54 protein-coding genes and 1 other RNA gene (2 of these 55 cut by a window edge) are annotated in these 55,856 nt (G+C 74.8%); 26 read left to right on the forward strand and 29 right to left on the reverse strand.

Going from position 1 to position 55,856, the window contains the following annotated elements; translation table 11 throughout:
• A protein-coding gene (locus SM577_RS01805) for a VOC family protein (RefSeq protein WP_474581201.1) crosses the window boundary here: on the forward strand, positions 1-33 show its end. Its footprint begins 363 nt before the window's first position; only the last 33 of its 396 coding nucleotides appear in the window; the start codon falls outside the window, past its left edge; its stop codon occupies positions 31-33.
• A 122-nt stretch (positions 34-155) separates the two neighbouring features.
• Here the strand turns inward: SM577_RS01805 and aspS are convergent, their stop codons facing one another.
• Positions 156-1,442 carry an aspartate--tRNA(Asn) ligase gene (gene aspS, locus SM577_RS01810; RefSeq protein ID WP_474581200.1) on the reverse strand — a complete coding sequence of 429 codons (1,287 nt, stop codon included), beginning with the start codon at positions 1,440-1,442 and terminating at the stop codon, positions 156-158.
• Between the two features lie 354 nt (positions 1,443-1,796).
• On the opposite strand from aspS, the gene lipA reads away from it, so the two are divergent.
• Together lipA and SM577_RS01820 are read left to right on the forward strand one after the other, a co-directional pair.
• Positions 1,797-2,849 (forward strand): lipoyl synthase, encoded by a 1,053-nt coding sequence (gene lipA, locus SM577_RS01815; RefSeq protein ID WP_474586125.1) that lies wholly within the window; start codon positions 1,797-1,799, stop codon positions 2,847-2,849.
• Positions 2,850-2,901: 52 nt separating this feature from the next.
• Entirely contained in the window at positions 2,902-4,647 is a 1,746-nt protein-coding gene (locus SM577_RS01820) for a hypothetical protein (protein ID WP_474586126.1), read from the forward strand.
• A gap of 79 nt (positions 4,648-4,726) precedes the next feature.
• On the opposite strand, the gene SM577_RS01825 is transcribed toward SM577_RS01820, so the two are convergent.
• Together SM577_RS01825 and SM577_RS01830 are read right to left on the reverse strand one after the other, a co-directional pair.
• On the reverse strand, positions 4,727-7,621 hold the full coding sequence (locus tag SM577_RS01825) for a helix-turn-helix transcriptional regulator (RefSeq protein WP_474586127.1): 2,895 nt from the start codon (positions 7,619-7,621) through the stop codon (positions 4,727-4,729).
• 275 nt (positions 7,622-7,896) lie between these two features.
• The gene (locus SM577_RS01830; protein ID WP_302918757.1) at positions 7,897-8,064 is read right to left on the reverse strand and encodes a hypothetical protein; all 168 of its coding nucleotides are present in this window, start codon (positions 8,062-8,064) and stop codon (positions 7,897-7,899) included.
• A 209-nt stretch (positions 8,065-8,273) separates the two neighbouring features.
• On the opposite strand from SM577_RS01830, the gene SM577_RS01835 reads away from it, so the two are divergent.
• On the forward strand, positions 8,274-8,963 hold the full coding sequence (locus SM577_RS01835; RefSeq protein WP_302918758.1) for a DUF4191 domain-containing protein: 690 nt from the start codon (positions 8,274-8,276) through the stop codon (positions 8,961-8,963).
• Positions 8,964-9,106: 143 nt separating this feature from the next.
• Here SM577_RS01835 and SM577_RS01840 read toward each other — a convergent pair whose 3' ends face one another.
• The gene (locus SM577_RS01840; RefSeq protein WP_474586128.1) at positions 9,107-9,499 is read right to left on the reverse strand and encodes an RDD family protein; all 393 of its coding nucleotides are present in this window, start codon (positions 9,497-9,499) and stop codon (positions 9,107-9,109) included.
• A gap of 264 nt (positions 9,500-9,763) precedes the next feature.
• On the opposite strand from SM577_RS01840, the gene glnA (SM577_RS01845) reads away from it, so the two are divergent.
• The 3 genes from glnA (SM577_RS01845) to SM577_RS01855 all read left to right on the forward strand — a co-directional run bounded on the left by glnA (SM577_RS01845) (position 9,764) and on the right by SM577_RS01855 (position 12,646).
• Positions 9,764-11,188 carry a type I glutamate--ammonia ligase gene (glnA, locus tag SM577_RS01845; RefSeq protein WP_302918760.1) on the forward strand — a complete coding sequence of 475 codons (1,425 nt, stop codon included), beginning with the start codon at positions 9,764-9,766 and terminating at the stop codon, positions 11,186-11,188.
• Positions 11,189-11,321: 133 nt separating this feature from the next.
• Positions 11,322-11,687, forward strand: coding sequence for a PadR family transcriptional regulator (locus tag SM577_RS01850; RefSeq protein ID WP_474586129.1), 366 nt, complete (start codon positions 11,322-11,324; stop codon positions 11,685-11,687).
• Complete coding sequence (locus SM577_RS01855) at positions 11,684-12,646, forward strand: serine/threonine-protein kinase (RefSeq protein WP_302918762.1); 963 nt, start codon at positions 11,684-11,686, stop codon at positions 12,644-12,646. Before SM577_RS01850 ends, SM577_RS01855 begins: the two co-directional genes overlap by 4 nt.
• Before the next feature lie 53 nt (positions 12,647-12,699).
• Here the strand turns inward: SM577_RS01855 and mptB (SM577_RS01860) are convergent, their stop codons facing one another.
• Positions 12,700-14,238, reverse strand: a complete 1,539-nt coding sequence (gene mptB / locus SM577_RS01860; protein WP_474586130.1) for a polyprenol phosphomannose-dependent alpha 1,6 mannosyltransferase MptB — start codon at positions 14,236-14,238, stop codon at positions 12,700-12,702.
• Positions 14,239-14,252: 14 nt separating this feature from the next.
• Positions 14,253-15,656, reverse strand: a complete 1,404-nt coding sequence (gene mptB, locus SM577_RS01865; protein ID WP_474581194.1) for a polyprenol phosphomannose-dependent alpha 1,6 mannosyltransferase MptB — start codon at positions 15,654-15,656, stop codon at positions 14,253-14,255.
• A 44-nt stretch (positions 15,657-15,700) separates the two neighbouring features.
• Between mptB (SM577_RS01865) and SM577_RS01870 the strand changes: the two genes are divergently transcribed.
• Positions 15,701-17,440, forward strand: a complete 1,740-nt coding sequence (locus SM577_RS01870; RefSeq protein ID WP_474586131.1) for a hypothetical protein — start codon at positions 15,701-15,703, stop codon at positions 17,438-17,440.
• 4 nt (positions 17,441-17,444) lie between these two features.
• On the opposite strand, the gene SM577_RS01875 is transcribed toward SM577_RS01870, so the two are convergent.
• The 3 genes from SM577_RS01875 to SM577_RS01885 form a co-directional block, all read right to left on the reverse strand.
• Positions 17,445-20,615: a bifunctional [glutamine synthetase] adenylyltransferase/[glutamine synthetase]-adenylyl-L-tyrosine phosphorylase gene (locus SM577_RS01875; protein ID WP_474586132.1), complete on the reverse strand. Its 3,171-nt coding sequence runs from the start codon at positions 20,613-20,615 to the stop codon at positions 17,445-17,447.
• Positions 20,612-21,382 (reverse strand): type 1 glutamine amidotransferase, encoded by a 771-nt coding sequence (locus SM577_RS01880; RefSeq protein WP_474586133.1) that lies wholly within the window; start codon positions 21,380-21,382, stop codon positions 20,612-20,614. The genes SM577_RS01875 and SM577_RS01880 overlap by 4 nt, the downstream gene beginning before the upstream one ends.
• Positions 21,383-21,454: 72 nt before the next feature.
• On the reverse strand, positions 21,455-22,066 hold the full coding sequence (locus tag SM577_RS01885) for a TetR/AcrR family transcriptional regulator (protein WP_302918767.1): 612 nt from the start codon (positions 22,064-22,066) through the stop codon (positions 21,455-21,457).
• A gap of 77 nt (positions 22,067-22,143) precedes the next feature.
• On the opposite strand from SM577_RS01885, the gene SM577_RS01890 reads away from it, so the two are divergent.
• Entirely contained in the window at positions 22,144-22,560 is a 417-nt protein-coding gene (locus SM577_RS01890) for a VOC family protein (protein WP_474586134.1), read from the forward strand.
• Between the two features lie 95 nt (positions 22,561-22,655).
• On the opposite strand, the gene SM577_RS01895 is transcribed toward SM577_RS01890, so the two are convergent.
• A complete protein-coding gene (locus tag SM577_RS01895; RefSeq protein ID WP_474586135.1) occupies positions 22,656-23,369 on the reverse strand; it encodes a GNAT family N-acetyltransferase in 714 nt (237 codons plus the stop codon).
• A 198-nt stretch (positions 23,370-23,567) separates the two neighbouring features.
• Here SM577_RS01895 and SM577_RS01900 point away from each other — a divergent pair, with 198 nt between their 5' ends.
• Positions 23,568-24,443 carry a S66 peptidase family protein gene (locus tag SM577_RS01900; protein ID WP_474581272.1) on the forward strand — a complete coding sequence of 292 codons (876 nt, stop codon included), beginning with the start codon at positions 23,568-23,570 and terminating at the stop codon, positions 24,441-24,443.
• Positions 24,444-24,497: 54 nt separating this feature from the next.
• Here the strand turns inward: SM577_RS01900 and SM577_RS01905 are convergent, their stop codons facing one another.
• Entirely contained in the window at positions 24,498-25,499 is a 1,002-nt protein-coding gene (locus tag SM577_RS01905; RefSeq protein ID WP_474586136.1) for a Vgb family protein, read from the reverse strand.
• A gap of 220 nt (positions 25,500-25,719) precedes the next feature.
• Here SM577_RS01905 and SM577_RS01910 point away from each other — a divergent pair, with 220 nt between their 5' ends.
• Entirely contained in the window at positions 25,720-26,169 is a 450-nt protein-coding gene (locus SM577_RS01910; protein ID WP_474586137.1) for a hypothetical protein, read from the forward strand.
• Between the two features lie 153 nt (positions 26,170-26,322).
• On the opposite strand, the gene SM577_RS01915 is transcribed toward SM577_RS01910, so the two are convergent.
• The 4 genes from SM577_RS01915 to glnA (SM577_RS01930) form a co-directional block, all read right to left on the reverse strand.
• Complete coding sequence (locus SM577_RS01915) at positions 26,323-26,697, reverse strand: VOC family protein (RefSeq protein ID WP_302918772.1); 375 nt, start codon at positions 26,695-26,697, stop codon at positions 26,323-26,325.
• Between the two features lie 247 nt (positions 26,698-26,944).
• Positions 26,945-27,643 carry a helix-turn-helix transcriptional regulator gene (locus SM577_RS01920; protein ID WP_474581188.1) on the reverse strand — a complete coding sequence of 233 codons (699 nt, stop codon included), beginning with the start codon at positions 27,641-27,643 and terminating at the stop codon, positions 26,945-26,947.
• A 35-nt stretch (positions 27,644-27,678) separates the two neighbouring features.
• A complete protein-coding gene (locus SM577_RS01925; RefSeq protein WP_302918774.1) occupies positions 27,679-28,104 on the reverse strand; it encodes a DUF350 domain-containing protein in 426 nt (141 codons plus the stop codon).
• Between the two features lie 103 nt (positions 28,105-28,207).
• Positions 28,208-29,557 (reverse strand): type I glutamate--ammonia ligase, encoded by a 1,350-nt coding sequence (gene glnA, locus SM577_RS01930; protein WP_302918775.1) that lies wholly within the window; start codon positions 29,555-29,557, stop codon positions 28,208-28,210.
• A gap of 234 nt (positions 29,558-29,791) precedes the next feature.
• Between glnA (SM577_RS01930) and SM577_RS01935 the strand changes: the two genes are divergently transcribed.
• The 3 genes from SM577_RS01935 (at position 29,792) to SM577_RS01945 (ending at position 32,785) form a co-directional block, all read left to right on the forward strand.
• Entirely contained in the window at positions 29,792-31,552 is a 1,761-nt protein-coding gene (locus SM577_RS01935; RefSeq protein ID WP_474586138.1) for an NAD+ synthase, read from the forward strand.
• A gap of 138 nt (positions 31,553-31,690) precedes the next feature.
• On the forward strand, positions 31,691-32,536 hold the full coding sequence (gene panB, locus SM577_RS01940; RefSeq protein WP_474586139.1) for a 3-methyl-2-oxobutanoate hydroxymethyltransferase: 846 nt from the start codon (positions 31,691-31,693) through the stop codon (positions 32,534-32,536).
• A 102-nt stretch (positions 32,537-32,638) separates the two neighbouring features.
• Positions 32,639-32,785, forward strand: coding sequence for a hypothetical protein (locus tag SM577_RS01945; protein ID WP_302918777.1), 147 nt, complete (start codon positions 32,639-32,641; stop codon positions 32,783-32,785).
• A 42-nt stretch (positions 32,786-32,827) separates the two neighbouring features.
• Here SM577_RS01945 and npdG read toward each other — a convergent pair whose 3' ends face one another.
• From npdG to SM577_RS01965, 4 genes are all read right to left on the reverse strand, one after another.
• A complete protein-coding gene (gene npdG, locus SM577_RS01950) occupies positions 32,828-33,526 on the reverse strand; it encodes an NADPH-dependent F420 reductase (RefSeq protein ID WP_302918778.1) in 699 nt (232 codons plus the stop codon).
• A gap of 276 nt (positions 33,527-33,802) precedes the next feature.
• Positions 33,803-35,236, reverse strand: a complete 1,434-nt coding sequence (locus SM577_RS01955) for an RNB domain-containing ribonuclease (RefSeq protein WP_302918779.1) — start codon at positions 35,234-35,236, stop codon at positions 33,803-33,805.
• Positions 35,237-35,345: 109 nt separating this feature from the next.
• Positions 35,346-36,122, reverse strand: a complete 777-nt coding sequence (locus SM577_RS01960; RefSeq protein ID WP_474581184.1) for a histone — start codon at positions 36,120-36,122, stop codon at positions 35,346-35,348.
• Between the two features lie 76 nt (positions 36,123-36,198).
• On the reverse strand, positions 36,199-36,402 hold the full coding sequence (locus tag SM577_RS01965) for a hypothetical protein (RefSeq protein ID WP_302918781.1): 204 nt from the start codon (positions 36,400-36,402) through the stop codon (positions 36,199-36,201).
• Positions 36,403-36,588: 186 nt separating this feature from the next.
• Between SM577_RS01965 and SM577_RS01970 the strand changes: the two genes are divergently transcribed.
• From SM577_RS01970 to SM577_RS01980, 3 genes are read left to right on the forward strand one after another with little or no spacing between them, the layout of a single operon-like run.
• The gene (locus tag SM577_RS01970) at positions 36,589-37,863 is read left to right on the forward strand and encodes a M48 family metallopeptidase (protein ID WP_302918782.1); all 1,275 of its coding nucleotides are present in this window, start codon (positions 36,589-36,591) and stop codon (positions 37,861-37,863) included.
• Between the two features lie 29 nt (positions 37,864-37,892).
• Positions 37,893-38,387: an NUDIX hydrolase gene (locus SM577_RS01975; protein ID WP_474581182.1), complete on the forward strand. Its 495-nt coding sequence runs from the start codon at positions 37,893-37,895 to the stop codon at positions 38,385-38,387.
• Between the two features lie 46 nt (positions 38,388-38,433).
• Positions 38,434-39,243: a nucleotidyltransferase domain-containing protein gene (locus SM577_RS01980; RefSeq protein ID WP_474581181.1), complete on the forward strand. Its 810-nt coding sequence runs from the start codon at positions 38,434-38,436 to the stop codon at positions 39,241-39,243.
• A 55-nt stretch (positions 39,244-39,298) separates the two neighbouring features.
• Here SM577_RS01980 and SM577_RS01985 read toward each other — a convergent pair whose 3' ends face one another.
• The 3 genes from SM577_RS01985 to SM577_RS01995 all read right to left on the reverse strand — a co-directional run bounded on the left by SM577_RS01985 (position 39,299) and on the right by SM577_RS01995 (position 41,216).
• A complete protein-coding gene (locus SM577_RS01985) occupies positions 39,299-40,165 on the reverse strand; it encodes an AraC family transcriptional regulator (protein WP_474586140.1) in 867 nt (288 codons plus the stop codon).
• A 105-nt stretch (positions 40,166-40,270) separates the two neighbouring features.
• Positions 40,271-40,651, reverse strand: coding sequence for a VOC family protein (locus tag SM577_RS01990; protein ID WP_302918786.1), 381 nt, complete (start codon positions 40,649-40,651; stop codon positions 40,271-40,273).
• A gap of 79 nt (positions 40,652-40,730) precedes the next feature.
• Complete coding sequence (locus SM577_RS01995; RefSeq protein ID WP_474586141.1) at positions 40,731-41,216, reverse strand: FBP domain-containing protein; 486 nt, start codon at positions 41,214-41,216, stop codon at positions 40,731-40,733.
• Positions 41,217-41,276: 60 nt separating this feature from the next.
• Between SM577_RS01995 and SM577_RS02000 the strand changes: the two genes are divergently transcribed.
• The 8 genes from SM577_RS02000 (at position 41,277) to mraY (ending at position 47,200) form a co-directional block, all read left to right on the forward strand.
• Complete coding sequence (locus SM577_RS02000) at positions 41,277-41,843, forward strand: TetR/AcrR family transcriptional regulator (protein ID WP_302918788.1); 567 nt, start codon at positions 41,277-41,279, stop codon at positions 41,841-41,843.
• A gap of 65 nt (positions 41,844-41,908) precedes the next feature.
• Positions 41,909-42,199, forward strand: a complete 291-nt coding sequence (locus SM577_RS02005) for an ArsR/SmtB family transcription factor (protein WP_302918789.1) — start codon at positions 41,909-41,911, stop codon at positions 42,197-42,199.
• Positions 42,196-42,582, forward strand: coding sequence for a VOC family protein (locus tag SM577_RS02010; protein WP_302918790.1), 387 nt, complete (start codon positions 42,196-42,198; stop codon positions 42,580-42,582). Before SM577_RS02005 ends, SM577_RS02010 begins: the two co-directional genes overlap by 4 nt.
• Positions 42,583-42,885: 303 nt before the next feature.
• Positions 42,886-43,200: a hypothetical protein gene (locus tag SM577_RS02015; protein ID WP_302918791.1), complete on the forward strand. Its 315-nt coding sequence runs from the start codon at positions 42,886-42,888 to the stop codon at positions 43,198-43,200.
• A gap of 295 nt (positions 43,201-43,495) precedes the next feature.
• Positions 43,496-44,404, forward strand: coding sequence for a LysR family transcriptional regulator (locus tag SM577_RS02020; RefSeq protein ID WP_474581180.1), 909 nt, complete (start codon positions 43,496-43,498; stop codon positions 44,402-44,404).
• Positions 44,405-44,596: 192 nt separating this feature from the next.
• Complete coding sequence (locus SM577_RS02025) at positions 44,597-45,211, forward strand: dihydrofolate reductase family protein (protein ID WP_474586142.1); 615 nt, start codon at positions 44,597-44,599, stop codon at positions 45,209-45,211.
• 177 nt (positions 45,212-45,388) lie between these two features.
• A complete protein-coding gene (locus SM577_RS02030; protein ID WP_302918794.1) occupies positions 45,389-45,853 on the forward strand; it encodes an Rv0361 family membrane protein in 465 nt (154 codons plus the stop codon).
• A gap of 243 nt (positions 45,854-46,096) precedes the next feature.
• Positions 46,097-47,200 carry a phospho-N-acetylmuramoyl-pentapeptide-transferase gene (gene mraY, locus SM577_RS02035; RefSeq protein WP_302918795.1) on the forward strand — a complete coding sequence of 368 codons (1,104 nt, stop codon included), beginning with the start codon at positions 46,097-46,099 and terminating at the stop codon, positions 47,198-47,200.
• A gap of 116 nt (positions 47,201-47,316) precedes the next feature.
• Here mraY and rnpB read toward each other — a convergent pair.
• The 3 genes from rnpB to SM577_RS02050 all read right to left on the reverse strand — a co-directional run bounded on the left by rnpB (position 47,317) and on the right by SM577_RS02050 (position 49,813).
• Positions 47,317-47,731, reverse strand: an RNA gene (rnpB, locus tag SM577_RS02040) — RNase P RNA component class A.
• 136 nt (positions 47,732-47,867) lie between these two features.
• A complete protein-coding gene (locus SM577_RS02045) occupies positions 47,868-49,301 on the reverse strand; it encodes a hypothetical protein (protein WP_302918802.1) in 1,434 nt (477 codons plus the stop codon).
• Positions 49,298-49,813: a SigE family RNA polymerase sigma factor gene (locus SM577_RS02050; RefSeq protein ID WP_302918803.1), complete on the reverse strand. Its 516-nt coding sequence runs from the start codon at positions 49,811-49,813 to the stop codon at positions 49,298-49,300. Before SM577_RS02050 ends, SM577_RS02045 begins: the two co-directional genes overlap by 4 nt.
• 151 nt (positions 49,814-49,964) lie before the next feature.
• Here SM577_RS02050 and SM577_RS02055 point away from each other — a divergent pair, with 151 nt between their 5' ends.
• The gene (locus tag SM577_RS02055; RefSeq protein ID WP_474581177.1) at positions 49,965-50,726 is read left to right on the forward strand and encodes a sulfite exporter TauE/SafE family protein; all 762 of its coding nucleotides are present in this window, start codon (positions 49,965-49,967) and stop codon (positions 50,724-50,726) included.
• A 281-nt stretch (positions 50,727-51,007) separates the two neighbouring features.
• On the opposite strand, the gene mctP is transcribed toward SM577_RS02055, so the two are convergent.
• From mctP to SM577_RS02075, 4 genes are all read right to left on the reverse strand, one after another.
• Positions 51,008-52,657: a monocarboxylate uptake permease MctP gene (mctP, locus tag SM577_RS02060; protein WP_302918805.1), complete on the reverse strand. Its 1,650-nt coding sequence runs from the start codon at positions 52,655-52,657 to the stop codon at positions 51,008-51,010.
• Positions 52,657-52,914 (reverse strand): DUF3311 domain-containing protein, encoded by a 258-nt coding sequence (locus SM577_RS02065; RefSeq protein WP_302918806.1) that lies wholly within the window; start codon positions 52,912-52,914, stop codon positions 52,657-52,659. The genes mctP and SM577_RS02065 overlap by 1 nt, the downstream gene beginning before the upstream one ends.
• A gap of 296 nt (positions 52,915-53,210) precedes the next feature.
• Positions 53,211-55,664, reverse strand: coding sequence for a M14 family zinc carboxypeptidase (locus tag SM577_RS02070; protein ID WP_474586143.1), 2,454 nt, complete (start codon positions 55,662-55,664; stop codon positions 53,211-53,213).
• A gap of 115 nt (positions 55,665-55,779) precedes the next feature.
• A protein-coding gene (locus SM577_RS02075; protein WP_368050408.1) for a putative leader peptide crosses the window boundary here: on the reverse strand, positions 55,780-55,856 show its 3' portion. The gene runs 19 nt beyond the window's last position; 77 of the gene's 96 nt are visible here — the last part of the coding sequence; the start codon falls outside the window, past its right edge; it ends in the stop codon at positions 55,780-55,782.

The following is a 55,856-nucleotide window of genomic DNA, read 5'->3' on the forward strand; positions in this document are numbered from 1 at the left end:
TCCGGCAACCCCTGGGACCTCCTAGGCCCCTAACCCCCACCCCCCACCCACCCCACCCCCCACCCCACCCCGTCGATCATGAGGTTGACGGCGAAGTCGATCTCCTTCACCGCCGCCAACCTCATGATCAACGACGAGAGGGTGGGCGGGCGGGGTTACGGGGTGAGGCGGTGGAGGTCGCGGGGGAAGGGGGTGACCTGGCGGATGTTGGGGACGGTCAGCAGGCGGGCGACGAAGCGTTCCAGGCCGATGGCGAAGCCGCCGTGCGGCGGCATGCCGTGCCGGAACGCGTCGACGTAGCCGGCGTACGGCTCGACCGGCTCGCCGCGCGCCGCGAGCGCCGCCAGGTAGTCGGCGTGCCGGTGCAGCCGCTGCCCGCCGGTCACCAGCTCCAGCCCCCGGAACAGCAGGTCGAAGCCGTTGGAGTAGGCCGGCCGCGCCGGGTCCGGATGGGTGTAGAAGGGCCGCTTCGCCATCGGGTAGCCGGTGACGAAGAGGAACTCCGAGCCGTGTTCCCGCCGGGCCCACTCCCCCAGCGCCCGCTCGTGCGCCGGGGCGAGGTCCGGCTCGTCGGCCGGCGCGCCGGCGATCTTCAGCGCCTCGGTGAAGTGCACCGCCGGGATCTCCGCCGGCACCTCGGGGGCCTCGACGCCGAGCGTGGCCAGCGCCGCACCGGCGCGCCCCGCCACCGCGTCGAGCATGCCGGCCAGGGTGTGCCGCAGCACGGCCATCACGTCCCGGTGGTCGGTGACGAAGCCCAGCTCGGCGTCGAGCGAGGTGTACTGCGCCAGGTGCCGGACGGTGTCGTGCGGCTCGGCCCGGAACACCGGCCCGACCTCGTAGACCCGCTCGAACACGCCCACCATCAGCTGCTTGTAGAACTGCGGCGACTGGGCCAGGTACGCGGGCCGGCCGAACCAGTCCAGCGCGAACACGTTCGCCCCGCTCTCGGTGGACGAGGCGACCACCTTCGGGGTGTGGATCTCCACGAAGTCGCGGGCGTCGAGCGCGGCGCGGAAGCCGGCCACGGCCGCCGCCGAGACGCGCAGCGCCGCCGACCGGGTCGGGTGGCGCAGCGCGACCGGCGCGTGGTCGAGCTGGGTGGGCAGGCTCGCGGTCAGTTCCGGCCGGAACAGGTCGAACGGGGGCGGCACGGCGGGCGGGCCGAGCGGTCGTACCACCGGCGCGGTGACCTCGACCCCGGCGGGCGCGGTGGCGTTCGCGACCGCCGTGCCGGTGACCTCGACGACTGTCTCCTCGGTCAGCGCCGCCAGTTGGGTGCGCACGGCCGGGTCGGTGACCACCACCTGGGCGAGCCCGGCGGCGTCCCGGACGATCAGGAAGGCCACCGACTTGAGCAGCCGGCGGCGGTGCACCCAGCCGGCGATCCGGACGGACCTGCCGACCTGGGCGGGAAGCTGGGCGGAAAGGATGCGTTGCACGGCGGTTACCTCCTCGATCAATCGCAACGCGATCCCCGGGAGGTGTGGGCGAGCGGGAACCTCGCGGTGCCACCACACCTTCGCCCCCGCGAACGGGAGCCTCGTTCGTCGCCTGGTGACCGGGGCCAGCCGGGCGGGGTCTACTGGGCGCGAGCGCCGTTCTTCCCGCAGCTCGGGAGGGTCTTCGCGGGCCGGCGCCAGACCGCCTCACAGCAACCGGCGGCTCTCTTCGACTGGCGGATCGGCCCGTTACTCGGCTCCGTCACAGCTTTGCCGGGCACGGTAGCAGGCCGGCCGGCCCGGATGTGACGCTTTTCGGGGCGGCCGGGTGTCGACCGTCACAAGCCCCGCGGCGTGACGCCGGTCGCCCGACGTACATCGACGGCGGCCGTCGGGCGTAGGCTCGGATTCGTGACGATCGAGCACTCCGCGCCGACGACCGGCCCGGCCGCGCGTACCGCGACGCCCGCCCCCGAGGGGCGGCGCATGCTGCGGATCGAGGCGCGCAACGCCGAGACGCCGATCGAGCGCAAGCCGCCGTGGATCAAGGTCAAGGCCAAGATGGGCCCGGAGTACACCCAGCTGCGCGGGCTCGTCTCGCGCGAGGGGCTGCACACCGTCTGTCAGGAGGCCGGCTGCCCCAACATCTACGAATGCTGGGAGGACCGGGAGGCCACCTTCCTCATCGGTGGCGACCAGTGCACCCGCCGCTGCGACTTCTGCCAGATCGACACCGGAAAGCCGGCCGAGTTCGACGCCGACGAGCCGCGCCGGGTCGCCGAGTCGGTGGCCGCGATGGGCCTGCGCTACGCCACCGTCACCGGCGTGGCCCGCGACGACCTGCCCGACGGCGGCGCCTGGCTCTACGCCGAGACCGTGCGCCAGATCCACGCGCTCCAGGCCGGCTGCGGCGTGGAGCTGCTGATCCCCGACTTCAACGCCGACCCGGAGCAGCTCGCCGAGGTGTTCGGGTCGCGGCCCGAGGTGCTCGCGCACAACGTCGAGACCGTGCCGCGGATCTTCAAGCGGATCCGCCCGGCGTTCCGCTACGAGCGCTCGCTGGACGTCATCCGGCAGGCCCGCGCCGCCGGCCTGGTCACCAAGAGCAACCTGATCCTGGGCATGGGCGAGGAGCGGGCCGAGGTCTCGCAGGCGCTGCGTGACCTGCACGAGGCCGGCTGCGAGCTGATCACCATCACCCAGTACCTGCGCCCCTCCCCCCGGCACCACCCGGTCACCCGCTGGGTCAAGCCGGAGGAGTTCGTCGAGCTGCGCGAGGAGGCCGAGGAGATCGGCTTCGCCGGGGTGATGAGCGGGCCGCTGGTGCGCTCGTCGTACCGGGCCGGCCGGCTCTACCGGCAGGCGCTGGAGGCCCGCGAGGGCGTCACGGTGGGCACCGCCGGCTGACCCGCCGGCACCGCTGCCCGGCCCGGCGCCGGCCAGGTGCCATGATCGGCCCATGACCACGGGGGTACGCCAGCGGCGCCGCACCGCGCCGCGCGCGCTGCCGGGCGCCCGGTGGACCGGGCTGGCCGGGCTGCTCACCGTGGCGGCGATCGTGGCCGGGGTCGGCTACCGCCTCTGGCTGCTGCTGCACGACGCGCCGCCGACGAACAGCGACGAGGCCACCATGGGCCTGGCCGCGCTGCACATCGCCCAGGGGCGCGAGTTCCCGGTCTGGTTCTACGGCCAGGAGTACATGGGGCCGCTGGAGGCGTACCTGGCCGCGCCGGTGTTCGCGCTGGCCGGGCCCTCCGTGCTCGGGCTGCGGCTGCCCACCCTGGCGCTGTACGCCCTGTTCGTGCTGCTCGCCTGGCGGCTGAGCGTGCGGCTCACCGGGGACCGGTGGTTCGCCCTCCTGGTGGTCGCGCTGCTCGCGCTCGGCTCCGACCGGATCGTGAAGAACCAGCTCATCGCCGGGGGCGGCTACCCCGAGATGAACGTGGCCGGGATGGCGCTCGCCCTGCTCGCGTACGACCTGGCCGCCGGGCGGCCGGGGCGCCGGCTGCCCCGCTGGGCGGCCTGGGGGTTCCTGGCCGGGCTGATGGCCTGGGTGGACCCGCTGGTGCTGCCGTACGTGGCGGCGACCGGCGCGGTGCTGCTCGGGTTCCGCCGGCGTGAGCTGCGCGGCCGGGCCGGCGCGCTGCTCGGGCTCGCCGCCGTGCTCGGCGCCGCGCCGCTGCTCGGGCACAGCCTGCTGACCGGCGGCAACCCGTTCGCCGCCGTACTCGCCGCCGGCGGCGCCGACCAGAGCGCCGGCTGGGCCGACCGGCTGCACGGCGCGCTGGTGCTCGGCCCGCCGCTGGGCATGGGCTTCTGCTCGCCGAGCCACTGCGCCACCTGGCAGCTCTGGTGGGCGGTGGCCCTGCCGGTGCTGCTCGCGGTGGCCGGCGCCACCGCCTGGCGCACCCTGCGCACCGGCGGCACCGGCGTGCATCCGCGGGTGGGGGCGGCGATCCGGCTCGCGCTCGTGCTGGGTGGCGTCGCCACGCTCGCCGTCTACGCCGTCAGCAGCGCCGCCGGGCGGACCCCGGTGGAGAGTTCGCGCTACCTGTCCTGCCTGCTGGTCTCCCTGCCCGCCCTGCTCTGGCCACTCTGGACCGCCGCCCGGGGCGCGAGGTCACGAGCCGCGGCTGAACCGGCCGGCACCGGACCGGACACCCGAACCGCCGGTCGGGATGCCGGGCCGGCCGGTGACGCGCGGAGCGCTGACCCGAGGTCAGGCGTCCGACCGGCGGCACGGCGGTCGGCCGGGCCGGACGCGACAGGCTGGCGGCCGGGCGCGCTCCGGGTCGCGGCGGTCGGCGTGCTCGCGGCGACCGCCGGCACCGCCGTCGTCGCCACGGCCGGCGCGATCGGCACCGCCCCGGCCGTGCGGGCCGCCGAGGCCCGGCACGCCGCGCTCGTGGCCACGCTGCGCGAGCGCGGCGTCCGGCACGTCTACGGCGGCTACTGGACCTGCAACCGGCTCACCTTCGCCAGCGCCGAGGACGTGGTCTGCGCGGTGGTCGACGACGACCTGAGTCCCGGCCACGACCGTTACCTGCCGTACCGGCGGGCGGTGCGGCAGGCGGCGGCTCCCGCCTGGGTCGCGCCCGTCGGCTCGCCGTTGGCCGCCCGCCTCGACCAGCGGACCCGCGCCGAGCCGGACCGCCTGACGCCCGTCACCATCGACGGCTGGCGCATCTACCTCCCGCAACCCTGACCCCCGCCGCCCGCTCGGTCCCGGAACGAGTGGCTGTCCGCGCGGGATGGCCACTCGTTCCGGGACCGTGCGCGAGCCGTCAGGAGGCGGCGGGTTCGGCGAGGAGGCCGAGGCGGTGGGCGAGCGCGGCGGCCTCGACCCGGTTGCTCACGTCGAGCTTGGCGATGATCCGGGACACGTGCACGCTCGCCGTCTTCGGCGAGATGAACAGCTCCTCGGCGATCCGGCTGTTGCTGTGCCCCTCGGCGACCAGCCGCAGCACCTCGCGTTCGCGCAGGGTGAGCAGGTCGGCGCCGGGGCGGCCGCGGGTCGCGCCGCGCAGCCCGACCCGCCGGGCCAGGGTGGCCGCCCGCTCGGCCAGCGGCGGCGCACCGAGCCGGTCGGCGATCGCGGCGACCTCGGCCACCGCTGCCGACACCTCGTCCCGCTCGCCGGCCGCGGCGGCCGCCTCGGCCAGCGAGAGCAGCGCCCGGCCGAGCGGCCAGGGCTGCCCGTCGGCGCGCCACGCGCTCACCGCCGTCCGCCAGGCGGCCAGCGGGTCGTCCCCGGCGGCGACGGTGGCGGCCAGCTCGGCGGCGTGCGCCCGCTCGGCGGGGAACCGGACCGGCACGCTGGCGGCGAGCGCGGTGACCCGGGCGACCAGCGACTCGTCGTCGAGCTGCCGGGCGGTCCGGGCCAGCGCGGTCAGCACCGGCCAGGCGTACCGGGGGCAGCCGGGCAGGTCGGGGTCGACCAGCGCCGCCTCGGCCGCGCGCCGCGCCTCGGTACGGTCGTCGGCGGCCAGCGCCGCCTCCAGGCGCAGCTCCAGCAGCGGCAGCCGCTGGTGCGCGTGCAGGTAGGGGCGGTTCAGGAAGCCCAGCGCCCGGCCGACCGCCTCGTCCGCGCCCGGGTGCCCCTGGGCCAGCCGCTGCCCGGCGCGCAGTTGCAGCCAGTGCAGGCCGGAGACGCCCGGCGGGTCGATCCGGGCCGCCTCGGCGCAGATCTCCTCGGCCTCCGTCCACCGGCCCAGCGCCAGCAGCGCCTCGGCCTGGTTGGACAGCAGGTACGCGCCGGTGGACCGGCTGATCCCGACCCGGCGGGCCTCGGTCACCCCGTCCGCGGCCGCCTGCGCCGACTCGGCGTACCGGCCGAGTTCGAAGAGCACGTCGGAGCGGTAGACCAGCGCGGTGACCAGGCTCTCGGCGTTGCCGGCGGCCCGGGCCAGCTGCTCGGCCCGGTCCACCTCGGCCAGCCCCAGGTCGGCCGAGCCCTGCCGGTGGCAGAGCACCGCCAGCTGCACCGGCAGCATCGTCTGGTCGATCCCCGACTCCTGCGCCGCGGCCAGCATCTCGGCCGCGAGCCGGGTGCCGTCGACCGGGTCGATCCGGGCCAGCTGGGCGGTGATGCCGGCGAGCAGGCGCAGCCGCTCCGGCCCGTCCGGCACCCGCCCGGCCAGCCGGTACGCCTCCCGCAGCTCGGCGGCGCCGTCGGCCTTGCCGAGCATGGCCAGCATCCGGGCGTGCCGGTCGAGCAGGCCGGCGGCACGCAGCGGCTCGGCGTCGGCGTCGACCTCGGCCAGCGCGGCCCGGGCCAGGGTGAGCGCCCGCTTGTAGTCACCGGCGGTGGTGGCGGCGGCCAGCGTCTCCTCCAGCACCGCCAGGTGGTCCATGCCGAGCCGGTCGGCCGCGTCGGGCACCAGTTCCCAGAGCTCCAGCACCCGTTCCAGCAGCCGGCTCTGCTCCGCGTACGCGTACCGCTCGGCGGCGGCGCGGGCCGCGGCGCGGGCGGTCACCAGGGCCCGGGGGTGGTCGTGCGCGGCGTACCAGTGGTGGGCGATCTCGGCCGGCGCGCGGCCGGCGGGGACCAGGTGCGGCTGCGCCTCGATGGCGGCGGCGAACCGGGCGTGCAGCCGGGCGTGCTCGCCGGGGAGCAGTTCGTCGTGCACCGCCTCGCGGACCAGCGCGTGCCGGAACTCGTAGTCGCCGTCCGGGTCGGCCACCACCAGCTGGGCGGCGACGGCGGCGCGCAGCGCGTCCTCCAGCTCCGCCTCGGGCAGGCCGGCGACCTGGGCGATCAGCTGGTGGGCGAAGCGGGTGCCGCCGGCCGCGGCGATCCGCAGCACCCGCTGGGCCGCGTCGGGCAGCCGGTCCACCCGGGCCAGCAGCAGGTCGCGCAGGGTGTCCGGAAGGGCGGCACAGCCGATCGGGTCACCGGCGGCGGCCAGTTCCTCGATGAAGAACGGGTTGCCCTGGGTGCGGTCGTGCACATCCTCGACGGCGCGGGCGGCCGGCTCGGCGCCGAGCAGGTCGGTCAGGATCGCGGCGGTGCCGTCCCGGTCCAGGCGGCCCAGTTCGACCCGCTCGACGCCGCGGGCGCGGTCCAGTTCGGCCAGGAAGGGGCGCAGCGGGTGCCCGCGGTGCAGTTCGTCGGTGCGGTACGTGCAGACCAGCAGCAGCCGGGCGGTGCGGGCGGCCCGGACCAGGAAGCCGATCAGGTCGCGGGTGGACCGGTCGGCCCAGTGCAGGTCCTCGATCACCAGCACCAGCGGCTGCGCCGCGGCGAGCCGGTGGAACAGCCCGGCGACCAGGTCGAACAGGTAGCCGCGGGGAGCGTCGGAGGTCGGTACGGCGGCGGGCACGGCGACCCCGGCCGGGACCCGGGCCAGCTCCGGCAGCAGCCGGGCGAACTCCCCCTCGTACCCGTCGAGGACGCCCGGGCCGTCCTGGCGCAGCACGTCGCGCAGCGCGGCGGCGAACGGCGCGAACGGCAGGCCCGCCTCGCCCAGCTCCAGGCACTGGCCGACGAGCAGCCGCGCCCCGGCGGCGGTGGCCAGCCCGCCGAACTCCTCCAGCAGCCGGGTCTTGCCCACCCCGGCCTCGCCGCCGACCAGCACCGTGGTCGGCTCCCCGGTGCGCGCCCGGGCGAGGGCGTCGCGCAGGGCCGCCAGTTCACTCTGGCGGCCGACGAGGACGGAGCTGGCGGCGCGTACGGTCACGGCTCCGAGCATGCCACGGCCGGCGCCGCCGCCGTCCACGGAGATCAACCCGCCGGCCGGCGGCGCGTCGGCGGCCGGCGCGGCCGGTGCGTCGGGTGTGTCGGGTGCGGCCACGGCGGACCGGTCGGGCGCCGCCGGCGGCACGAGACCGGCCGGCGCGGCGGGCCGGTCCGGCGTGGGGACGACACCGGCCGCCGGTGACTGGTCACCGGCGGCCGGGGTCGCGGGGCCGGCGGCCGGGCGGGCAGCGCCGGCCGCCGGCGGGGCGGGGGCGGTCACCGGCGGGCGTCGTCGGTACGGCCGGCCTGGCGGCGACCCAGCCAGCCGCGTCCGCTGCGCCGGGCCACCGACCGGGCGAGCCGGTCGGCCGCCGCCTCGGCGCGCAGCTCGGCGGCGTGCGTGCGGTGCAGGGAGAGGATGAATTCCGCGTCGTTGCCGAACATGTCGGGCTCCTGTCGTGCGTCTCGGTCATCTGCTGACGTTGACTCTCCGCGCGAAGGTGGCCCCGGGGCATGGGCACGCTGCCTGATCTTCGCCCGCTCCCCCTCCTTACGCCGGCGCTCACCCGGCCGGTCGGCGACGTAAGGTACTCAGCCCACCGAGCACCGGCCGCGGATCAACCCGGCGGTTGCCGACCACTAGACTCTGGGGCATGGCAAAGCCCCAGGAGAAGGTCTCGTTCGGCCAGCGGCTGAAGCAGATCGGGTTGGTGTTCAAGTTCACCGCCAAGCAGGACAGGTGGTTCGCGCCGCTGGCCGCCGCCGCGGTGCTGATCCCGCTCGCGCTCACCGTGGTCGCGGTGATCCTGTGGGGCTGGATCTGGCTGCCGATCGGCATCCTGCTGACGCTGCTCGCGCTGCTGATCGTGCTCAACCTGCGGTCCAACAAGGCCATGATGAACGCCGCCGAGGGCCAGCCGGGCGCGGCGGCCCAGATCATGGAGAGCATGCGGGGCGACTGGCGGGTGACGCCGGCGGTCAGCTCCACCACCCAGATGGACATGGTGCACCTGGTCATCGGCCGTCCCGGCGTGATCCTGCTGGCCGAGGGCAACCCGCAGCGGGTGCGCGGCCTGCTCGGCCAGGAGAAGCGCCGGCTGGCCAAGGTGATCGGCTCGGCGCCGCTCTACGACTACGTGATCGGCCAGGACGAGGGTGAGCTGCCCATCCGCAAGCTGCGGATGACGCTGATGCGGCTGCCGCGCAACCTGAGCGGCAAGGACGTCAACTCGCTGGACAAGCGGCTCAAGGCGCTCACCGCCCGGCCGCAGATGCCCAAGGGCGCCATCCCGAAGAACATGCGGCCGCCGCGGGGCGCCTTCCGCCAGACCCGCGGTCGCTGACCCACGACGTACGCGAGGAGCCGGGCCCGACGGGCCCGGCTCCTCGCGTAAGGGGCCCCTGCTCCCCTCGGTCGTCTGACGCCCGGCCTGGGGGATCGGCCGTTTCCGCCCGGTCCGGGGACGACGAGCACGGCGCTTGCGGGTCAGGCGGCGGTGACCACCGAGCCGGTGAGGCGGTCGTGCAGGCCGCGGCGGTGCTGGTCCATCAGCAGCGCCGGCACCACCAGGGCCAGCAGCAGGCCCCGCAGCAGGGCCCGGGCCAGGCCGATCCGGCCACCGTCGACCCAGGCGACGCAGCGGATCTTCGTGATGTACATGCCGGGGGTCTGCGCGAACAGGCCGAGGAAGAAGCCGTACTCGAGAACGAGCACCAGGACCGGCGCCCAGCCGTCGCGCACCGGGTCGGCGAAGAAGTTCGAGACCAGCAGGCAGAGCACCCAGTCGATGATCAGGGCCCCGAACCGGCGGCCCAGGCTCGGCGGGGTGAAGGCGGAATCCGCGGCGGGCGGCACGGGGCGATCTTGCGACGTGGTCACAGCGCTCAGGGTAGCCAGGCCCGTCGGCCGTTTCTCGGCTGGGACCGGCCGCTCCACCGCGCAAAAACGGACCAACCCCGTCAAGTGTCAATACACTGGCACAGCCGGTTGCTTCCGGCCGGCCGTCCCAGCCCGGTTGACCGGCGCGGATGACGCTCCGCGAGGGACGTAACACGGCAGAAACACTCAAGACACGGCCGGGCAACCGCGCGGCCATAGCGTCGCCAGCAGCCTAGCTACCCCGTGGACGTGCCAGGAGGACGTGTGTTCGCCAATCCCGAGGAACTCCTGCGATACCTCAAGAACGAGGACGTGAAGTTCGTCGACGTACGTTTCTGTGACCTGCCCGGCGTGATGCAGCACTTCAACCTGCCGGTGGAGTCCGTCGCCGACGACCTCTTCACCGACGGGCTCGCGTTCGACGGCTCGTCGATCCGCGGCTTCCAGGCGATCCACGAGTCGGACATGCTCCTGCTCCCGGACGTCGCCACCGCCTTCATCGACCCGTTCCGGGCGCAGAAGACGCTCGCCCTGAACTTCTTCATCCACGACCCGTTCACCCGCGAGCCCTACAGCCGCGACCCGCGCAACGTGGCGAAGAAGGCCGAGGCCTACCTGGCGGCCAGCGGCATCGCCGACACCGCGTACTTCGGCGCGGAGGCGGAGTTCTACATCTTCGACTCGATCCGCCACGAGACCTCGGCGCACCAGTCGTACTACTACATCGACTCGATCGAGGGCGCCTGGAACACCGGCCGCGACGAGGAGGGTGGCAACCGCGGTTACAAGACCGCGTACAAGGGCGGCTACTTCCCGGTGCCGCCGGTGGACCACTACGCCGACCTGCGGGACAGCATCGTGCGCCGGCTGGTCGACACCGGCTTCACCGTGGAGCGCTCGCACCACGAGGTGGGCACCGCCGGCCAGTCCGAGATCAACTACAGGTTCTCCACCCTGCTGCACGCGGCCGACCAGCTCCAGCTCTTCAAGTACATCGTGAAGAACGAGGCCTGGGCGAACGGCAAGACCGCGACCTTCATGCCGAAGCCGCTCTTCGGCGACAACGGCTCCGGCATGCACACCCACCAGAGCCTCTGGCTGAACGGCGAGCCGCTGTTCTACGACGAGACCGGCTACGCCGGGCTCTCCGACACCGCCCGCTGGTACATCGGCGGCCTGCTGCACCACGCGCCGTCGCTGCTGGCGTTCACCAACCCGACGGTCAACTCGTACCGTCGACTGGTGCCGGGCTTCGAGGCGCCGGTCAACCTGGTCTACTCGCAGCGCAACCGCTCCGCCTGCACCCGCATCCCGGTGACCGGCAGCAACCCGAAGGCCAAGCGCGTCGAGTTCCGGGTGCCGGACCCGTCGGCCAACGTCTACCTCGCCTTCTCGGCGATGATGATGGCCGGCCTGGACGGCATCAAGAGCAAGATCGAGCCGCCGGCGCCGATCGACAAGGACCTGTACGACCTGCCGCCGGAGGAGTGGGGCGACGTCAAGCAGGTGCCGGGCTCGCTGCCCGCCGTGCTCGACTCGCTCGAGGCCGACCACGACTACCTGCTCGACGGCGGCGTCTTCACGCCGGACCTGATCTCGACCTGGATCGAGTGGAAGCGGACCAACGAGGTCGACCCGGTGCGCCTGCGCCCGACCCCGCACGAGTTCGCGCTCTACTTCGACTGCTGAGGCACTCGACCGACACCGGCCGGGCCGGCTCCGCGACGCGCGGGGCCGGCCCGGCCGTTTCCGTAGCCGTCCGGCCCGACCCGCCATCATGTAACGCCCCCCGATATACCTTCGCGTCCGTTATATTGCCGGCATGGACACACCGCTACGGGAGCCCACGTTCCTGATCCTCACCGCGCTCGCGGGCGAGCCGCTGCACGGCTACGGCCTGATCCGCGAGGTGGCCGCCCTCTCCGAGGGCCGCGTCTCGCTGCGCCCCGGCACGCTCTACGGTGCGCTCGACCGGCTGGTCGACGCCGGCCTGGTCGAGGTCGACCGGGAGGAGGTGGTGGACGGCCGGCTGCGCCGCTACTACCGCCTCTCCCCCGCTGGCAGCACCACCCTGGCCACCGAGACCGAGCGGCTGCGCCGCAACGTCGAGGCGGCCACCGCCCGGCTGGGCGGCCGCTCCGGCACCGCCCGGTCGCTCGCCCCGCGTACCGCCGGAGGGCTGGCATGAGCGACCTGGAACGGCGTTACCTGCGGTTGCTGCGCGCGTACCCGGCCGGGTACCGGCGAGCGCGCGGGGCCGAGATCGTCGGCACGTACCTCGACCTCGCCGACCCGGACCGGCGCTGGCCGTCCCTCGCGGACGCCGCGGACCTGCTGCGCGGCGGCCTGCGCCAGCGGCTGCGCGCCGCCGGCGCCGCCGACCTGCTTCCAGGCGTACGCCTGGCCGCCGTCCTCGCGTTCCTCACCGCCACCTCGCTCGCGGCGGCCTGGTCGGTGCTGGAGCTGCGGCCTCCGGCCGACCTCAGCCTGCCCACCGCGAGGCCGTTCGTCTCGCTCGGCATCGGGGCGTGGATCGCCTGGCTGCTCGCCGCGGTCGGGTACGCGCTGGCCCCCGGTCGCTGGACCCGCCGTGCCGTCGCGCTTGCCCTGCTCCTCACCCTCGGCCTCGTTCCCGCCGCCCCGCTGGTCGGCCTGCCCCGCCCGCCGCTGTTCGTCCTGCTGCCGCAGATCGCGTTGGGCCTGGTCGCGCTCGGCCTACCGGACGCGCTGCCGGCGCCGCTGCGGGCGGCGCCACCGGTGGCCGTGGGCGTCGTCGCCCTCGCGGGGACCAACCTGCACCTGCTGTCCCCGCAGCGGTTCGCCGGGAGCTACTACATCTCGACGGCCGTGCCGGTGCTGCCGGTTGCCGCCGTCGCGCTGCTCGCGGTGGCGCTGCTGCTGGCGGCGGGGTTCGCCGTGCGCACCGATCACCGGGGCGTCTGGGCGGCGCTGATCCTGCTCACCCCCATCGGCCTGCTGGCGCTGCAGCCGCTGGCCGGAGTGGTGGACGGGGTCGGCACAACCGTCGCGGTCTGGTCCGAACTCGCCGCGACGGCCGTCGTGATCGGGGTGCTCGGGCCCGCGCTGCTGCCGCTGGCGCTCGCCCTCCGCCGCCCGACCCGTTCCCCCCGCCCCACTTCCCGCTGACCCCCGCCCCCGCCCCCGCCCGCCGGTCAGGAGGAGCTGTCGATCCGCCGACCTCAAGGCCGACCGGGCGGGGGTCCGGAGGCGTGGGCGCGGGGCCCTCGGGCGCGGGTCACGGTCAGGACGACCAGGAGCACGAGGACCAGCGCGGTCATCGCGATCGCGCCCGGGGCCTTGGTGAACCGGGCCAGGGTGGTGCCGTCGGGCAGGGTGAGGAACGCGGCGAGCGCGCAGGGCAGCACGAACCAGGTGGTCCGGGCCACGGCGACGGCGAGCAGCGCGAGGGGCCAGGTGAGGTACCAGGGGTGGACGACCGGGGCCAGGGCGACGGTGGCGGCCAGCGCCAGCCCGGCGGATCGCAGCGCCACCCGGGGGCGGGCCGCCTCGATCCGGGCCACCCGCTGCCGGACGTCGTTCAACCGGCGCAGCGCCCGCCACGCCCGCCACCAGAGCACCACCAGCAGCACGGCGAGCAGCAGCAGCGCCACCGCCCGGACCACCGGCACCGCGCCCGGTTCCCGGCCGACCAGCGCGCCGGCGTAGTCGACGACGAAGCCCACCGCGGTCGGCGGTGAGGTCCACTGCTCCGAGTCGCCGGTGCGGACCAGCCCGCCGACCCAGCCGACGCCGAGCCCGGCGGCCAGCGCGGTGACCGCGAGCGCGGCGAGCACCCCGCCGGCCAGCCAGCCGGCGGCGCGCAGCAGCGCCGCGAGCGTGTAGCGGCCGTGCACCGCGGCCAGCGCCGCGAACGGCAGCACCACCAGCGCGGTGGCCTTCACCGTCACCGCCAGCCCGAGCAGCGCCCCGGCGACCAGCAGCGCCCGCGGCCGCCCGGGCAGCCGGACCAGCACCAGCAGGGCGAGCGTCAGCAGGCCGAGCAGCACCGCGTCGTTGTGCGCGCCGGCCAGCAGGTGCACCCCGACCAGCGGGCAGGCCAACACCAGCCAGGCCGCGCGGCGCACCGGCACCCCGGCGGCCCGGGCCAGCCCCGGCAGGCAGAGCGCGGCCAGCAGCATCCCGGCCAGCGCGACCAGTCGCAGCGCCACCACGGTGCCGACCAGTCCGCCGCCCAGGGTCACCGCGAGCGCGGCGAGCAGCACGAAGAACGGCCCGTACGGGGCCGGGGTGTCCCGCCAGATCGGCGCGACCGCGTCCACCCACGGGCAGCCCGCCCCGGCCACGCCCGTGGCGTACGGGTCGGCGCCGTGCGCGTACGCCCAGCCCTGGCAGGCGTAGGAGTAGACGTCCCGGCTGCCCAGGGGCGGGGTGAGCAGCAGCGGCACCGCCCAGAGCCCGGCGGTGCGGTACGCCCACCCGGTCGACGGGGCGCCCCGGCGCAGCGCCCACCACGCGCCGGCCAGCAGCACCGTGCCGACCAGCCACCCGGCGACGACCAGCGGGCCGCGGTCGCCGCGCCAGGTCGGCGCGGTGGCGGTGCCCGGCAGCGCGCCACCGAGCCAGCCGGTGACGGCCAGCAGCACCGCCCCGGCCAGGCCGGCCCAGCGGGCGAGCCGGGCGGCGCCGGGTGACGGCGCGGCGTCGGGCGACGACGGGGCGGCGGGCGGCGGGGCGGGCGGGGCGCCGGGATCGCTCACCGGCGCACCTTCCCTCAGTCGACGGCGACCGGCCGGCGGGCCGCCCGAGCCGACCGTACCAAGCGAACCGCCACCACGATCACCAACAGCGTCATCAGCGGGGCGCCGACGGTCTTGGTGTACCGGGGCAGGCCGGTGCCGTCGGCCAGCACCAGGAACGCCGAGACCAGCGCCACCACGGTGAACCAGCCGGTCCGGTGCCGCGCGGTGGCCGCGAGCACGGTCAGCGGCCAGATCCAGTACCAGGGGTGGAAGAGCGGGGCCAACGCCACCGTGGCGGCCAGCGCCAGCCCGGCGTGCCAGAGCGGGTCCCGGGTGCGGGCCCGCCACCAGAGCCAGACCAGCACCAGCGCGAGCACCGCCATCCCGATCCCGCGGGTGACCGGGAGCGGGTCGCCGTGCCAGCCGAACGGCGCGGCGAGATAGGCCACGGTCTGCCCCACCGCCGTCGAGGGCGAGGTCCAGGCGATCACCAGGCCGCCCTGCTCCAGCCCGGCGATCCAGCCGAAGTCCAGGCCGGCGGCGAGGGTCACCCCGACCACCGCGGCGACCGCCCCGCCGACCACCCAGCCGCCGTCGCGCAGCAGCGCCCGGATCGAGTACGCCCCGACGATCGCGGCCAGCGCCGCGAACGGCACCACGACCAGCGCTGTCACCTTCACCGCGCCGGCCAGCCCGAGCAGCGCACCGCCGGCGAGCAGCGGGCCGGGCCGACCGGGCCGGGACACCACCACCGCCAACCCGGCCACCAGCAGGCCCACCATCAGCGCGTCGTTGTGCGCCCCGGAGACCAGGTGCACGGCGACCAGCGGGCAGGCCAGCGCCAACCAGAGCGCCCGGCCGACCGGCACCCCGCACCGGCGGGCCAGCACCGGCAGGCAGGCCGCGGTCAGCGCCACCCCGGCGACCGCGATCAGCCGGAACAGCACGATGCTGGCGGTCAGCGACCCGGTCGCCGCCACCACCGCGCCGGAGAGCATCACGAACAGCGGCCCGTACGGGGCCGGGGTGTCCCGCCAGATGTAGGAGATGGTGTCCAGCCACGGGCAGGGCAGCGCCGACACGCCCTGCTCGTACGGGTTGATCCCGGCCGCGTAGCTGGCGCCCTGGCAGGCGTACGCGTAGACGTCCCGGCTGCCCAGCGGCGGCGCGAACAGCAGCGGCAGCAGCCAGAGCCCGACGGTGACCAGGGCCCACCGGGCCGACGGCACCCGGTCGCGCAGCGTCCACCAGGCGTACGCCATCAGCCCGGTGCCGACCAGCCAGGTGGCGATGATCAGCGGTCCGTTGGGGCCCTGCCAGATGCTGACCGGGGTGGGGCGCAGGTCTCCGTCGGGCAGCGCGCCGCCGAGCACGGCGGCGACGGCGAGCAGCGCCGAACCCGCCAGGCCGGTCCAGCGCGCGAGGTGGTGAGGCACGCCCGACATGCTGCCAGTACGGTGGTCGCGGTACGGAGGTGGGCATGCGGCGCTCTCGGGTGGTGGCGGTGGCCGCCGCGTCCGCCGCCGTCCTCGGGGTGGTCTACCTCACCCTGCCGCCGATGGGCTCCGACCTCTCCGCCCAGGTGGCCCGGGCCGACTTCTTCGCCGCGAACGGCCTCGCCCCGGTCGACCTGCGCTGGTACGGCGGCGTGCAGCAGTTCGGCTACAGCCTGCTCGCCCAGCCGGTGATGGCGCTGCTCGGGGTGCGGGTCACCGGCGCGCTGGCGCTGCTCGGGGCGGCGAGCGCGTTCGCCGCGCTGCTGGTCCGCACCCGGGTTCCCCGCCCGCTGCTCGGCAGCCTGGTCGGGGTGCTCACCATCGCCGGCAACCTGGTCTCCGGCCGGGTCACCTACGGCCTCGGGGTCGCGTTCGGGCTCGGCGCGCTGCTCGCGCTCACCCTGCCCGGCCGCGCCGGTCCGGAGACCGGGCCGGCCGCTCCGGACGGCGTCCCCGGCGGGCGGCCCGCGCGGTCGGTCCCGGACGCCGGCCACAGCCGGCGCGCGGCGGGCCGGGTTGGCCGTCCGGCGCTGCCGCGGCTCGGGCTGGCCGCGGCCGGGGCGCTGCTGGCCTCGGCGACCAGCCCGGTGGCCGGCCTCTTCGTCGGCCTGGCCGGGGCGGCGCTGCTGCTCACCCGCCGGTACGCCGACGGCCTGACCCTCGGCGTGGCGGCCGCGCTGCCGCTCGGCGTGACCGCGCTGCTCTTCGGCGACGGCGGCTGGATGAACATCAGCCGCACCGACACCGTCCGGGCGGTGGTGACCAGCCTGCTGGTCGCCGCGCTGGTGGCGTACCGGCCGGTGCGGGCGGGCGCGCTGCTCTCGGCGGCCGGGGTGGCGGCGGCCGCGCTGGTGCACACCCCGGTCGGGCTGAACGCGACCCGGCTGGCGGTGATGTTCGGGCTGCCCGTGCTGGCCGCCACCGCCCGGCCCCCGGCCTGGCTCGCCCGCCGGCTGCCGGGCGCCGCGAACCGGCCCGCCGGACCGGGCGCGAGCCGACCGGCCGGCGGGCCGCAGCGGCGGCGGGGGCGGGTGCTGCCCGCCGGCGCGCTGGCCGCGCTGCTGGTGGCGGTCTGCGTCTGGCAGCCGCCGGTGGTCCCCGCCGACCTGCGCGGCGTCGGCGGCCCGACCACCCGGCCCGGCTACTTCGCCCCGCTGCGGTCGTGGCTGGACGGGCAGCGGCTCACCGGCCGGGTCGAGGTGCCGCCGACCCGCGACTACTGGGAGGCCGCGGCGCTGGGCGAGGTGCCACTGGCCCGGGGCTGGCTGCGGCAGGCCGACATCGACCGCAACCCGCTCTTCTTCACCACCGTGCCCGGCGCGGCCGGCACCGGGGTACCGCTGACCCCGGCGAGCTACCGCGCCTGGCTGGCCGAGAACGCCGTGCAGTACGTCGCGGTCCCCGACGCCCCGCTGTCCTGGGTGGGCCGGGCCGAGGCGGAGCTGGTGACCGGCGGGCTGCCGTACCTGACCCCGGTCTGGTCCGGCCCGCACTGGCGGGTCTGGGCGGTCGCCGACCCGACCCCGATCGTCGGCGCCCCCGCCGAACTGGTCGGCCACGACGGCGCGACGCTGACCTTCCGCGCCCCGGCCGCCGGCACCGTGCCGGTGCGGGTGCGGCACAGCCGCTGGCTGACCGCGTCCGGCGGGGCGACGGTGGCGGCCGACGGCGAGTGGACGGCGGTCACCGTGCCGCGCGCCGGCAGCTACACGCTGGGCAGCTGACCGGTCAGCTCTCCAGCACCCGTTCCATCGCCGCCCGGGAGCGCCGGCCGGTGCGCAGGTACTCGTCGAGGAACTCGCCGGGATCGTCCCGGCCGAGCAGCCGGACCACGCCGGCCAGCTCCACGCCGTGCCGGGGCAGCTGGTCGCCGGCCCGGCCGCGGACCAGCATCAGCGCGTTGCGGACCTGTGCGGCCAGGGTCCAGCCGGCGGCCATCGCCGCGGCGTCCGCCGGGTCGACCAGGCCCGCGTCCCGGGCCGCCGCGAGGGCGTCGAGGGTACGCGTGCCGCGCAGCGCCCGGTTCGCCCCGCCGTGGCGCAGCTGGAGCAGCTGCACCGCCCACTCGACGTCGGCCAACCCGCCCCGGCCCAGCTTGGTGTGGGTGGCCGGGTCGGCACCCCGGGGCAGCCGCTCGTGCTCCACCCGCGCCTTGATCCGGCGGATCTCGACGACCTGCTCGCGGGTCAGCCCGTCGGCCGGGTAGCGGACCGGGTCGACCAGCGCCTCGAACTCGGCGCCCAGGTCCGCGTCGCCGCAGACGAAGCGGGCCCGCAGCAGCGCCTGCGCCTCCCACACCCGGGACCAGCGGGCGTAGTACTGGGCGTAGGCGGCGAGGCTGCGCACCAGGGGCCCCTGCCGGCCCTCCGGGCGCAGGTCCGCGTCCACGCCGAGCGGCGGGTCGGGGGCGGGCAGGGCGAGCAGCCGACGGAGCTCCTCGGCGATGGCGTGCGCGGCCGCGCTGGCCGCGCTCTCGGCGGCGCCCTCCGGCGGGGCGTAGACGAAGAGCACGTCCGCGTCGGAGAGGTAGTTCGACTCGTACCCGCCGAGCCGGCCCATGCCGATCACCGCGAACCGCAGCCCGGGCAGCTCGGGCCGGCTGGCCCGGGCGACGCGCAGCGCCGCGGCCAGCGTGGCGTCGGTGACGTCGGCCAGCGCCGTGCCCACCCTGGCGATGTCGGTCAGCGCCGGCGCGGCGCGACCCGCGCCGTCCGGCCGGGGCGGGGCGGGGGCCAGCGAGCCGGCCCGGCTCAGCACGTCGGCGCAGGCCAGCCGGACCAGTTCCCGGCGGCGCAGTGCGCGGACCGCCCCGGTGGCCTCGACCGGGTCGGCGTGCCGGGCGGCGGCGGCCGCGAACCCCTCGCAGAGCACCTCGCGCGGGCGCGGGGTCAGCTCGCTCTCCTCGGCCAGCAGCCGCAGCGCCTCCGGCTCCCGGGCCAGCAGGTCGGCGGCGTACCGGGAGGAGGAGAGCACCCGGGCCAGCCGGCGGGCGACCGGCCCCTCGTCGCGCAGCAGTCGCAGGTACCAGGGGGTGCTGCCGAGCTTGTCGGAGACCTGCCGGTAGTTGAGCAGGCCGCGGTCCGGTTCGGGGGCGTCGGCGAACTCGCTGAGCAGCACCGGCAGCAGGGTGCGCTGGATGGCGGCGGTGCGGCTCACCCCGCCGGTGAGGGCCTGGAGGTGGCGCAGCGCCCCGGCCGGGTCGGCGAAGCCGAGGATCTCCAACCGGTGCCGGGCCGCCTCCGGGGTCAGCCGCAGCCCGTCGGCGGGCACCCGGGCCACCGACTCCAGCAGCGGCCGGTAGAGCAGCTTGGCGTGCAGCCGGCGTACCTCGGTGGCGTGGGTGACCCACTCGGCGCGGAACTCCTCGACGGCGCTGCGGCCCGGCGTGGCCTGGTAGTCGAGCGCGGCGGCCAGCCAGCGCAGCGCGGCCGGCTCGGTGGGCACGGTGTGGGTGCGGCGCAGGCCCTGCAACTGGAGGCGGTGCTCGACCGTCCGCAGGAACCGGTAGCCGCGCAGCAGCGCCTCGCCGTCGGCCCGGCCCACGTAGCCGCCGGCCACCAGCGCGCGCAGCGCCGGGATGGTGCCGGGCACCCGCAGCGACTCGTCACCGCGGCCGTGCACCAGTTGCAGCAGCTGCACGGCGAACTCGATGTCGCGCAGCCCGCCCGGGCCGCGCTTGATCTCGCGCTCCAGCTCCTTCGGCGGGATGTTGTCGATGATCTTCCGGCGCATGGCGCGGACGTCCTCGACCGCCTCCGGCCGCTCGGCCGCCCGCCACACCAGCGGGGCGAGCTGGTCGATCCACTCCCGCCCCAGCGCCGGGTCGCCGGCGGCCGGCCGGGCCTTGAGCAGCGCCTGGAACTCCCAGGTGCGGGCCCAGCGCCGGTAGTAGGCCAGGTGGCTGGCGAGGGTACGCACCAGCGGCCCCCGGTTGCCCTCCGGGCGCAGCGCGGCGTCGACCGGCCAGGCGACCAGCCCGCAGATGTGGATCAGGCGGGTGGCGACAGTGGTGGCCGCGGGCAGGTCGGCGTCCTCGGCGGCCACGAAGATGACGTCCACGTCGGAGACGTAGTTCAGCTCGTCGCCGCCGCACTTGCCCATCGCCACCACGGCCAGCCGGGGGCGGGGCGCGTCCGCCGGCAGCTCACCGACCGCTATCCGGTACGCCGCCGCGAGGGTGGCGTCGGCCAGCGCGGAAAGCGCCGCCATGGTCTGCTCCAGGCCCCGCCCGCCGGTCAGGTCGGCCGCCGCGATCCGCAGCAGCGCCAGCCGGTACGCCCGGCGCAGCACGGCGATCGGGTTGCCCTCACCGGCGAGGTCGAGCCGCCCCTCGGCGGTCGGCGCGAGCCCGTCCGGCGCGGTGCGCAGCGCCGTCCACTGGTCCGGGTTGGCCACCAGGTGGTCGCCGAGCGCCGAGGAGGCGCCCAGCACCGCGACCAGTCGCCGCCGCAGGCCCGGGTCGTCGCCGAGCGCGGCCAGCAGCGCCGAGCCGGCGCCGATCCCGGCTGCGGATTCCGCCGCGCCGCCGGCCTGGTCCGCGGCCCCGCCGGTGCCCCCGCGCTGTCCGGCGGCGGTCGCGGCCCCGCCGGTGCCGGCGGGTTGTCCGGCGACGGCGGTCGCGGCCCGGTTGCCGGTCGCCCTGTCGCCGGTCGGGTTCGCCCGGTGTTCGGCCTCCACCAGGCGGTGCAGTTGGCGCAGCGCCAGGTCGGGGTCGGCGGCCCGGGACAGCGCCGCCAGCAGCTCCGCCGCCGGCTCGTCGGCCGGTTCCTGGGTGTCCGGCCGCCACAGGCCCAGCCCGTCGAGGCCGAGCAGGTCGGCCGCCCGCGCTCCGCCGTCGTCCTCGCCGATCCCGAAGCCGTAGCGGGCCAGCCGCCCGGCGGCCCTGGTCGGCCGGCTCATCCCTGCCCGAGCAGCGGCAGGCTGCGCCGCGGCCCGCTGTCGTCCAGCTCGCCGAGGGCCAGCGCGGCGAACCGGGCGGCGAACGGCTGCCAGACCTCCTCGACGTCGGCCATCACCCCGTGGCAGGCGGCCACCACCAGCTCCGGGTCGTAGCCCAGCTCGGCCAGCATTGTCGAGTCGCTGGCCCAGTCGGCGATCATCGCGGTGTCGCACTCGATGTGGAACTGCAGCCCCCAGGCCCGGTCGCCGAGGCGGAACGCCTGGTGCGGGTAGCGGGTGGAGGCGGCCAGCAGGGTCGCGCCGCGCGGCAGTTCGGTGATCTCGTCGGCGTGCCACTGGAGCACGTCCGGGATCAGCGGCACGTACCGGAAGAGCGGGTCGGCCTCGGCGGCGTCCCGCCGGCCGACCACGGCCGGGCCGATCTCGGGCCCGGACGGGCTGCGTTCCACCTGGCCGGCGTGCGCGGTGGCCAGCAGTTGCGCGCCCAGGCAGATGGCCAGCGTGGGCACCCGGTGCCGGACGGCCTTGCGGAGCAGCCCCTCCACGGCCGGGAACCAGGGCGCGTCGGGCGATCCGTCCGGCAGCGGGTACGCCTGCTGCTCGCCGCCGAGCACCACCAGCGCCGCGTACCCCTCCAGATCGGCGGGGAGTTCGTCGCCCGCGTGCGGGCGCACCACCCACAGCTCCAGCCCGGCCTCGGTCAGCCACTCGCCCAGCCGGCGCGCGTCGTCGGTCGGGTCGTTCTCGATCACCAGCGCGGTTGCCACGCCGTCGAGGCTAGCCGGTGCGCCGCCGCACCCCGGAACGGCACCACGCCCGCCAGCCGCACACCGTTGCCGTCATCCGGCGCGACGGGCGGGGGCCGGGGTGCGCAGGGCATCCAGCATGCGGGACAGCGCCGCCCAGGTGTCATCGAGGGCGGCCGGATCCGTCGTCCCGGCCAGCCAGAGCGCCGCCTCGTTCATGGCGCCGGAGAGCAGCCGCGCCAGGGGCGCGACCGGCTGCCGGCCGATCGTCCCGGACTCGACCAGCTCGGTCAGCGCCTCGGCCAGGTGCCGGCCGGAGGTCGCCTCGTCCAGCGCGCGCCACTCGTTCCAGCCGAGCACCGCCGGGCCGTCGACCAGCATGATCCGTTGCAGCTGCGGATCGGTGCTCGCGGTGAGGAAGGCCCGGCAACCGGCGGTGAACCGGGACCACGGGTCGTGGTGGGCGTCGGCGGCGCTGGCCACCCGGTCGGCGACCTCCTGCTGCACCTGGGCGAGGACCGCGCGGAACAGGTCGGGCTTGCCGGTGAAGTGGTGGTAGAGCGCGCCCTTGGTGACCCCGGCGGCCTGGACGAGCTCCGCCAGGCCGACGGCCGCGTAGCCCTGGCCGGCGAAGAGCCGCCGCGCGTGGCGGACCAGCGCCGCCCGGGTCTGCGCGCGCTGCCGGGCCCGGATCCCCTGCGTCATCAACCCTCCATTGACATACCGATGGTACGCGAATTACCGTCCCTCACATACCGATGGTATGCGAAAGGGGCTCCGCCATGAACCTGACCAGCTTCTATCCGGTCGTCTGCACCGACCGGCTCACCGAGGCCCGCGACTTCTACCAGAAGCACCTGGGCTTCGAGACGACCTTCGAGGCCGACTGGTACGTCAGCCTGCGCCGCCCCGGCCCGCCGGAGTACGAACTGGCCCTGCTCGACCACCGGCACCCGACCCTGCCGGCGGCGTACCGGTCCCCGGTGCGCGGGCTGCTGCTCAACCTCGAGGTCAGCGACGTCGACGCCGAGTGGGAGCGCCTCGCCGTCCGGGCCGGCCTCCCCGTCGAGTTGGAGCTGCGCAGCGAGGACTTCGGCCAGCGGCACTTCATCCTCGCCGCCCCGGACGGCGTCCTGATCGACGTCATCACCCCCATCCCACCGACCGGGGAGTGGGCGCAGCGGTACGTCGCCGGTTGAGCCCTCCGGCGCGACCGGTGAACGGCTGCCGGAGCTCCTCGACGCCGGCCAGCGGGGGCCGAGGCGGTGGCCCGGTCGGCGGTGGTGCGCCGGGACTACCGGTCCACCGGCCGGAAGGCGCCGGACACCTCGGTGTGCACGACCCAGCCGAGCCGCTGGTACAACGCACGACCCTCGTCGGTGGCGACCAGGATGCCGGTCCGCGCGCCGCGCCGCGCGGCATGGCGGCGCAGCGCCGCCATCACCACGCTGCCCAGCCCGCGCCGCCGGTGGGCCGGGTCGGTCAGCACCTGGTCGACCACGGCGTACCCGCCGGCGACGCCGACGCGACCGGACGCGGCCCGGTCACCGTCGGCGTCGAGCACCGCCGCCACCACCGCGGCGCCGTCGGTGCCGACCTGGAGGCGGTACGGCGCGGCCGGATCGACCGGACCGACCGGGTCGACCGGGTCGACCGCGAGCGGGGCGGTCATCAGGTGACCCGGGACGTCCAGCCGCCACGCGGGCGGCAGCGCGGCGCGGAGCCCGGCGCGGTCGCCGGCCACCTTGATCCAGCTTCCGGGCGCGGTCAGCCGCCCGGCGAGCCGGCCGACCGAGTCGGCGTCCCAGGTGTGCAGCACGTGGCGCACCCGATGGCCGGGCAGCCCGACGTCCACCCGGAAGCCGCCGGGCACCCGCACCGGGGCGGGCGTGCCCCGGCAGAGGGTCCAGCCGCTCCCCCACGCCATCACCAGCTCGGCGATCGACGCGGTGTCGTCCACCCCGACGGCTGTCCGTCCTTCGAGCACGGCCGGTGCCCCCTTCGCCATCGCTTCTTGCATCAGCCTACTTGTTGCAATGTTCTTGCAATAGGGCCGAGGCGTGGTCGTCCCGCCCCACCGCGGCCGAGCGGTACTCGGGCGGGCCGGCCGCCCGCGCGACTAGGCTCTGCCGCTGTGCCCGACCACACCGCGCCCGAGCAGCCGTCCGTCGTCCGCCCACCGGTGCTGCGCCCCGGCGACACGGTGATGCTGGTGTCGCCGTCCGGGCCGACCCGGCCGGAACGGGTGGCCCGCGGCATCGAGCTGCTCACCGGATGGGGGCTGCGGCCGAGGCTGGCGCCGAACGCGTACGCCCGGCAGGGCTACCTGGCCGGCGCGGACGAACTGCGGGCCGCCGACCTGAACGCCGCCTTCGCCGATCCGGAGGTTCGCGGGGTGATCTGCACCCGGGGCGGGTACGGCGCGCAGCGGGTGGTGGACGCGATCGACATGGCAGCGGTACGCCGCGACCCGAAGGTGGTGGCCGGCTTCTCCGACATCACCGCGTTGCAGTTCGCGCTCTGGCGGGGCGCCCGGCTGGCCAGCGTGCACGGCCCCGGCGCGGCCTGGACGGACGACCGCACCCCGCCCCGCTCCGCCGAGTCGCTGCACGCCGCGCTGATGACCACCGAGCCGGTCACGGTGACCGCGGTGCCCGGTGAGGAGACCTATCCGGTGCGGGTGCCCGGCCGGGCCAGCGGCCCGCTGCTCGGCGGGAACCTCTGCCTGATCGTGGCGTCGCTGGGCACCCCGGACATGCCGGACCTGACCGGGGCGGTGCTGCTCGTCGAGGACGTGGGGGAACCGCCGTACAAGGTGGACCGGATGCTCACCCAGCTGCGCCGGGCCGGCGCGCTGGACGGGCTGGCCGGGGTGGCCGTCGGGCAGTTCACCGACTGCGCGGACGGCTGGTCGGTCACCGTCGCCGACGTGCTCGCCGAGCGCCTCGGCGACCTCGGCGTCCCGGTCCTCGGCGGCCTCCCCATCGGCCACGGCACCGGCCAGCTCACCGTCCCCGTCGGCACCGAGGCCACCCTCGACGCCAACTCCGGCACCCTCACCACCACCCCCGCCGTCCGCTAACCCCCACCCCCCTCCCCCCACCCCCACCCCCACCCCACCCGGTTGATCATGAGGTTAGCGGCGCGAAATGTCGGAGTCTTCCCCGATAACCTCATGATCACCGGGGTCAGCTGCGGGGGGAGGGGAGGCGGGGGGAGGGGGAAGGGAAGGGGGAAGGGGGTGGGGGGTGGGTTGGGGGGTTAGGTGGGCTAGGGAGCCGGATTCTAGGGCGGTCCAGATGGTGTGGTCGGGGGCGAGGGTGAGGCCGTGGGGTTCGGCGGCGGGGGTGGGCAGCGGGTAGCTGTCGATGCGGCCGCTCGGGTCGACGTGGCCGACGCGGTTGGCGGCCCACTCGGTGTACCAGCAACCGCCCGCCGGGTCGGCGACGATCGCGTGCGGCCGGGCGGCCCGGTCGGGCAGCGGGAACTCGTCGATCCGGCCGTCCGGGGTGATCCGGCCGAGCTGACCGGCGGCGATCTCGACGAACCAGAGCGCCCCGTCGACCCCGGCGGTGATGCCCACCGGCCCGGCGCCCTCGGTCGGCAGCGGGTGCAGGTCCACCGCCCCGTCCCGGCCGACGCGGGCGATCGCGTTCGCCTGGTTGAGCGTGCACCAGACGGCACCGTCCGGCCCGGCGGCGAGCATCGACGGGAACCCGCCGGTCACCGGGAGCGGGAACTCGGTCAGCTCGCCGTCGGTGCCGACCCGGCCGACCGTGTCGGAGCTCATCCCGGCGTACCAGAGGGCGCCGTCGGGACCGGCGACGATGCCGCACGGGCCGGTGCCCGCCGGCAGGACGACGGCGCTCTGCCGCCCGTCGGTGGTGATCCGACCGATCCGGTCGTCACCGGAGCGGGTGAACCAGAGCGCCCCGTCCGGGCCGGGGGTGATGATCAGCGGCCGGCTGCCGGCCGGCTCCAGCGGATGGACCCGGGCCGTGCCGTCGGGCTCCACCCGGGCGATCGCGCCGGCGTGCACCAGCGTCACCCAGAGCGCGCCGTCCGGCCCCACGGTGATGCCGTACGGGCCGGCGGCCGGATCGGGCAGCGGAATCTCGCGGATCTGCGGCGTTGTCACTGGCGGTCACCTTCCCGTCGGCGGTCGCCCGACCCCCGGATCGGGCCGGGCCTGGCGACCGTCCACCCTTACCGCCGCGGCGTCCCGGAGCAACCGGTTTGTCCCGGCCGGCCGGCCCGGATTGCCAGCTCGCTGACAGCTTCGCCATGGGCCGCCCCCAGTTCGGCTGGTCACTGTCGGTGAGGTCAGCGCACCACGTACCGACGAGTTGGAGGACACCATGGCCATGACGAGGAAGCACCTGATCGCGGGGCTGGCGACGGCCGGCGTGCTCGGCCTCGGGGTCGCCGCCCCGACGGTCGCCTTCGCCGCCGACGGCACCGACCCGGCGCCGAGCGCCAGCGCCACCGACGACCGGCAGCAGCAGCGGGCCGACCGCCAGGCCGAGTTCGCCGAGGCGCTCGCCGGGGAGCTGGGCGTCTCCACCGACAAGGTGACCGCCGCGCTGGAGAAGATCCGCGAGGAGCACAAGCCGGCCGACCGGCCGGAGCGTCCGTCCGCCGAGGACCGGCAGGCGACGCTGAAGGAGCGGCTGGCGCAGGCCGTCGAGGACGGCAAGCTCACCCAGGAGCAGGCCGACGCGATCACCGCGGCGATCGAGGCCGGCGTCCTCCCCGGCGCCCCGGGCGGCCCGGGCGGCCGCGGGCACGGTGGCCCGGCCGGCAAGTGACCTCGGGCTGACGCACCCACGCCCGGCCCGGGCCTGCCCACCGCTCGTCCGGGCCGGGTGACCGGTCCCGCCGTGATGCCTGGGAGTCGTCATGACGACTCCCAGGCATCGTGGTCGGGCGGGGACGACCCGCCCGGACCACGCTCCGGCGGTTCAGCCGGCCGGCGGCGGGCTGAAGACGCCGAGGTGGTTGCCGGCCGGGTCGAGCAGGTGGGCGAAGGCGAGCCCGTTGTCGTTCTCCCGGCGCGGCACCAGCACCTTGCCGCCGGCCGCCTCCGCCCGACGGCAGGTCTCGGCCACGTCGGCCACCTGGACGTAGAAGATGGCGTAGTTCGGGCTGGTGCCGCCGGTGCCCCGGACCGCGCCGCCGATCCCCTCGCTGCCGCCGGCTCCGGTCGTCCGGTACGTGGCGCCGCCGGCGCCCTCCTCGGTGAAGGTCCAGCCGAACAGGTCGCCGTAGAACCGCTCGGCCTCGTCCGGCCGCTCGGTGCCGATCTCGAACCAGGTCACGCCGTTGTTGGTCGTCATGTATCGCCTCCCGTGCCGGGCGCCGGCGTTCTGCCGGCGCCGTCGGGAAGCAGCCTCACCCTCACCCGCGACAGCGTCCTGTCGGTGTTTCCGACGTTGTCCAGCCGCGCGAGCGACCGGCGCGGCCGGCGCGACCGGCGCGGAACAGGCGCCAGCGGGCGGCGAACCCCCCGCGAACGGCCGGCGGACCACGCCGCCCGACGCCGGGTCAGGCCACGGGCCGGCGACCGTCGCCGCCTCCCACCGCTCAGACCAGGCTCAGCCGGCGGACCCGCTCCCGCGGGATGTCGCAGGCGACGTCCAGATCCAGGTCCCGGTCGGGCACCCGCTCGGCGAGGGTGGTCACCGAGACGATCCGGTCGGTGCGGAACGCCCGGATGCCGCCGCGCATCCGGCACCAGGCCAGCAGGTACCAGTGCCGGGCATTGCCGAGGTAGCCGAGCGGCTCCACCTCGCGCAGCGTCCCCGCGCCGGCGCGGTCGGCGTACCGGATGCGCAGCACCCGCCCGGCGGACACCGCGTCGGCGACGGTGGCCGGGACGGGGGTCACCGGCCCGTCGCCGATCAGCCGCACCCGCGCGGCGAGCCGGTGCGCCTCGGCGGCGTCGGCGGCCGGCATCACCGCGAGCAGCTTGCGCAGCGCGGTGCCGGCGGCCGCGGCGAACGGGGTGCCGCGCAACCGGTGCAGCGCCACCGCCATCGCCACCGCCTCGCCGGGGGTCAGGTTCACCGGCGGCAGGGTGCGGGCCCGGTCCACGGCGTAGCCGCCGGTGCGGCCCGGCTCGGCCCAGATCGGCACCCCGGACTGTTGCAGGGCGCCGATGTCGCGCTCGATGGTGCGGACGCTGACCTCGAAGCGCTCGGCCAGCCAGCGGGCGCTGCGCGGCCGCGGCGACACCGCGCGCAACTCCTCGACGATGGCGTAGAGACGGTCCGTGCGGTTCACCCCGCGAACCTAGGTCGCGGGTACGACAGACCGGCTCAGGCGATGCAGGCGCAGACGATCAGCGCGGCGCCGAAGTGGGTGGCGGCGCTGACCCGGGCCGCCGGGTGCGGCTCGTCCGCGCAGATGATCTCGCCGAGCCGGCCCGGGGTGAGCAGGTCCAGCACGAAGAAGGCCAGCGCCATGATGGCCAACCCGACCAGCCCGAAGATCACCGTGGACGCCAACCCCTTGGTGAAGTCGCTGTAGCTGGTCAGGATCGCGGTGAAGACGATACCGGCGATGCCGAGCTGGTTGGCGGCGAGCAACAGCGCGGCGTTGCCGTTGCGGCGCACCCAGATCAGCTCCCGCAGCCGCCCCGGCGTCAGCAGGTCGACCAGCAGGAAACCGGCCGCCATCAGGGCGACCCCGACGACCCCGAACACCACACTCTGCCAGGCTCCGCTGAGCAGATCCTCCAGCACCGACTGCCTCCCGACCGGCTACGCCCGGCGGGGGTGCCGGCGCGGTGATCGAGACGATAGCGGCAGCACGCCACCGCCGGCAGCCCCCGGGCGGGCGGACCGGCTAGAGCGACAGGTAGCGCTGCCGCTCGTACGGGGTGACCTCGCGGCGGTACTGCTCCCACTCGGCGCGCTTGTTGCGCAGGAAGAAGTCGAAGACGTGCTCGCCGAGCACCTCGGCGACCAGCTCCGAGCCGGCCATCACGTCGATCGCCTCGGAGAGGTTCTCCGGCAACGGCTCGTAGCCCATCGCCCGCCGCTCGGCGCTGGTCAGCGACCAGACGTCGTCCTCGGCGCCCGGCGGCAGCTCGTAGCCCTCCTCGATGCCCTTGAGGCCGGCGCCGAGCAGCACCGCGAAGGCCAGGTAGGGGTTGGCCGCCGAGTCCGGCGAGCGGACCTCGACCCGGGCCGAGTTCGGCTTGCCGTACGCGGGCACCCGGACCAGCGCGGACCGGTTCAGGTGACCCCAGCAGACGTACGCCGGGCTCTCGGTGACCCGGTCCGGCAGGGCCTGCGGGAAGAGTCGCTTGTAGGAGTTCACCCACTGGTTGGTGACCGCCGTGTACTCGCGGGCGTGCACCAGCAGCCCGGCGATGAACGCGCGGGCCACCTTGGACAGCTTCATCGGGTCGCCGGCGTCGTGGAAGGCGTTGCGCTCCCCCTCGAACAGCGACAGGTGGGTGTGCATGCCGCTGCCCGGCTGGTCGGTGAAGGGCTTCGGCATGAAGGTGGCCTGCACGCCGGTGGAGAGCGCCACCTCCTTCACCACGTGCCGGAAGGTCATGATGTTGTCGGCGGTGGTCAGCGCGTCGGCGTAGCGCAGGTCGATCTCCTGCTGGCCGGGGGCCACCTCGTGGTGGCTGAACTCCACCGAGATGCCGATCCGCTCCAGCGCCAGCACCGCCTGGCGGCGGAAGTCCCGGGCCACCGCGTGGGTGGTGTGCTCGAAGTAGCCGCCGGTGTCCACCGGCGTGGGCACCGACCCGTCCAGCGGGCCGTTCTCCAGCAGGAAGAACTCGATCTCCGGGTGGGTGTAGAAGGTGAAGCCCTTCTCCGCGGCCTTGGACAGCGCCCGGCGCAGCACGTGCCGCGGGTCGGCCCAGGACGGCCCGCCGTCGGGCAGCAGGATGTCGCAGAACATCCGGGCGCTCTCGCCGCTGACCCCGCCCTCGAACGGGAAGACCTGGAAGGTGGTCGGGTCGGGCATGGCCACCATGTCGGACTCGAAGACCCGGGCGAAGCCCTCGATCGCCGAGCCGTCGAACCCGATGCCCTCCTCGAAGGCCGCCTCCAGCTCGGCGGGGGCCACCGACACGCTCTTCAGGGTGCCGAGCACGTCGGTGAACCAGAGCCGGACGAACCGGATGTCCCGCTCTTCCAGCGTACGGAGGACGAACTCCTGCTGACGGTCCACTTCCACTCCTCGCGACACCTCGTCGGCCACCGGACGGGCCCCGGCCCGGCCTGACCGACCAGTCTCCACCGGCCTCGTTACGCCGACGTTACGCGAAGCTCCCGCCGGTCGTCCCGCCGCGTCCCGCCGCGCGGACCGGCCGTGCCGGCCGGGGCCCGCGAGGCGCCGCGGCGGTGGCCGCCGTCTCGCGCGGCCCGCCGTGTCGGCCCCCTGCCGCTGGGGCAAGATGAGGACATGCCCACCCTGCGTCTCGCCCTGTGCCAGGTCAACCCGACCGTCGGCGACCTCGCCGGCAACGCCGGCCTGGTCCGTAGCTGGACCCGCCAGGCCGCGGACGCCGGCGCCCAGCTCGTCGCGTTCCCGGAGATGATGCTGACCGGCTACCCGGTCGAGGACCTGGTCTTCCGGCGGTCGTTCGTGGCGGCCTCGCAGGCGGCCCTGCGCCGGCTCGCCGCCGACCTGGCCGCGGACGGGCTGGGCGACCTGGCGGTGGTGGTCGGCTACCTGGACGCCGACGGCCCGCCGCAGGTCGCCGGCGACGCCGAACCGGGGCGGGGCGCCCGCAACGCCGCCGCGCTGCTGCACCGGGGCGAGGTGGTCGCCACCTACTTCAAGCACCACCTGCCCAACTACGGGGTGTTCGACGAGGACCGCTACTTCCTGCCCGGCGACATGCTCACCGTGGTCCGGGTCGGTGGGGTGGACGTGGCGCTGACCATCTGCGAGGACCTGTGGCAGGCCGGCGGCCCGTTCGCCGCCGCCCGGCAGGCCGGCGTCGGCCTGGTCGTGAACATCAACGGCTCGCCGTACGAGCTGAACAAGGACGACATCCGGCTGCCGCTGGTCCGCCGCCGGGCCGCCGAGGCGGGCGCGGCCATCGCGTACGTGAACATGATCGGCGGCCAGGACGAGCTGGTCTTCGAGGGCGACTCGATGGTCGTCGGCGCCGACGGCGAGCTGCTCGCCCGGGCCCCGCAGTTCGTCGAGCACCTGCTGGTGCACGACCTGGAGCTGCCGGCGGCGGGCGAGCCGGCCGACGCGGGCGCCGAGCTGGCCGACGGGCTGCGGGTGGTGCGCGCCGCGATCGGCGAGCTGCCGCCGGCGCCCGCCGGGCCGGCGGTGACCGGCGGGCTGATCGCCCCGGTGGCCGACGAGGCCGAGGTGTGGCACGCGCTGGTGCTCGGCCTGCGCGACTACGTCAACAAGAACCGGTTCCCCTCGGTGGTGCTCGGCCTCTCCGGCGGCATCGACTCGGCGGTGGTGGCCGCGCTGGCGGTGGACGCGCTCGGGCCGGACCGGGTGGTCGGGGTGTCGCTGCCCAGCCAGCACTCCTCCGAGCACAGCCGGGAGGACGCGGCGGAGCTGGCCAAGCGCACCGGGCTGGACTACCGGACCGAGCCGATCCAGCCGATGGTGGACACCTTCCTGGCCAACATGTCGCTGTCCGGGGTGACGGTGGAGAACCTCCAGGCCCGGGTGCGCGGGGTGATCCTGATGGCGCTGTCGAACCAGGAGGGCCACCTGGTGCTGACCACCGGCAACAAGAGCGAGCTGGCGGTCGGCTACTCCACCCTCTACGGCGACTCGGTCGGTGGCTTCAACCCGGTCAAGGACGTGTGGAAGACGCTGATCTGGCGGCTGGCGAAGTGGCGCAACGCCGACGCGGCCCGCCGGGGCGAGACCCCGCCGATCCCGGAGAACTCGATCGGCAAGCCGCCGAGCGCCGAGCTGAGCCCGGGCCAGCTGGACAGCGACACGCTGCCCGACTACGACGTGCTCGACCCGATCCTGATCGGCTACGTCGACGGTGACCTGGGCCGGGACGGGCTGGTCGAGTCCGGCCACGATCCGGCGGTGGTCGACAAGGTGCTGCGGATGGTGGATACCGCCGAGTACAAGCGGCGGCAGTCCGCGCCGGGCACGAAGATCTCGATGAAGGCGTTCGGCCGGGACCGGCGGCTGCCGATCACCAACCGGTGGCGGGAGAAGGGCTGAGCCCGCCCGCCGGGTCGGGCCGGAGCCCGGCCCGGGAGTGAAATCCTCCACTGCGCCCTGCCGCCGCCGGGCCGTCCGGTGCGACGATCGCGGCGGAACCCGGGGACCGCGCACGCGGCCTCGAGGAAGGAGAGAGTCATGGTGGAGTCCACCCCGACCGAGGTGACCGCCCTCTACGGCGGCCCGGCCACCCGCCGGATCCGCACCCGCGACCTGATCGCCGCCAAGGAGCGCGGCGAGCGGTGGCCGATGCTCACCTCGTACGACCAGTACACCGCGTCGATCTTCGACCAGGCCGGCATCCCGGTGCTGCTGGTCGGCGACTCGGCGGCGAACAACGTGTTCGGCTACGAGACGACGGTCCCGGTGACCGCCGAGGAACTGCTGCCGCTGGTCCGCGCGGTGGTCCGCGCCACCCGGCACACGCTGGTCGTCGGTGACCTGCCCTTCGGCTCGTACGAGGAGGGCCCGACGCAGGCGCTGCGCACCGCTGTGCGGTTCATGAAGGAGGGTGGCTGCCACGCGGTGAAGCTGGAGGGCGGCCGGCGCTGCGCGGCGCAGATCGCGGCGATCACCGGCGCCGGCATCCCGGTGATGGCACACGTCGGCTTCACCCCGCAGAGCGAGCACGCCCTCGGTGGCTACCGGGTGCAGGGTCGCGGGGACGCCGCCGACGAGGTGATCGCCGACGCGCACGCGGTGGCCGAGGCGGGCGCGTTCGCGGTGGTGCTGGAGATGGTGCCCGGCGAGGTGGCCAAGCGGATCACGCACGAGCTGCGGATCCCCACCGTGGGCATCGGCGCCGGCCCGGACACCGACGCCCAGGTGCTGGTCTGGCAGGACATGGCCGGGCTGCGCGCCGGCAAGGCGCCGCGCTTCGTCAAGCGCTACGCCGACCTGGCCGGCACCCTCGCCGACGCCACCCGGCGCTTCGCCGACGAGGTACGCGGCGGCGACTTCCCCGCCCCGGAGCACACCTTCTAACCGCCCCGCCCCGCCCGCCCCGGCCGCGGAGATCTTGGTAGGGAACGGCCCCTGGAGGGGCGGTTCCCTACCAAGATCCGGTGAGCGCGCGGCAGGGGCGAGATGGCCAACGGGACGCTGGCGCTCGGCTTCGCGTTCGCCGACACCCGACCTGGTCGTCTACCCGGTCTCGACGAGAACGCCCTGGCCGTCGGCCGGCTGCACCCCCACTACCGCCGCATCCCGCTCCCGCCCCCGGCACCCCGGTAGGAACGGGCGTCGGCGACGCCGGGATCAGGGGGATGCGCGCGGTCAGAGGTCGGTGACGCGGATGCCGGCGTGCGCCTTGTAGCGCTTGTTGATGGCGATCAGGTTGGCGGTGAACGCCTCGATCTGGTGGGCGTTGCGCAGCCGGCCGGCGTAGATGCCGCGCATGCCGGGGATCCGCGCGGCGAGCGCCGCGACCACCCCGGCCACCTCCCGGTCCTCGGTGCAGATCAGCACGTCCAGGTCGATCCGGTCGATCTCCGGGTCGGCCAGCAGCGGGGCGCTGACGTGGTTGAACGCCGCGCAGACCCGCGAGTCGGGCAGCAGCCCGGCGGCCTGCTGGACGGCGCTGCCCTCGGGCACCGGCAGCGCGTACGGGCCCTGCTTGTCGAAGCCGAGCGGGTTGACGCAGTCGACCACGATCTTGCCGGCGAGCGGCTCGGCGAGCGCGGCGACGGTGGCCGCGTGCCCGTCCCAGGGCACCGCGATGACGACGATGTCGCTGCCCCGGGCCACCTCGTCGTTGTCGCCGCCGGTGACCGTCGTCCCCGCCGGTACGCCGGGCAGGGCGGCGATCTCCTCGGCGGACCGCGCGGCCCGCTCGGCCGACCGGGAACCGATCAGCACCCGCTGCCCGGCCCGGGCGAACCGGTAGGCGAGCCCTCGCCCCTGGTCGCCGGTCCCGCCGATGATGCCGACGGTCAGCCCGGACACGTCGGGCAGTGCGCTCGCGTCGTATGCCATGCGGTCATCCTCGCAAACCCGGTGTCCCGGCAGCAGCGCCCGGCGCTGTGACAAACCCCGCTGACCCGGCCGGCCCGGGGCGGCCGGCCCGCCTCGGCCGTCGGGTCGGCTGAGGCCGGCGGCCCGCGCGACGGGCGAGCGTGCGGCGGTCCGGCTCGTTGGGCCCGACGCGCGCCGGGCGAGCGTGCGGCGGTCCGGGTCGGTGGGCCCGACGCGCGCCGGGCGAGCGTGCGGCGGTCCGGGTCGGTGGGCCCGACACGCGCCGGTGCCGCGCGGTCAGGCGCGTTCGAAGACGACCGAGCGGGCGACCGGGTCGGCGGTGACCAGCCGGACCCGGATCCGTTCGCCGAGCGGCAGCTCGCCGACGCACCGGGCCCGCACCGGCGGGTCGTCCAGCGCGACGGTGCCGCCCGGCGGCCGGCCCGGTCGGCTCCGGCCGTTCGGCGGCGCGTCGACGTCCAGCACCGCGGCGTCGAAGGTCTCCCCCACCCGGTGCGCCAGCAGCACCGCCTCGGCCAGCTCGATGGCGCCCCGGCTGGCCGCCGAGGCGGTCCGGTCGGTCACCGCCATCGCCTCGGGCAGCCGGGGCAGCGCCGCGCGGACCCACTCCGGCACCGGCCGGCCCGCGTGCAACGCCAGGCAGACCTCCGTGGCGTACCGGTCGGCCAGCCGCCGCAGCGGCGCGGTGACATGGGCGTACGCGGCCGCGACCCCGCCGTGCCGCGGCTGCTCGGGGACCTCGCCGTCGAAGGCGGTGTACGCGGCGCCGCGCATCAGCTCGGCGGCCTGGTCGACGAAGGCGGCTGCCCGGGGTTGCCCGGCGTCCAGCCCGGCCAGCACCTCGCCGGGGCCGGCGCCGTCCGGCCAGTGCACGCCCAGCGGGGCGGCGGCGGCCCGCAGCCGGTGCACCGCCTCGGGCTTCGGCGCGGGCATGGTCCGCAGCAGCCCGACCCGGCCGGCCAGCATGATGTCGGCGGCGGCCATCCCGGTGAGCAGGGAGATCTGCGCGTTGTGCTCCTCCATCGGCACCGGCCCGCGCAGCACCAGCCGCCAACCGTCGCCGTCGGCCTCCACGTCCTGTTCGGGCAGCGGCAGGTTGATCGCGCCCCGGCGCAGCCCGCGGGCGGTGAGCAGCGCGCCGAGTTCGGGCAGCAGGGCGATCGGCTCGGGCAGCCGGCCGGCGTCGGCGTCGGCCTGGACGCCGGCGTAGTCGAGCTTGGCCCGGCTGCGCACCAGTGCCCGTTCCAGCTCGACGGCGACGGTGCCGCCGTCGGCGTCCAGGTCGATCGTCCACACCACGGCGGCCCGGTCGACGTCCGGCAGCAGGCTCGCCGCGCCCTCGCTGAGCGTCTCCGGGTGCAACGGCACGTTGCCGTCGGGCAGGTAGACGGTCTGCCCCCGCCGCCAGGTCTCCTCCTCCAGCGCGCCGCCGGGGCGGACGTGCGCGGCGACGTCGGCGATCGCGTACCGCACCCGGTAGCCGCCGCCGGGCCGGCGGGTGAGGCACATCGCCTGGTCCAGGTCGCGCGACTCGGCCGGGTCCAGGGTCACGAACGGCACGTCGGTGCGGTCGACGGGCGGGCGGGGCGGGGCGGCCGCGGCGGCGTCCGCCTCGCGCTGCGCCGCGACCGGGAACTCCTCGGGGAGTCCCAGCTCGCGGCGCAGCGCGCCGAAGTCGATGCGGGGCGCGAGTACGCGTCGGATGACCACGGGGTCAATCCTGACAGCGCGGCGGTTGATCCGCTTCCCCGGCGCGGGCCGGTCGGCGCCGACCGATCGGCGCGGCGGGCCGGTCAGCGCCGACGGTCAGCGCGGCAGGTCAGCCGGTGGCCTTCCGGGCGGTGGTGCGGGTGCCGCCGGCCGCCCCCGTACGCGTGGCCGCCCGCTTCGCCGGCGCCTTGGCCACGGTGGTCCGCTTCGCCGGGGCCTTCTTGGCGGTGGCCGCCTTGCGGGCGGTGGTCGAGGAGGTCGCCGTGGCCTTCTTCGCGGGCGCCTTGCGGGCCGGGGCGGTCTTCGCCGCGGTCTTGCGGGCGGTGCCGGTCGGGCGGGTCGGCGCCGTCTTCTTGGCGGCCGTCTTCTTGGCGGCCGTCTTCTTCGCGGTGGTCTTCTTCGCGGCGGCCTTCTTCGCCGGCGCCTTCGCCGCCGTGGCGGTCTTCTTCGCCGGCGCCTTCGCCGCCGTGGTGGTCTTCTTCGCCGCGGTGGTGGTCTTCTTGGCGGCGGCGGTGGTCTTCTTCGCCGTCGAGCTGACCTTCCGGGCCGCCGCGGTCGAGGTCTTGGCGGGCGCCTTCTTCGCCGCCGCCGCCGTCTTCTTCGCGGCTCCGGTGGTCCGGGTCGCCGCCTTCCTGGCCGGCGCCTTCGCGGCGGCCTTCCGCGCCGCGGTGGTGGCCTTGGCTCCGGCCTGCCGGGCGGGGGTCGACTTGGCGGTCTTCTTCGCCGGCGCCCGGCCGGCGCCCGCGGTCGCCTTCTTGGCCGCCGTGGTCGCGGCCCGGCGCGCGGGCGTGGTGCGGCTCGCGCCGGTGTTCCGCTCCGCCGCGGCGGTCTTCTTCGCGGTGGTCCGTTTCGCGGCCGGGCGGGTGGCCTTCGGTGTTACGGCCATCTCGGTTCCCTCCTTGGGGACGTGCTCTCGCCCTCGCGGAGCACGCGGTACCTCGACGCGGGCCGTCCCGCGCCGCTCATCTGTCCTCCCCGGCCCAACGGGCGTCCTCGGCGTCCCACGCTTCGTTGCGCTCCCGCACCCGCTGCAGCGCGTTCTCGGCGTCGGTGGCTGAGGCGTACGGTCCGAGAACGTGCTTGGCAGGGCACACGTCGGCATCGGTCTCGACCCGGTGGTGTCGGGTGCACCAGTAGTAGTGCCCACCACTCCCGCTGTCGCTCATGGGATCACTGTGCACCGCGAATCGCCCGGCCGCCACCGGAACACCGCAAATCTCCGCTCGCCTCCACAGTAGACGTGCTACCTCCCGAGCCGGGCCGGAACTGCGCAAACAGGTGCCGGGACGCGGGGCGGGATCGGCTGAACGGCCGGTTCCGGTACGCCCCGGCCACCGCCACCATCGGACCTCATGATCGAGACGGTGACCGACCGAAGCGCCTGCCCGGACTGCGGCGCGGCGACGGTGTCGCTGCCCGGCGCGCTGCCCTGGTGCGCCGGGTGCGAGTGGAACCTCGACGCGTACGAGGTGGACCGGCGGGCGCCGGAGTTCGGCTGGAGGTGGGTGGACCGGTGGACCCACCGGCTCGCCTACCGGACGACGCGACGGCAGTTCGCGCGACTGGTCGGCCGGCAGCCGGAGGCCACCGGCGCGGGCGTCGCGCGGGTCGTCACCGGGGCCGCCTCGCTGGTGCTGCTCGCCGGCGTGGTCGCGCTCGCCGGCACCGGAATCTGGCTGATCGTGGCGTTCCGGTTCCCCAACCCGTCGATCCTGCTCGGCGTCGCGCTGCTCGGGCTCGCCGTCGCGCTGCGCCCCCGGTTCGGCCGGCTGGACGAGGATCTGGAGGTGCTCGACCGGGCCCGGGCACCGGAGCTGTTCCGGCTCGTCGACGAGGTGGCGGCGGCGGTCGGCGCACCCGTGCCCGAGGTGGTCGGCGTGGACGGCGACCTCAACGCGTACGCCGGCCGGGTCGGGCTGCGGCGCCGTGCCGTGCTCTGCCTCGGGTTGCCGTACTGGGGCTCGCTCACCCCGCCGGAGCGGGTGGCGCTGCTCGGCCACGAACTCGGGCACTTCGTCAACAACGATCCCCGCCGGGCGCTGCTCACCCAGCCGGCGTTCACCACGCTCGGCACGGCGGCGAACCTGGTCCGCCCGGTGGACACCGTCGCCGGGGCCGGCATCCTGGAGATGGTCGGGGCGGCGCTGGCCCGGGCGTTCCAGTGGACGCTGGCGCGGCTGCTCTTCGCCGCCCACGTGGCCCTGGTCTGCGTCGCGCTGCGCGACATCCAGCGGGCCGAGTACCTGGCCGACGAGATGGCCGCGCGGGCCGCCGGCACGGCCGCCGCGACCAGCCTGCTGGACGCCACCCTGGCGGCCGACTCCGTCGCGCTCGCCGTACGCCGGGAGGCGCGGGCCGGGCACGGGCCGCAGCGGTGGCGGGCGGCGGTGACCGAGGCGCGGGCGGCGGCGGCCGACCGGCTGGCCCGACGCCGCCAGCTCTCGGTGCGCGACGAGACGTCGCTGTTCGCCTCCCACCCGCCCACCGGGTTGCGGCACCGGATGCTGGCGAGCCGGCCGGCGCACGAGGCGGCGGTGGTGCTCGACGAGGAGCGCTCGGCCCGCATCGACGCCGAACTGGCCCGCGAGTACGAGCGGGTCCGCCGGAACATCAGCTGGTCCGGCTGACCGCCGACCGCCGGGGTTAGGGTCGGCCGATGGGCGTACCGGACTACATCCTGCGGATGCGCAAGCACGTCGGCCACGACCTGCTCTGGCTGCCGAGCGTCAGCGCGGTGGTCCGCAACGCCGCCGGCGAGCTGCTGCTCGGCCAGCGCGCCGACGACGGGCGCTGGTCGGTGGTCAGCGGCTTCGTCGAGCCCGGCGAGCAGCCGGCCACCGCGGTGGTCCGCGAGGTGTACGAGGAGACCGGCCTGGACGTCGAGCCGGTGCGGCTGAGCAGCGTCGTCTCGCACCCGCACAGCTACCCGAACGGCGACCGCTGCGAGTACCTGAACCTCGGCTTCCACTGTCGGCTGCTGGGCGGCACGGCCCGGGTCAACGACGACGAGTCGGTGGCCGTGCGCTGGTTCCCGATGGACGCGCTGCCGGCGCTGGACGCGCACGCCCGTACGGTCGTCGCGCACGCCCTGGCCGACGAGCCCGCCGCCTGGTACCTGCCGCCCGGCGTGGCGTGGACCGGCGACGACTGACCGCCCCTCGGCGCGGCCGGGCCGAGCGGGCGGGCCACAATGTGGCGTGGACAGCGAGGTGCGCCGCTACCTGGCCGACCTGGTCGGGGTGGCCCGTGACGTGCTCGGTGACGACCTGGTCGGCGCGTACGCCGCCGGCTCGGTCGGCCTGGGGGCCTACCAGCCGGGGCGCAGCGACGTCGACGTGGCGCTGGTCTGCGCCGAGCCGCTGGGCCCGGACCGCAAGCGCCGGCTGGTGGCCGGGCTGCGGCACGAGGCGCTGCCCTGCCCGGCGCGCGGCCTGGAACTGGTCGTCTACACCGCGGCCGCCGCCCGGTCCGGCACCCCCGAGCCCGGCTTCGAGGTGGAGCTGAACACCGGGGCGCGGATGGACTTCCGGGTCACCTGGCACCCGGACGAGCGGCCCGCGGCGGACGGGCGGTTCTGGTACGGGCTGGACCGCAGCATCCTGCACGAGTGCGGGCACGCCCTGCTCGGGCCGCCGGCCGCCGAGGCGTTCGGCGACCTGTCCCCGGCGGACCTGCGCCGCCTGCTGGTCGACGCGCTGCGCTGGTGGCTGGCGCTGCCCACCCCGCCCGGCGACGGCCCGGCCCCGGGCGCCGAGGACGCGGTGCTCGGCGCCTGCCGGTCGCTGGCCAAGGTGCGGCACGGCCGGTGGCTGTCGAAGACCGAGGCGGGTCGCCGGCTGATCGCCGACGGCTGGGCGGCCCGGTCGACCGGCGACGGCGACGGCGACCCGGCCGGCCTGATCGAACGGTCGATCGCGGCCCGCGCCGGTGGCCCACCGCCGAGCGGCCCCGAGGCCCGCGCCTTCCAGCGGCGGGTGCTGGCCGAGATCGGCGGCGGCGCGCGGTGACACAGGGGTGAGGGCCCGGCGGCCACCGGCCGCCGGGCCCCCACCGGTCAACCGGTCAGGCGGCCATCCGCTCCACCGGGATCCACAGTTCCGCGTCCGCCTCCTTGCCGTCGGCGGAGAGCCGGGTCCGGGAGATCTCCGGCCCGGGCCGGGTCCGGTACGGGTTGGACGGGAACCACTGGGTGAAGACGTCCCGCCACAGGTACTGCAACGCCTGCGGGAACGCCCCGGAGGTCTCGAAGACCGCCCAGGTGCCGGCCGGCACGGTCAGCGCGTCCAGGTCGGCGGGCGCGTCGGCGCCGGTCACCACCCCGTGCCAGTAGTCCAGCTCGGTGCCCTCGGCACGGCTGCCGGCCAGGTTGTCGCTGACGTTGACGATGCCGCTCGGCTCCTGGTCGGACAGCGACTCGATGCGCCGTACCGTCTCCGGGTCGATGCCCTTGACGAAGGCGACGATGGCGGGGTTCATCCCCTCGTGCACCAGCGGCACCCGCGCCTTGCGGCCCACCAGTGTGAACTCGTCCTTGCGTACGATCCGGTATCGCATGCTGCTGCTCCCTTCCACGACGAGTCGGAAGGACATCCGGGGCTGGGAGCGCAGTGCCGCCCCCGTACGCCGGGCCTCGCCGGGGCCCACGCCGTGCATGGCCTGGAACGCCCGGGCGAAGGCCTCGGTGGAGCCGTAGCCGTAGCGGACCGCGACGTCCAGCAGCGTCCGCTCCCCCGCCAGCACCTCCGCGCCCGCGACGGTGAGCCGCCGGCGCCGGATGTACTCCGACAGCGGCACGCCGGCGAGCGCGGAGAAGAGCCGCCGGAAGTGGTACTCCGACGTCACCGCGATCCGTGCCAGCTCGGCCACCTCGATCCGCTGGTCGAGATGGCGCTCGATGTGCTCCATGGCCTGGTTCAGCCGCTCCAGCACCCCGGTCTCCTTCCCTCTTCCAGCAGCAACGCTAGGCGGGTGACCTGGTGCGAACCCGACATCCGGTGCCCGGATCGATCGGGCACCCGGCGACGGCTGGCGGGGTCAGGGCCAGGTCCTGGCCTGGGCGTCGAAGATCTCCGGCGGACTCTCCACGGGCAGGACGCAGACCAGGTGCCCGCCGGGCACCCGCAGCACCCGGCACTCCTGCCAGCGCGTCACCTCGGTGGCGCCGAGGGCGACCAGCCGCGCCGTCTCGGCCTCGACGTCGTCGGTCTCGAAGTCGAGGTGGAAACGAGGGGCGTCGTCGACAGACTGCACAGCGGTGACGATCCCGGGCAGCGCGTCGTGCAGACCGATGAACTGCGGGTACTGGGGGTTGGCCTCGGCGCGGACGCCGAGTGCGGCGGACCAGAACGCGGTCGCCCGGGCGGTCTCGGCTTCGGGAGCGTCGATGAGGAGGGCGTAGACCCGGCTTCGATGCATACGACGCAAGCGTAGTGACTCGGGCCGTACCTGTCCGTCCTCGTTCCGCCGGGCCGCGGTCACCCCCGCCGGCCTCCGCTCACCCGACGACCTTCCCGAGGAAGGCGGTGACGCTGGCCCGGGTCCGCTCGACCTTCTCGGCCAGCGTGATCGACTCGTCGATCCGCCGTCCGGCGTTCTTCTTCCCGCGCAGGTAGAGCGAGCAGGCCAGGTCGGTGCAGATGTACGCGCCGACGGAGTTCCCCTGCCGCCCGTCCCGGCCGGCCTTGCGGGCGGTCATCAGCGAGACGCCGTCGCCGGTGTGGGTGGTCAGGCAGAACGAGCACATGCTGCGCCGGACACGTCCGGTCTGGGGCGCCACCCGCAGCGCCACCCCGACGAGGCCGGTGCCGGACTCGGCGACCAGGTAGGCCCGCTCCGCCGCGGACCCGTCCCGCCAGCCGAGGAAGTCGAGGTCGCCCCAGGGGCGCTCGGCCAGGTCCTTCGGCACGGCCAGGCGCTTGACCTCCCCCTTCGTGCAGTTGACGAAGCAGGCGCGGATGGCGGGCTCGGTGAGGGGTAGCATAGGGACCAGCCTAACTCTATTAGGCAAGCGCTTAAGACGACTAGGTGTGGAGTGCGGCACATGACGCGTGCGGGGCTGACCGCGGAGCGCCTGACCCTCGCGGCGGCGGAGTTGGCCGACGAGGTCGGCTTCGAGAACGTGACCGTCTCGGCGCTCGCGCGCCATTTCCGGGTCAGGGACGCGAGCCTGTACTCCCACATCAGGAACGCGCAGGACCTGCGGATCAGGGTGGCGTTGCTCGCCCTGGCCGAGCTCGCCGACCGGGTCGCCGCCGCGCTCGCCGGCCGGGCCGGCAAGGACGCGCTGGTGGCCTTCGCCAACGCCTACCGGGACTACGCGAAGCGGCATCCGGGCAGGTACGCCGCGATGCAGCAGGAACTGGACCCGGAGACGGCGGCCGCCAGCGCCGGCCCCCGGCACGCGGAGATGACGCGCGCGATCCTGCGCGGCTACCAGTTGTCCGAGCCCGATCAGACGGACGCGGTACGGATGATGCACAGCACGTTCCACGGATTCGTGAGCCTGGAACGGACGGGAGGCTTCCGACACCATCCGCGCACCGCGGACGCCTCCTGGTCCCGGACCCTGGACGCCCTCGACACCCTCCTGCGCACCTGGCCACGGTGAGCGGGGGCGCACTGCGCCGGCGTCCGGCTTGATAGGCAAGTCGCTACTTGCCTATAGTGGTCCGCATGGGTGACCTGTACCAGGCACTGGCCGATCCGACCCGCCGGCAGATCCTCGACGAGCTGACCGACCGGGACGGCCAGACCCTGTTCGAGATCTGTGGCCGGCTGGCCACCAAGCACCAGGTCACGTCGTCGCGCCAGGCGATCTCCCAGCACCTTGACGTCCTGGAGGCCGCCGGCCTGATCGTCACGCGCCGGCAGGGTCGCTACAAGTTCCACCACATCGATGTCCGGCCGTTGCACGCCATCGCCGAGCGGTGGCTGAGGCCCGAACCCCGACAGGAGACCACATGAAGATCCACCTGACGAGCGTGTACGTCGACGACCAGGACAACGCGCTGCGCTTCTACACCGAGGTGCTGGGCTTCGTGAAGAAGACCGATGTGCCGGTGGGCGAGTACCGCTGGTTGACAGTCGTCTCGCCGGACGAGCCGGACGGGGTCGAACTGCTGCTGGAGCCCGACGCGCACCCGGCCGCCAAGGCGTTCAAGGAGGCGCTGGTCAGCGACGGCATCCCCCTCACGCAGTTCGCGGTGACCGACATCGCCGCCGAGCACGACCGGCTGAAGCGGCTCGGTGTGGTGTTCACCCAGGAGCCCGCCGACATGGGTGCGGTGATCACCGCCGTGTTCGACGACACCTGCGGCAACCTCATCCAGATCGCGCAGCCGAAGTAGTCGGCGCTGGCAGGGGGACGGCGGAGGTCACGAGCCCTGATCGTGGCGGCGGTGACCTGCGTGGTCGGCCGGTCCGGGGTGACCGGCCGACCAGCGGGGCCATTCGGAAGGCCGGCGCCGGCGACCGCGACCCGGCCGGCCACGCGGGCTGGCCGGCGGAACCTGCGGGACCGTCCGGCTCCGCCCCGAACCCGACCGTCCGCGAGCCGGGGAATCCTCGCCGGGCACCGGCCGCCCGTCGCACCCGTGCACCGGGGTCACCGGGTGCTTGTCGGCAGCCGACATCGGGACAACAATCGATGCATGGCTACGAGGACGCACATCCCGCGTCTCGCCTGGGACGCGGCCCGGACCATCGTTTCCACCTCGGCCGACCCGACACAGGCGGTCCGCTTCGCCGACTGGCTCGACGTCCATGCCGGCCAACCGTACGGGCAGTTGGTGATCGACTCCCGCAACCGGCTGCTCGCCCGCCACGGCTTCGAGTCCGCCGCCGTCGAGTCAGGCGTCTGGCGGGTACGCCTCGACGACCTGCTTCATGACCGGCCGGACCTGGTCGAGCCGTTGGCCAAGCTGGTCCGGGACACGGCCGGCGCCACCCCGGGCACCGCTGCCTGACCCCGGCTCCGGCGGTGCGACGGCCGACCGCGACGCCGAGCGACCGTCAGCCGTCGTGGACGCGCAGGGCTACGACCGGTGCCACCGGCCCCTGCGCCCGATCAGGCCGCCGCCGAGCCGACCCACCCCCGTGCCGGTGGTCGAGCGCCCTCGTCGCCGGCCGGTGCGAGGTCGGGTAGACCCGGCGGCTGGAGCCCGGTCGGGGCGGCCGAGGTGAGCGGCGCTTCCCGCCGCGCGATCCATAACCCCCATCGCTAAGATCGATAACTCAGCCGTTATCGGAGGAGGCCCTGGGGTGGAGTTCCGCGACATCGAGATCTTCTTGACGCTCGCGGAGGAGCTGCACTTCGGACGGACGGCCCAGCGGCTGCACATCTCTCAGGCGCGGGTCAGTCAAGCGATCAAGGCGCAGGAACGCCGTATCGGTGCGGCGTTGTTCGACCGGACCAGCCGGGTGGTGACGCTGACGCCGGTCGGCAAACAGCTACGCGACGACCTGCAGGCGGGTTACGACGTGATCCGGGCCGGTCTGGCCAGGGCCACGGAGTCGGCCCGGGGAGTGAGCGGCACCGTGCGGCTGGGGGTGATGGGAGCGGTCGGGCACGAGGTCCGTGACGTGATCGACCTGTTCCGCACCCGCTATCCCGACTGCGACGTGGTGCTGCGCGAGGTCCACTTCAGCGATCCGTTCGCGGCGCTGCGTACCGGCGACCTGGATCTGGCGCTGCTGTGGCGGCCGGTGCGCGAGCCCGGTCTGACCGAGGGGCCGGTCGTGCTCACCGAAGGCCGGGTCCTCGCGGTCGGGACCGGGCACGAGTTGGCCGGTCGGGCATCGGTGTCGATGGAGGACTTCGGCGACCGGATGTTCTTCGATCCCGGACCGGACCTGCCCGGCTACTGGATCGAGGCGATGGTGCCGGCGCAGACCCCCGGCGGGCGTCCGATCCCGCGCGGTCCGTTGGCCGCCACCTTCCACGAGCTGCTCACCATGGTGGCCGCCGGTCGTTGCCTCACCCCGCTGAACGAACACGTCCTGCACTACTACTCGCATCCAGGGGTGGTCTTCCTGCCGGTCCACGACGCGCCACCCACCGAGTGGGCGCTGACCTGGCGCACGGGCGACCTTCCCCCACGTGTGCGTGGCTTCGTCGACACCGCCGCCGAGCTGGGACCACGGGCGTTCGGCCAGACCCGGCAGCCGTAGCGGCGCCGGCGCGGACCAGGGTCGGCACAGACGCGGACCCCATCCGCCGGTCGGGTGGCGGCGGCCGATAACCGGTGGGTTATCGGCTGTTACCGGAGTCGTCGTTGATCCCGCCCTGCCGGTGCCCGACGCTGAGATACGCCAGGCGATCACCGACCGGTGATCGTTCGGACCATGTGGCAAGGAGTTGTCGTGCGTAAGCTCGTGTACTACATCGCGGTCACCCTGGACGGCTTCATCGCCGGCCCCGACGGGGCGGACCCCACCGGGCCCGACGGGTTCTGGCCGATCCCCGACGACTACCTGCGCCACCTCGTCACCGAGTATCCGGAGACGCTGCCCGGCCCGGCCCGGCAGGCGCTCGGCGTCACCGCCGCCGGCGAACGGTTCGACACCGTCCTGGAAGGCCGCCACTCGTACGAGATCGGGCTTAAGGTGGGCGTCACCGACGCGTACCCCCACCTGCGCCACCTGGTCTTCTCCCGTACCTTGGGGCAGAGCCCGGACCCGGCCGTCGAGGTCGTGTCCGGTGACCCGGTCGCCACCGTGCGGGAACTGAAGCGGCACGACGGGCGGGACATCTGGGTGATCGGCGGCGGTGCCCTGGCCGGCGCGCTCTATTCCGAGATCGACCGGTTGATCGTCAAGCTCGCTCCGTTGACCACCGGCGCCGGCATCCCGCTCTTCGGCCACGGTGCCGCCTTCGCGCCGCGCACCTGGCGGCTGACGGATCACACAGTCCTGGACAGCGGCGCGATCTTCCTCACCTACGACCGCGTGGAAGCCGAGCCGGCCGAGGGCTCCTGACGCCTTGAGGTCGGGCGTCGACGCCAGCGGACAACGGGGGCCGGCAGGGGTGACGGGGTCACCCCTGCCGGAGCGGCGTGACCAGAGAGCAGGACATTCTCCAGGTGACGGCGGTCGGCGCGGGCCGGGCTCCGACGGGGCAACGAGAAGTTCTCGCATCCCCTACCGTCACTACCCATGACCCACCCCTACCAGCTGCCCCAGGCGCCACAACCGCCGCAGCGACGGACGCTACGCACCGTGTTGATCGTCGTCGGCGTGGTCCTGGTGCTGTGCTGCGGTGGCGCCGGCATCGGTGGCTTCTTCCTGTACAAGGGGGTCAAGGGCGCGACGGATCCGGCGCGGCAGGCCGCCGAGTCGTTCGTGACCGAGTTGGAAGCCGGCAATGCGGACGCGGCGTACGGGCAGTTGTGCGGCGACACGCGCGACAGGTACCCGAGGGACGTGTTCGCCCAGGGCGTCGCGAGGCAGCCGAAGATCCGTGGCCACAAGGTCAACGGCGTCAACGTGTCGACCGTCAACGGCCGCACGTCGGCGCGGGTGACCATGGCCCTCACGCTGGACAGCGGCTTCACCGACCAGCACATGTTCACGCTCGTGAAGGAGGACGGCGTCTGGAAGGTGTGCGGCCAGCCGTACTGAGCGGACGCGCCAAGGACCTCGCCAACCGCCTGACCGCCTCCGGGTGTCGGCGAGTTGCGAACCACGGCGCTGTGAGTAGGTCCAGGGCTGCTCCGCTCGCCGTCGGATGGCAAGCTCCTGTCTCGTGATCGACGACTTCGCCACGGACCATCCGCACCGCCGGCTCAGATCGGTACCTCCGGCGCTGATCGGCAAGCTCGGTGGGGACGCCGGGAGACATCCGGATCTCGTGGAGGTTCGCCGGTGAGGGCGGTCATCGTCGCGGCCGCGGTCGCGTTCATCATCTCCCTGTTCGGCACGCCGGTGGCGATTCGCGTCTTCACCGCGCTCAAGGCCGGCCAGCCGATCCGATCCATCGGGCTCGCCAGCAACCAGGGCAAGAAGGGCACACCCACGATGGGCGGCGTCGTCTTCATCGTGGCGACCGTCCTCGCCTACGTCGCCGGGCACATCGCCCTGACCACCCTGCCCGAGCGGCAGATCGCGCAGGAGGGGCCGACCATGACGGCCCTGGTGCTGCTCGGGCTGTTCGTCTTCTGCGGCGCGGTCGGCTTCTTCGACGACTTCCTGAAGGTGCGCCAGCGCAACTCCGACGGACTGTCCGCCAAAGGCAAGCTGCTCGGCCAGGCGATCGTCGGCGGCGGGTTCGGCATCGCCGCGCTCTACGTACCGAGCACCAACGGCCAGACCGTGGCCAGCGAGCACATCTCGTTCATCCGCGACATCAGCTGGCTGGACGTCAGCAAGGTCGGCGCGGTCATGGTCTTCGTCTTCGTGATCATGGCGATGTCGAACGGGGTGAACCTCACCGACGGCCTCGACGGCCTGGCCACCGGCGCGTCGATCCTGGTGCTCGGCGCGTACGCGCTGATCGGCTTCTGGCAGTACCGGCACTGGTGCGCCGACGACGCGTACGCCCGCGTGAACGACTACTGCTACCAGGTACGGGATCCCCTGGAGATCGCCATGATCGCGGCGGCGGCGGCCGGCGCCTGCGTGGGCTTCCTGTGGTGGAACACGTCCCCGGCACGGATCTTCATGGGTGACGTGGGCTCGCTCGGGCTCGGCGGCCTGATCGGCGGGCTCGCGGTGGCAACCCGCACCACGCTGCTTGCGATCTTCATCGGCGGCCTCTTCGTCATCATCACCACGACCTGGGTGATCCAGATCGTCTCGTTCCGGACCACCGGCAGACGGGTCTTCCGGATGGTGCCGTTGCACCACCACTTCGAGTTGGCCGGATGGAGCGAGGTCAACATCGTGGTCCGGTTCTGGATCGTGGCCGGCGTCTGCGTCGCGGTCGGCCTGGGCCTGTTCTACTCGGACTTCCTGGCGGTCGTTGGATGACGCCACGCGACGAGGCTGCTCGTGCCACCGACGGTGATCCGTCGGGCGGCCTGGTTCCCATCGGGGGTGCCAGCGCCTGGCAGCAGCATCGAATGGAGCCACGACCTGGTGGGCGACGGACGAGTCGACCTGTACGCCGGATTCTGTGACCGACGCGCGCCGGTAAGGCGCACGCCGGCGGCGGCCATCCATCTCGGCCTACCGTCGCCGGCAGGCTCCAGCGGCCTACCCGCAGACATCGGGCGGGCCACCCTCAAGCGTCTGCGCGGGTCGTCATCCTGCGGGCGACGACCCTTTCTTGGCCTTGCTCCGGGTGGGGTTTACCGAGCCACCCCGGTCACCCGGGGTGCTGGTGGGCTCTTACCCCACCGTTTCACCCTTACCGTCCCCGATGGGGCCGGCGGTCTGTTTTCTGTGGCACTGTCCCGCGGGTCACCCCGGGTTGCCGTTAGCAACCACCCTGCCCTGTGGAGTCCGGACGTTCCTCGGCGGCGGGCCGGAGCCCGCCGACGCGACCGCCCGGTCGACTCGTCCGTCGCGCACTCATCCTAACGACGCGGCGCCGACGCCCATTTCCGCCCCGCGCGGGTGGCAGCGGCGGTAGCACAGGGGCCGGCGGGTCGCCCCGTGTCGACCGCCGGCCCCTGTTGTCGACTCCGTGCGGGGCTCACCAGTTCCACACGAGCGACTCGTTGAAGATCCGCTCGCCCTTCGCCGGCTCCCGCAGCGTCCCGGAGCCCACCGCCTTCCCGTCGCCGTCCACCGCGCGCAGGGTCACCTGCGCGCCGAGCGGCAGGGTCAGCAGCGCCGCGCCGTCGCGTACCTCGGCCGTGGCACGGACCTCGCCACCCGCCACGGCCTCGACCCGGACGGCCGCCGGGCGCGGCACCACCAGCAGCCGGTCGGTGAGGGCGGCACGGCCGTCGACCAGCGCCGGCACGCGGACCGCGGCCAGGTCGTACGCGACACTGGTCCCGGTGGCCACCAGCGGGGCCGGGTTCCGGTCGGGCGCCTCCACCGGCGGTACGTCGGGCCGGGACTCGCCCGGGCCGGCCAGGGCGAGCCGGCCGTGTTCCCCGGAGCCGAGTTGCAGGACCAGCGGCCCGTCGCCGGGCGGGCCGACCAGCACGGCGTCCCGGGAGTCGAGCCGGCCCGCCCAGCGGACCTCGGGCGGCGTGCCGTCCACCAGGCCGCTGCCGTCCACCAGCTCCCGGTAGGCGGTGTCCGCGCCGCGCGCCGCCCGCCAGTCGGCCGTCGGCGAGGGGTCCGGCCGACCGTCGCGTGGGTCCTCCTTCCCCGCCCATCGGGTCTGCACCGCGAGGTGCTGGATGCCGACGGGGCCGGCCTCGCGGAGCTGGCCGTCGCACTCGACCCGCCACCAGCCGCGGGCCAGGCTCGGCTCGACCAGCAGGTGGTCGCCGCCGGGTGCGGTCTGCCAGCGCCGCTGCACGCCGCCCCACAGCTGAGCGGAGCGGGCGTAGGAGACGGTGCACCCGGACGGCGCCAACCCGAGCAGCCACCCGTGCTCGGTGCCGAAGCTGGCGTCCAGCACGGTGAAGGCGGCGGGCTCCACGTTCGCCTGGGCATCGCCCCTGACCAGGTCCCGGGGTGACGCTCCGACCCGGGCATGCAGGGTGACCAGCGCGGCACGGGTGTCCGAGTGGTAGGCCAGGACGATGGTGCGGAAGCCCGCCGTGTCGTCGGCCCAGAGCACCCGCACGGTCGACAACTCCGCGCTCATGAACAGCCGGTCACCGTCCCGGTCGGCGCGCCGGGTCAGCTCGGTGAGGAAGGCCCGGTCGCCGGCCAGGCTTCCCCGGGTGGGTGAGTTGATCAGGCGCCAGGTCCACTCCGAGTCGACCGGGTAGCCGTGGAGGACCGGGGAACCGCCGTCGGGCCGTCCGTCCGGGCCGGCGGCGCTGAAGGCCGCCGGGCCGGCCAGTGCGGCGGCGAGGACCGCGGCCGCCGCCGCCCAGAGGCCCGCGAGGCGCCGCCGCCGGCGCCGCCGGGCGTGCCGCATCAGCCGGCCGTACGGGTCCTCGTCCGGCACCACCGTCCCGGCGATCCGGGCCAGCCCGATGCGGAGATCGTCCACGCTCATGCCCGCTCCCCCATCAGCTCGCCGTTGACCGCCGAACGGCCGGCCGGCGGGTGCAGCACCGCCCGGAGCCGGGTCAGCCCCCGCGCCGCCTGGCTCTTCACCGTCCCCACCGAACACCCCATCGCCGCCGCCACGTCGGCCTCGGAGAGGTCCTCCCAGTAGCGCAGGACCAGCACCGCCCGCATCCGGGCGGGCAGCCGGTCCAGCGCGGTCAGCAGTTCGTCGCGGACGACGACCGCGTCGGTGACGTCCGGGCCGGCCCGGTCCGGCACCACCGAGGTGAGCACCTCCCGCAGGCCGATCCGCCGCCAACGGCTGGTGCGGTCGTTGACCATCGCCCGGCGGACGTACGCCATCGGCTCGTCGACCGTGCGCCAGTGCCGCATCACCTTCAGCAGCGCTTCGTGCACCAGGTCCTGCGCGACCTCCCGGCTGCCGGTCAGCAGGTACGCGGTCCGCAGCAGGTCGCCGTAGCGCACCTCGACGAACTCCCGGAAGTCGGCCTCATCCACGCGCCGCCCCTTCGTCGTGCCCGGTCATGGTGCCGATTCCTCTCCCTGGGTTCGTCTCACCCGGTACGACGCGGCAATGGGCCGGGAGGTTGAGAGGCGTGGCAGCACCGCTCCGTCGGCCGGCCGGAACCCGTACTAGCCTCTGGGGATCATGGATCTCTCCGACGCCGCGCTGCTGCTCGTCGCCGGTCTCGCCGCGGGCACTGTCAACGCGGTGGCCGGCGGGGGCTCGCTCATCACGTTCCCCGCGATGCTCGCGGTCGGACTGGCGCCGGTGCCGGCCAACGTCAGCAACTCGGTGGCCGTGTTCCCCGGCTACGTGGCCAGCGTGGCGGGCAGCCGGGTGGACCTGCCGCGCGGCCGGGCACTGGCCACCCTGGTGCCCACCACGATCGTCGGCACCATCGCCGGGGCGCTGTTGCTGCTGGCCACCCCGGCGCGGGCGTTCGAGCTGGTCGTACCGTTCCTGGTGCTCGGCGCGACAGCGGTGCTGGCCTTCCAGGACCCGCTGCGCCGGCTGGTCGGGCATCCGAGGGACCTGTCGCCGCGCCGCCGTACGGTCGTGGTGCAGGCCATGGTCGCGCTCGGCGCGGTGTACGGCGGCTACTTCGGCGCGGCGCTCGGGGTGATGCTGGTCGCCGGCCTGGCCCTGGTGCTGGACGCCACGCTGGCCCGGGTGAGCGCCATCAAGAACCTGCTCTCCGCCCTGGTCGGGCTGACCACGCTGGTCGTGTTCGCGCTCTTCGGCCCGGTGAACTGGGCGGCCGTCGGGCTGGTCGCGCCGGCCACGCTGGTCGGCGGGTACGCCGGCGCCCGGCTGGTCCGCCGGCTGCCGGCGGTGGTGCTCAAGACGCTGATCGTGAGTTTCGGCACGCTGATCGGGCTCTACCTGCTCTACCGCGCGCTGACCTGACCCGGTCGCCGGACCGGTCGGCACGCCTCGCCCACCGGCTCGACCAGGCCCGCCCCGGACGCCCGGCCCCGGTGCCGACCCGGCGGCCAGCCGCTGCCGGTGGCCGCCCCGGGTACGACCGGGTGGCCGCACCGGCCCGGACGGCGGGACACCGCCGAGTCGTGGTGCCGACTCGGCGGCGTCCCGGCCGGTGCCGCCCGACCGCGGGGCGGTGACCATGCCAGCGAGGGACCTGGCGCACCCGGCCCCCGGGCGCGCGGCTGCCGGGGGCCGGGGCGGGCTCAGGCGACCGGCTCCGGAGCCGCGTCGGCGTCCCGGCGCTCGCCGGGCGTCACCCGCGGGTCGCCCTCGTCGGCGAAGTAGTCGTCCGAGGTGGTGCCGTCGACGCCCTCGCGCACCTTCACCGCCCGCAGGATCAGCGTCAGGATCGCCGCCACCAGCAGGTTGACCAGGACGGCCACGATGCCGACGTAGATCGTCTTGGGGGTGTCGAAGCCGAACTTCTCCAGCGGGAAGGCCGAGCCGGCGAAGTGCTTCCGGGTCGGGCTGGAGATCTGGTAGAGCATCCACATCCCGAGCCCCATGCCGGCCACCCAGCCGGCGATCAGCGCGCCCCGGTGGAACCAGCGGGTGTAGAGGCCGAGCGCCACCGCCGGCAGCGTCTGCAGGATGATCACGCCGCCGATCAGCTGGAGGTCGATGGAGAACTGCGGGTCGAGGAAGACGATGCAGGCCACCGCGCCGATCTTCACCACCAGCGAGGTGATCTTGGAGACGTTCGCCTCCTGGGCCGGGGTGGCGTCCCGGCGCAGGTACTCCTTGTAGATGTTGCGGGTGAACAGGTTCGCCGCCGCGATCGACATGATCGCCGCCGGCACCAGCGCGCCGATCCCGATGGCCGCGTACGCGACACCGGTGAACCAGCTCGGGAACTGCTGGTCGAAGAGCAACGGCACGATGGTGTTGTTGTCCACCGTCCCCTCGCTCGCCCCCGGCAGCGGCTTCACGTCGGCCGCGATGGCCATGTAGCCGAGCAGCGCGATCAGCCCGAGCAGCAGGCTGTACGCCGGCAGCGCGGACATGTTCCGCTTGATCACGTCCCGGTTCCGGCTGGCCAGCACGCCGGTGATGCTGTGCGGGTAGAGGAACAGCGCCAGCGCCGAGCCGAACGCCAGCGTGACGTACTGGAGCTGGTTGTTGGCGTTGAGCAGGATCCCGTCGCCGGGGCTCGGTGAGGCGTCGAACTTCGCGTCCGCGGCGCCGAAGATCTCGCCCCAGCCGCCCAGCTTGTACGGCAGGTACAGCACCGCCACCAGGATCACGATGTAGATCAGGGTGTCCTTGACGAAGGCGATCAGTGCCGGCGCGCGCAGCCCGGACTGGTAGGTGTACGCGGCCAGGATGGCGAACGCCACGATGATCGGCAGGTGCCGGGCCAGGGTGCTCTCGCCGGTCACCCCCATCGCCTTGAGCACCGCCTCGATGCCGACCAGTTGCAGCGCGATGTACGGCATGGTGGCGACGATGCCGGTGATCGCGACCAGCAGCGCCAGCACCGGCGAGTCGAACCGGCTGCGGACGAAGTCGGCCGGGGTGACGAAGCCGTGCCGGTGCGACACCGACCAGAGTCGACAGAGCACCAGGAAGACCAGCGGGTAGATGACGATGGTGTAGGGCACGGCGAAGAAGCCCATCGCGCCCGCGCCGAACACCAGCGCCGGCACCGCCACGAAGGTGTACGCGGTGTAGAGGTCACCGCCGACCAGGAACCAGGTGATCCAGCCGCCGAAGTTGCGCCCGCCCAGGCCCCACTCGTCGAGGTGGGCCATGTCGCGCGGGGCCCGCCACCGGGCGGCCACGAAGCCCATCACGCTGACCAGCAGGAAGAGCAGCGTGAAGATGATGATCTCGGTGAGGTGGTCCCGCCACATCAGCGGTCACCCCGCTTCTTGGTGAGCTGGTAGACCACCGTCGTGGTGGTCACGCCCAGCACGATGTAGGCCAACTGGAGCCAGTAGAACCGCGGGAAACCGAACAGCCGTGGGCCGTCGGCGTTGAACAACGCCGGGATCAGCGGCACCACGATCGGGATGAAGAGCAACCAGTTCCACCTGCTCTTGTCCTTCGCGCGGGACGACCCCGTCAGGGGTGTCTCCGGTGCGGGTGTGGCCGGTTCGGGTGCAGCCATCGGACCCACCTTCCAGTCGTCGCTCGTGATGTGACGGCCGGAGGCTACGACCCTGTGAGCCCCGTCACGTTCGACCGATCCACCCGGCTGCGCCGAACGGCCGCTCGGCTGCGCCGAACGGCGGGCGGCGATGGCCCACCGGTCCACCAACCGCGCCCCGGCGGCCGCCCCCGGCCGGGGTGGCGGCCCGGCGGCGGCCCGGCGGCGGCCCGGCGGCGGCCCGGCGGCGGCCCGGACGAGGGCGGGCCCGGGTGCACCTCGCACCCGGGCCCGCCCACCGGCTCACCGCGTGGCGATCACCGTTCGGCGGCCCAGAGCAGGGCGCGGCCGAGCTGCGCCTGCAGGCCCTTGGGGTGCAGGCGGAACGTCGGGTCGGTGCCGAACAGCACCACCCCGTTGCCGCCGGCAGACACCCCGCTGACGATGCTGGCCTGGTTGGCCGCGGCGCCCTGGCCACCGGCGCCCTCGGTCGCCCACCAGCCGGAGAGCAGCGGGTCCGCGGCGTACGACTGCTCCACCGTGACGCCGGCGCCGAGGCCGGTGAACCAGACCGGCTGGCTGATGAAGGCGTGCGGGATGGCGGCGGCGCTCACCGGTCCGCCGTGGTTGACCACGTTGGCCACCCCGCTGGCCAGGCTCGGCCCGGCGGTGGCGGTCACCGACAGCAGCCCGGCGGCGTTGCTGAAGCCCGCCCCGGGAGTGCCCAGGCCGACCACGCCGCCACCGCGGGCGAGGAAGGCGTCCAGGGCCGCCCGGCTCTCCGCCGGCAGGTTCGCCGGGTTGACGGTGCTGGCCACCAGGAGCACGTCCACGTCGGCGGTCAGCGTGCCGCCGAGCGTGGCGGCGGTCAGGGCACGGGTGGCGAAGCCGAGGTCGGCCAGCGTGTCCCGCTCCTCCACCGTGCCGAGGTAGCCGACGACCACCTCGTCCAGCCGGGTCCCGCTCCACCGGGCCGGCGCCCGTCCGAAGGTCACCCCGTGCTCGCGTACGGCGGCCCGGGCCAGCTTCCGGTTGCCGGGCGTGCCCGGGACGACCACCGAGCCGTCGGCCAGGCGGTACGCCGCGACGCCCCGCGCCAGCAGCGCGTTCACGGTCAGCAGGTCGGCGGCGTCGCGCAGGTCGAGGCGCAGGTCACCGTTGCCGGGCGGCAGGGTCCCCTCGGCCCGCCCGTCGTAGGTCCGCGCCAGCCGCACGTCGGGCAGCTCGTCCCAGAGCGTGTCCACGGTGGCTCCCCAGGTCAGGCCCTGGCTCCACGCGGCCGGGCCGGCGTACAGGTCGTCCACCCGGTCGGTGATGTCGGCGCCCGGCTCCAGCAGCGAGTTGACCAGGCCCCGCTTGGGCTGGTGCAGGTCGACCACGTACGAGCCGGCCGGGTAGCGCCGGCCGTCCGCGGTGAACGGCTGCTTGGCCCGCCACACCCGGCCGCCGCTGCCGATCAGCAGGTCGACGAGGCGCGCCGCGGCCGGTTCGGAGCGCTGGCCGGCCCCGGTGGGGATGACGTACGCGCGGGGGAAGGTGGTGCGGTAGTCGTCCTCCGGGCCCCAGCCCGGCACGTAGCCGTCCGGGATGTCCCGCAGCGGCTCACCGGCCCAGCCGCGCCGGTAGACCTCGGCCTGGTCGTGCAGCACCTCGGCCCGGTGCTCCTGGATGTAGCGCAGCGACGTCCGGATCGCCACCTCGTGCACGTCGGTGTTGATGCCCGAGCGGCGCACCCGCTCCTGCGGCGTCAGGTTGCCGCGCGGGTTCAGCGGTGCCTCGATGGTGTACGGGATGCTGCTCTGGAGCATGGCGAAGGACGGCACGTAGATCGGCGGGAAGTCGTCCCACACCCCGGGCTCGTCGTCCCGGAACGGGATCCGGGCCCGCTGGGTCTCGGCGTACCCGAGGCCGCGCAGGTCCTGCTCGATCGCCAGCGCGTTCGGCAGGCCGTGCTTGATGAACAGGTCGTACTCGTTGTTGACGTTGTGCGGTGGGGTGCTCGGGTGCAGCAGCGTGGGGCTGACGTAGCCGTGCAGGTCGAGCGTGATGATCGGCTTGGTGTCGATGATCAGCTCGCGGATCAGGTTGGTCTCCGGCTGCGCCACGATGGTCAGGTCGCGGTTCAGGTCGTACCCGGCGGAGTTGGCCCGGGTACCGGCCACCCGGCCGTCCGGGTTGGACGTGATGTTGAAGACCAGCCGGTTGCGCCTCAGCAGCTGGGCCGTCTCGGCGCTGGTGTCGGTGGCCAACTGCTCGATGACCCGCAGCGCCGCGTCGGTGCCCTCCCACTCGTTGCCGTGGATGTTGGCGTTGACGAAGAGCGGGGTCTTGTAGCCGGCGAGCAGCGCGCGGTCCCGCTGGGCCCGGGTCGGCTCGTCCTCGATGCGGCGCTTCCAGATCTCCTGCTGCCGGGCCTCGGCGCGGCTCTCCGGGGCGGTCACCGTGACCGCGTACAGGTCGTAACCGCCGGCGGACCTCCCGGCCACCCGGGCGGAGACCCGGTCGCTGGCGGCCTGGAGGGCGTTCAGCTTCGGGGCGATGTCGTCGTAGGGGATGACGCCGATCGGGATCGAGGCGTCCGCCGGGTTGTCCGGCCAGACCGGCAGGACGTTCTGTTGTGGATAGCCCCGGATCTCGCCCAGCTCGGCGGGGGCGGGCGGGACCGCCGGCAGCGCCGAGGCGGCGGCCGGCGCGGTCAGCGCCACCGGGCCGAGCACCGCGACGGTCACCGCGGTCGCGGCGATCCGGCGAAGACGTCTGTTGACCAACAAGGAGCGGTCTCCTGTCACGAGGAGGGAACGCGCGCAGGCGGACGCGACCGCGGGGCCGGAGACCTGCGGAACGGGTGGATGCGGCAGCAGCGCGCGAGGGACGGCGAACCCGGCGTCAGAGGGAGCGTCGACAGGCGGCGCTGGCGACGCGCAGCAGGTCGATGTGACCCCGCTTGGTCAGGTGAACGCTGC

The sequence above is a fragment of the Micromonospora desertarenae genome, assembly GCF_056150265.1.

Excerpts from the sequence above, each read along its gene's own strand:
- SM577_RS01820 (WP_474586126.1), top strand. The coding sequence starts at position 2,902 with ATGACCACGGGGGTACGCCAGCGGCGCCGCACCGCGCCGCGCGCGCTG.
- SM577_RS01830 (WP_302918757.1), bottom strand. The coding sequence starts at position 8,064 with ATGTTCGGCAACGACGCGGAATTCATCCTCTCCCTGCACCGCACGCAC.
- SM577_RS01835 (WP_302918758.1), top strand. The coding sequence starts at position 8,274 with ATGGCAAAGCCCCAGGAGAAGGTCTCGTTCGGCCAGCGGCTGAAGCAG.
- SM577_RS01850 (WP_474586129.1), top strand. The coding sequence starts at position 11,322 with ATGGACACACCGCTACGGGAGCCCACGTTCCTGATCCTCACCGCGCTC.
- SM577_RS01855 (WP_302918762.1), top strand. The coding sequence starts at position 11,684 with ATGAGCGACCTGGAACGGCGTTACCTGCGGTTGCTGCGCGCGTACCCG.
- SM577_RS01870 (WP_474586131.1), top strand. The coding sequence starts at position 15,701 with ATGCGGCGCTCTCGGGTGGTGGCGGTGGCCGCCGCGTCCGCCGCCGTC.
- SM577_RS01875 (WP_474586132.1), bottom strand. The coding sequence starts at position 20,615 with ATGAGCCGGCCGACCAGGGCCGCCGGGCGGCTGGCCCGCTACGGCTTC.
- SM577_RS01885 (WP_302918767.1), bottom strand. The coding sequence starts at position 22,066 with ATGACGCAGGGGATCCGGGCCCGGCAGCGCGCGCAGACCCGGGCGGCG.
- SM577_RS01890 (WP_474586134.1), top strand. The coding sequence starts at position 22,144 with ATGAACCTGACCAGCTTCTATCCGGTCGTCTGCACCGACCGGCTCACC.
- SM577_RS01895 (WP_474586135.1), bottom strand. The coding sequence starts at position 23,369 with ATGGCGAAGGGGGCACCGGCCGTGCTCGAAGGACGGACAGCCGTCGGG.
- SM577_RS01900 (WP_474581272.1), top strand. The coding sequence starts at position 23,568 with ATGCTGGTGTCGCCGTCCGGGCCGACCCGGCCGGAACGGGTGGCCCGC.
- SM577_RS01910 (WP_474586137.1), top strand. The coding sequence starts at position 25,720 with ATGGCCATGACGAGGAAGCACCTGATCGCGGGGCTGGCGACGGCCGGC.
- SM577_RS01915 (WP_302918772.1), bottom strand. The coding sequence starts at position 26,697 with ATGACGACCAACAACGGCGTGACCTGGTTCGAGATCGGCACCGAGCGG.
- SM577_RS01935 (WP_474586138.1), top strand. The coding sequence starts at position 29,792 with ATGCCCACCCTGCGTCTCGCCCTGTGCCAGGTCAACCCGACCGTCGGC.
- panB (WP_474586139.1), top strand. The coding sequence starts at position 31,691 with ATGGTGGAGTCCACCCCGACCGAGGTGACCGCCCTCTACGGCGGCCCG.
- SM577_RS01945 (WP_302918777.1), top strand. The coding sequence starts at position 32,639 with ATGGCCAACGGGACGCTGGCGCTCGGCTTCGCGTTCGCCGACACCCGA.
- npdG (WP_302918778.1), bottom strand. The coding sequence starts at position 33,526 with ATGGCATACGACGCGAGCGCACTGCCCGACGTGTCCGGGCTGACCGTC.
- SM577_RS01960 (WP_474581184.1), bottom strand. The coding sequence starts at position 36,122 with ATGGCCGTAACACCGAAGGCCACCCGCCCGGCCGCGAAACGGACCACC.
- SM577_RS01965 (WP_302918781.1), bottom strand. The coding sequence starts at position 36,402 with ATGAGCGACAGCGGGAGTGGTGGGCACTACTACTGGTGCACCCGACAC.
- SM577_RS01970 (WP_302918782.1), top strand. The coding sequence starts at position 36,589 with ATGATCGAGACGGTGACCGACCGAAGCGCCTGCCCGGACTGCGGCGCG.
- SM577_RS01975 (WP_474581182.1), top strand. The coding sequence starts at position 37,893 with ATGGGCGTACCGGACTACATCCTGCGGATGCGCAAGCACGTCGGCCAC.
- SM577_RS01990 (WP_302918786.1), bottom strand. The coding sequence starts at position 40,651 with ATGCATCGAAGCCGGGTCTACGCCCTCCTCATCGACGCTCCCGAAGCC.
- SM577_RS01995 (WP_474586141.1), bottom strand. The coding sequence starts at position 41,216 with ATGCTACCCCTCACCGAGCCCGCCATCCGCGCCTGCTTCGTCAACTGC.
- SM577_RS02000 (WP_302918788.1), top strand. The coding sequence starts at position 41,277 with ATGACGCGTGCGGGGCTGACCGCGGAGCGCCTGACCCTCGCGGCGGCG.
- SM577_RS02005 (WP_302918789.1), top strand. The coding sequence starts at position 41,909 with ATGGGTGACCTGTACCAGGCACTGGCCGATCCGACCCGCCGGCAGATC.
- SM577_RS02010 (WP_302918790.1), top strand. The coding sequence starts at position 42,196 with ATGAAGATCCACCTGACGAGCGTGTACGTCGACGACCAGGACAACGCG.
- SM577_RS02015 (WP_302918791.1), top strand. The coding sequence starts at position 42,886 with ATGGCTACGAGGACGCACATCCCGCGTCTCGCCTGGGACGCGGCCCGG.
- SM577_RS02030 (WP_302918794.1), top strand. The coding sequence starts at position 45,389 with ATGACCCACCCCTACCAGCTGCCCCAGGCGCCACAACCGCCGCAGCGA.
- SM577_RS02045 (WP_302918802.1), bottom strand. The coding sequence starts at position 49,301 with ATGAGCGTGGACGATCTCCGCATCGGGCTGGCCCGGATCGCCGGGACG.
- SM577_RS02055 (WP_474581177.1), top strand. The coding sequence starts at position 49,965 with ATGGATCTCTCCGACGCCGCGCTGCTGCTCGTCGCCGGTCTCGCCGCG.
- mctP (WP_302918805.1), bottom strand. The coding sequence starts at position 52,657 with ATGTGGCGGGACCACCTCACCGAGATCATCATCTTCACGCTGCTCTTC.
- SM577_RS02065 (WP_302918806.1), bottom strand. The coding sequence starts at position 52,914 with ATGGCTGCACCCGAACCGGCCACACCCGCACCGGAGACACCCCTGACG.